Genomic DNA, 55,101 nt, shown 5'->3' with positions numbered 1-55,101 from the left:
GCGGCCATCCTCGGGCCGACGGGCAGGGCATATCCGCTTAAAAAAACTGCAATTGCGTGTGTCGATCGCGTCGCTCAGGACTGTATAAGGTATAGCCTTGTACTCGCTGTCGTTATGACAGCACGAAAACTTCCATCGATCGGGTGAATGTTTGCCCGGGCTTTGTGGTCACAGCCTGGGTCAATCCTGTTCATGCGGTCCGTTCCAGCCGCCTTTTGTCGTCGGGAATCCTCCATGCGTTTGTGCAAATTTCTTTTTATGGGCTGTTTGTCATTGGTCAGCCTGGCGAGTCATGCCGAAACCCTCAATAACCTGTATCAGGTCCGCGAACCGGTCAGCAGCCAGTCCCCTGGCGAGCGCGATCAGGCCACCCAGCGGGCCCTGGAAACCCTGGTGCTGCGCCTGACCGGCGATAGCAAGGCCTTGCAGAGCCCGGGGCTGGCGGCGATCCGCAAGGACCCGCAGCAGATCATCAGCCAGTACGGCTACGACGCCGGTCCTCCCGAGAGCCTGCAGGTCGACTTCGATCCGGCCAGCACCGATCGGGCGTTGCGCCAGGCTGGCCTGTCGCTGTGGGGCAGTAATCGCCCATCGATTCTCGGCTGGTGGCTGACCGACTCCAGTGAAGGTTCCAGCCTGGTCGGCGATGGCCAGGCCAGTGCCACGCCGTTGCGCCGTGCAGCCCTGCATCGCGGCTTGCCGCTGCGTTTGCCGCTGGCTGACCTGAACGAACAGATCGTCGCCACGGCGCCGAATCTCGAAGGTTCCGATTCGGCGCCATTGCGTGCTGCGTCGGAGCGTTACGGCGCGGACGCCCTGCTGGCGGTGCATGCCAGTGAAGAGGGCGGTCAGTGGCAGGCCAAATGGCGCCTGTGGATGGGGGACCAGAAGGAGCAGGGCAGTGTCCAGGGCGCCGATGTGCCGGCCTTGGCCGATGCCGTGCTATTGGCGGTCAACCAGCGCCTGGCGCCGCGGTTCGTGGTCAAGCCGGGCGCATCCAGCGAGCAGTTGCTGGAAGTGCAGGGCATGAATCTGGAGCGGTATGCGGCGTTGGGGCGTTTGCTCGAACCCTTCGGTGGGCGTTTGCAGAGCGTCGATGGCGATCGCTCGGTGTACCGGGTCAGCGGCAGTGCCGAGCAATTGCGCGCGCAGCTGAGCCTGGCTCGGTTGCAGGAGGTCCCGGCGGGCGCTGCGCCTGTCCAGCCGGTTGTCGAAGGCGCGACACCAGCGCCCGCGCCTGCACCGGCCGCGCAACTGCATTTTCGTTGGTAGGTTTTCTTTCTTTATATAGAAGCAATGGAGTGGTTCATGGCTGATACGCGTCGATGGGTCTGGTTGGGTGGGTTGGTCCTGCTCGGTGGTTTTGTGTACCTGTTGCATCCGATCCTGACGCCGTTCCTGGTGGCCTTGCTGTTGGCCTATCTGTTCGATCCGCTGGTGGACCGCCTGGAAAAGCTCGGCTTGTCGCGCACCTGGGGCGTGGTGGCGGTATTTGCCCTGTTCACCCTGATCGTCATGGCGTTGTTGTTGGTGTTGGTGCCTATGCTCGCCAAGCAGCTGCTGCGCCTGTACGAGCTGGCGCCGCAGATGCTCGACTGGTTGCAGCATACGGCGATGCCCTGGGCGCAGTCCAAGTTGGGCTTGTCCGACGGTTTCTGGAAGTTCGATAAGGTCAAGGCGGCGATCAGCGAACACATGGGGCAGACCACCGATATCGTCGGCGTGGTCCTGAGCCAGGCAACGGCCTCCAGCCTGGCGTTGATCGGCTGGCTGGCCAACCTGGTGCTGATTCCGGTGGTCAGCTTTTACCTGCTGCGCGACTGGGACCTGATGATGGCGAAGATCCGCAGCCTGTTGCCTCGTGATCGCGAGGAGCGGGTGGTGGCGCTGGCCGGGGAATGCCATGAGGTGCTGGGGGCGTTCGTCCGTGGTCAGCTGCTGGTGATGGTCGCTCTGGGAATGATCTATGCCGCCGGCTTGATGCTGGTCGGGCTTGAGCTGGGCCTGTTGATCGGCCTGATTGCCGGTCTGGCGGCGATTGTGCCGTACATGGGCTTTGTCATCGGCATCGGCGCAGCGCTGATTGCCGGATTGTTCCAGTTCGGCGGCGACCTGTACCCGATGATCGGCATCGTGGCGGTGTTTATGGTTGGCCAGGCCCTGGAGGGCATGGTGCTGACCCCCTTGCTGGTGGGGGATCGGATCGGCCTGCACCCGGTGGCGGTGATCTTCGCGATTCTCGCGGGGGGCGAGTTGTTCGGTTTCACCGGCATCCTGCTGGCCTTGCCGGTGGCGGCGGTGATCATGGTGCTGGTGCGCCATGTGCACGACTTGTACAAGGATTCGGACATCTATAGCGGTGTAGAGGAGTCCGAGCAGTAACGCCTACTGTTGATGCTTTAGGGGCGCCCGTGTTTCAGGCGGGCGCCTTTGAGAGCCTTTACAGCTGTCACATCCACCGTCAAAGAACCCCCCGTGATTTCATCAGGCTAACGCAAACCTTTGATTTTGCTTGTGGTCTGTTGCATTGTGCGCCCGGCGTCACGGGTATAAACTTTGCAAACTTTACACAGAGGCCACTAACGGTTCGTTTGGAACTGTTCAGTCAGCATGAAACCGATTCAGCTGCCCCTAGGTGTGCGTCTGCGTGATGACGCCACCTTCATCAACTACTACCCAGGCGCCAATGCCGCTGCACTCGGCTATGTCGAGCGGCTTTGCGAAGCCGACGCCGGCTGGACCGAAAGCCTGATCTACCTCTGGGGCAAGGATGGGGTAGGGCGTACGCACTTGCTGCAGGCGGCTTGCCTGCGGTTCGAGCAACTGGGGGAGCCAGCGGTCTATCTGCCCCTGGCGGAATTGCTGGATCGCGGCATCGAAATCCTCGACAACCTGGAACAGTACGAACTGGTCTGCCTGGACGACTTGCAAGCGGTGGCAGGTAAGGCCGACTGGGAAGAGGCGCTGTTTCATCTGTTCAACCGCCTGCGTGACAGCGGCCGGCGTCTGTTGATCGCGGCCTCGACCTCTCCCCGGGAGTTGCCAGTGAAGCTGGCGGACCTCAAATCCCGCCTGACCCTGGCGCTGATCTTCCAGATGCGCCCGCTCTCTGACGAAGACAAATTGCGTGCATTGCAATTGCGCGCCTCGCGTCGCGGGCTGCACCTGACCGACGAAGTCGGGCACTTTATCCTGACCCGCGGCACCCGCAGCATGAGCGCCTTGTTCGAACTGCTGGAGCGCCTCGATCAGGCGTCCTTGCAGGCTCAGCGCAAGCTCACCATTCCCTTCCTCAAGGAAACCCTGGGCTGGTAAAACCGTGGGCGGTAGTGGCTTTTTGGCATATTTCAGGCGCCAGAAAACCCGCATCCGGAAGCGGTTCCAGAGGCGCGTGCGTTTAAATTGGGCTTAAGGCCTTAGATGTTGAGTAGAAACCGATAAGTCACATTTCAATCGATTGAATTTGCAAATTAGAGCGATAGAAGGCATAGTCGCGGCTTCTTTATAACTTTAAGCCACGGTCGTGCCCATGCTGAAGCGCTTCGCACCCCTCGTGCCTCTTGCACTCGTCACCCTGTTGTTTGGTTGCGCCACCCACTCTCCGGTGAGCCAACAAGAGCAGCAACAGGCTCAAAACTCTTCAAAAGCCCAGTCTTCCGCTATTTTCCAGGAAGAGCTGGCAACCGAAAAAGAACTCGCCGAGTTCGCTGACAGCAAGCCTTACCAGCTGCCAGTCTTGGCCGACAGTATCCTCGAGCGTGGCATGTCCCTGATCGGTACCCGTTACCGTTTCGGCGGTACCTCTGAAGCCGGTTTCGATTGCAGCGGTTTCATCGGCTACCTGTTCCGTGAAGAAGCCGGCATGAATCTGCCGCGCTCCACCCGTGAAATGATCAACGTTGACGCTCCGCTGGTTGCGCGTAACAAGCTGCAGCCGGGCGACCTGTTGTTCTTCGCCACCAATGGCCGCCGCGGTCGCGTAAGCCACGCTGGCATCTACCTGGGCGATGACCAGTTCATCCATTCCAGCAGCCGCCGTAGCGGTGGTGTGCGGGTGGACAGCCTGGGCGACAGCTACTGGAGCAAGACCTTCATCGAAGCCAAACGCGCCCTCGCAATGGCCCCGACTGTGGTCACCGCACGCAAGTAAGCGGACTTTTTGTAAGGTGAAGTTAAAGTCTTACTTGAAGTTTGGCGCGTAGGCGCTAGAATCCTGATCTATTGTTGAAAACTAACCGCGTAAGCCCTGCTTACGCGGTTTTGTTTTCGGCCTCACGGCAGAGAAAGCCGCATCCAGATCAGGATTGTTCTGCATATGTCGACGTCGGCCCGCCTCGCATTGATCGTTCTCGCCGCGCTGCTCAGCGCGTGTGCCAGCCGTACCCCGCCACCCGCGCCTGTGGTACGTGCTCCCGTTTTCAATACTCCCCAGACCTTCTCGCCCGCTGCCGAAGACGTGCTGTTTCGTGCGTTGGGCCTGGTGGGCACGCCTTATCGCTGGGGCGGCAACACGCCGGATTCCGGTTTCGATTGCAGTGGCCTGATCGGCTACGTCTATCGCGACGCGGCCGGTATCTCGTTGCCGCGCTCGACCCGCGAAATGATCGGCATGCGTGCGCCGAATGTCGGCAAGAACGCCTTGCAGACCGGTGACCTGATATTTTTTGCCACCAATGGCGGTTCTCAGGTCAGCCACGCGGGCATCTATGTCGGTGAAGGCCGCTTCGTCCATGCACCGGCCACCGGCGGTACGGTGAAGCTGGACAGCCTGTCCAAGGCCTATTGGCAAAAAGCCTACCTGAGCGCCAAGCGCGTGTTGCAGCCAGAGCATCTGGCGCACAACCCTTAGGTCCTATCTCAATGTTGAGGTTGCCATGACCGCTCGTACCCTCAACCTCGACGACGCCCTCTATCACTACCTGCTCGACGTTTCCCTGCGCGAAACGCCGCTGCTGCGCCGTCTGCGTGACGAAACCCAGGCACTGCCCATGGCGCGCTGGCAGGTGGCGCCCGAACAGGGGCAGTTCCTCGCCTTGCTCGTCAAGCTTATCGGTGCCCGGCGTGTGCTGGAGGTGGGGACCTTCACCGGCTACAGCGCCTTGTCCATGGCCGCGGCCTTGCCGGACGATGGCCAGTTGATCTGCTGTGACATCCCGGGTGATTACAACGCCACCGCGCGCCGCTACTGGCGGGAAGCAGGTGTCGCCGGGCGAGTCGAGTTGCGTCTGGCGCCGGCCCTGGAGACCTTGGCCAAGATCGAGCAGGAGGAGGGCGAGGGTGGTTTCGACCTGGTCTTCATCGACGCCGACAAGGCCAATTACCCGGCTTATCTGGAAAGTGCTCTGCGTCTGCTGCGCGTGGGCGGGCTGGCGGTGTTCGATAACACGCTGTGGAGCGGTCGGGTGCTGGAGGAGAATCCCCAGAGCGAAGACACCCGGGCCATCCAGGCACTCAATCGTGCCTTGAAGGATGACCCGCGTGTCGACCTGTCGCTGCTGCCCCTGGGGGATGGCTTGACCCTGTGCCGCAAGCGCTGAACCTATTGCGCCTTGGCTGCTGACACGCGCCAGACCTTGTTGCCGACATCATCGGCCACCAGCAGATCCCCTTGCTTGTCGATCACTACGCCGACCGGCCGGCCCATGGCTTTCTCATCGGCGCTGAGGAAGCCGGTCAGGACGTCCACCGGTTGGCCCACCGGCTTGCCATTGGCGAAGGGCACGAAGATCACTTTGTAGCCGCTGTGGGGCTTGCGGTTCCACGAGCCATGCTGGCCGATGAACACGCCCTGGGTGAACGGCGCCGGCAGCTTGCTGCCTTCGGCGAATGCCAGGCCGAGGGAGGCGGTATGCGGGCCGACGGCATAATCCGGGGCGATGGCCTTGGCCACCAGGTCCGGTTTCTGCGGAGTGACTCGCACGTCCACATGCTGGCCGTAGTAGCTGAATGGCCAGCCGTAGAAGGCGCCGTCCTTGACCGAGGTGATGTAGTCCGGCACCAGATCGCTGCCGATCTCGTCGCGCTCGTTGACCGCGGTCCACAGCTGGCCACTTTGCGGTTCCCAGGCCATACCGTTGGGGTTGCGCAGGCCTGAGGCGAAAATCCGTTGCTTGCCGGTGGCGCGGTCGACTTCCCAGATGGCGGCGCGACCTTCCTCCTGGTCCATGCCGTTTTCGCCGACGTTGCTGTTGGAGCCGACCGTGACGTACAGCTTGCTGCCGTCCTTGCTGGCAATCACGTTTTTGGTCCAGTGGTGGTTCAGCTTGCCACCAGGCAGGTCGACCACCTTGGTCGGCTGGGCGTTGATCTTGGTGTCGCCGTCCTTATAGGGGAAGCGCAGCAGGCGATCGGTGTCGGCGACGTACAGGTCATTGCCCACCAGGGTCATGCCGAACGGCGAGTTGAGGTTTTCCAGGAACACCGTGCGGGTTTCCGCCACGCCATCGTGATCCTTGTCCCGCAGCAGGGTGATGCGGTTCGGGCTGGGCACGCCAGCGCCGGCACGGCTCATGATCTTGCTGGCGATCCAGCCGCGGAAACCTTTGCTGTCATCGGGGGAGGGCGGGGCGTTGGTCTCTGCCACCAGTACGTCGCCATTGGGCAGCACGTACAGCCAGCGCGGATGGTCCAGGCCTTCGGCGAATGCGGCCACCTGGGTGCCGGTGGCGGCCACCGGTTTGGCGCCTTGCGGCCAGCCGATCGCGGGCGCGATGTTCACGGTCGGGAACAGGGTCTTGTTTGGTTCGGGCAATTTCGGCGAGGGGCCGGTGCCGTCGGAGACCTGGAGGGTGGAAGTTTCGCCACAGGCGGCGAGGCCTGCGGCGACGGCGACAAGGATGGTGTATCGAAGCTTGAGCATGCTGATTTCCCTATGAATGCACGAAGTCGGTGTAGTCATAGAGAAGCACAGATGGACGATGGTTCCACCTGCTCAGCGTGCTTCCTTGAACAGCACGGCAACGCCGGGGTGATAGTTGCCGGCTTCGTTGCGCAATTTGCGGTACGCGTAGGGGAAGTACCAGGCGACGGCGCAGCAGTGTTCCTTTTGCAGGTCGTCGACCATGTCCTGCAGTTCTTCCGGGGTGGCGCTGTGCTGGGTTTTCTGCGGCGTGACGAACAGGCAGCCGAGTTTCAGGTCGCTGGGGTAGCTGGCTTTTTTCGCGTCGCTGGCGGCATCCAGCAACGGTTGGGTCAGGTGCAGGCTATTGACCCGGGGCCAGCGCTGGGTGGTCTGGATATAGACACGCTCCTCCTGCGTGGCGATGTACAGGTCGGTGCGGCCGCTGCGGTCGCCGTCCTCGACCTGTTTTTTGCTCGGTGTGTGTTCCAGGGTGACCATCTCCGCCATCCAGGCCGCCGCCGAGAGCAATCCCAGGTTGGCTTTTTCGTCGAACCAGTAAGGGCTTTCGTTATCGCCGCGCACGGCGTTGTAGCGGTCGATGCAATCGAACCAGCGTTCCAGGGCAGGGCGCAGGAATTCCAGTTTCGGATTGCTGATGATCATGCCTTGCATCGGACTTTTCCTATTATTGTTGAGATATTGGAGTTTTTTAACGCGATTATGGCTATTTGATATCACTGCATTGAGTGTGGCACAAGATTGGCGTCACTTTTCCGATATGGCAGCCATTCGTCGATCTGCCGGGCCCCGGCTTTAATTGACGCTCCACCCCCAACCCTCTAACCTTCGCGACTTGTTTCAGGTGCTCTGTGGCCGCAGGTCGACAGAGTGAAACAGGGAAGCCGGTGAGTACGCGTGCCGAAGGCGCACGCACGACGATTCCGGCGCTGCCCCCGCAACGGTAAATGAGTCAAGACTGCGCCTGATGCCACTGTGTCGACTGTCGACATGGGAAGGCGCGCAGTTGGGCATCCCAGCCACTCACAAGCCCGGAGACCGGCCTGATCCATCCAACGGCATCACGGTGGGCGATGCCAGGCTTGCGCCGTCTATTCCTATTCCTGCCCCCCGTTATCCAGCCCCAACGGAGAGCTGCCCCATGACTGAATCCCCTGATCGTGACGAACGCCATCTGGCGCGCATGTTGCGCAAAAAAGCCGTGATCGATGAACGCATCGCCAACTCGCCGAACGAATGCGGCTTGCTGCTGGTGCTGACCGGCAACGGCAAAGGCAAAAGCAGCTCGGCCTTCGGCATGCTCGCGCGGGCCATGGGCCACGGCATGCAGTGCGGCGTGGTGCAGTTCATCAAGGGCCGCAACAGCACCGGCGAGGAATTGTTCTTCCGACGTTTCCCGGAGCAGGTGCGTTTCCATGTCATGGGCGAAGGTTTCACCTGGGAAACCCAGGACCGCCAGCGCGACATCGCCGCTGCCGAAGCCGCCTGGGCGGTTTCCCGCGAGCTGCTGAGCGACCCGAACATCGGCCTGGTGGTGCTCGACGAATTAAACATCGCCCTCAAGCACGGCTATCTGGACCTGGACCAGGTGCTCAGCGACCTGCAGGCCCGGCCGCCAATGCAGCATGTGGTGGTCACCGGGCGTGGCGCCAAGCCGGAGATGATCGAACTGGCCGACACCGTCACTGAAATGGGCATGGTCAAGCATGCCTTCCAGGCCGGGATCAAAGCGCAAAAAGGCGTCGAACTGTGAGTGATGCCCGTCATTGCCCGGCGGTATTGATTGCCGCGCCGGCTTCCGGTCAGGGCAAGACCACCGTGACCGCCGCGCTCGCCCGACTGCATCGCAATCAGGGGCGCAAGGTGCGCGTGTTCAAATGCGGCCCGGATTTTCTCGACCCGATGATTCTCGAGCGCGCCAGCGGTGCGCCGGTGTATCAGCTGGACATGTGGATGGTCGGCGAACAGGAAAGCCGCCGCCTGTTGTGGGAGGCCGCCGGCGAGGCGGACCTGATCCTGATCGAGGGCGTGATGGGGCTGTTCGACGGCACGCCGTCCAGCGCCGACCTGGCGCGGCATTTCGGGGTGCCGGTGCTCGCGGTGATCGATGGTACCGCCATGGCCCAGACCTTCGGTGCCCTGGCGTTGGGGCTGGCACGCTATCAGCCGGACCTGCCGTTCGCCGGTGTGCTGGCCAACCGGGTCGGCACCCTGCGTCATGCGCAGTTGCTCGAAGGCAGCCTGACCGAGGGCCTGCGCTGGTACGGCGCGCTGTCCCGGGAAACCGGCATCGAACTGCCCAGCCGCCATCTGGGGCTGGTGCAGGCCAGTGAACTCAACGACCTGGATCTGCGTCTCGACGCTGCCGCGGCAGCCCTGGCTGACAGCTGCGAAGTGGCCTTGCCGCCCGCCGTGGCGTTTGCCGCTCCTCAGACAGTTGCCGTCGAGCCGCTGTTGGCCGGCGTGCGCATTGCCGTGGCCCGCGACGAAGCCTTTGCCTTTACCTATGGCGCGAGCCTGGATCTGTTGCGGGCCATGGGCGCCGAGCTGGACTTTTTCTCGCCAATCCATGACGCGGCACTGCCCGAGGCGGACAGCCTGTACCTGCCGGGCGGTTACCCGGAGTTGCATCACCGGGCGCTGGCGGCGAACGGCTCGATGCTCAGTGCGATCCGCGCGCATCACGCCGCCGGCAAACCCTTGCTCGCCGAGTGCGGCGGCATGTTGTATCTGCTGGACTCCCTGACCGATGTCGACGGCGAGCGCGCCGAACTGCTGGGCCTGTTGCCTGGCGATGCGGTGATGCAAAAGCGCCTGGCGGCCCTGGCCTTGCAGGCGGTGGAGTTGCCGGAAGGTTCGCTGCGCGGGCATACCTACCATCATTCGTTGACCAGCACCGAGCTTGCGCCGATCGCCCGCGGCCTGAGCCCGAATGGCGGGCGCGGCGCGGAAGCGGTTTACCGCGAAGGGCGGATGACCGCCTCCTATGTGCATTTCTATTTTCCGTCCAACCCCGAAGCGGTGGCGGCCCTGCTGGCGCCGGCAGGAGCGAGCGTGCTCGCGCAGCGCCCATGACCGACAACGCCTTTTCCGCGGCCGAACGCGACGCGGTCTATCGCGCGATCGCCGAACGTCGTGACATGCGCCACTTCGTCGGGGGCGCGGTCGAACCACAGGTCCTGCGTCGCCTGCTGGAGGCGGCGCACCAGGCGCCCAGCGTCGGCCTGATGCAGCCTTGGCGTTTCATCCGTATCAGCGACCGACCGTTGCGTGGGCAGATCCAGCAACTGGTGGAAGAGGAACGGGTGCGCACCGCCGAGGCCCTGGGCGAACGCTCCGATGAGTTCATGAAGCTCAAGGTCGAAGGCATCAATGACTGCGCTGAGGTTCTGGTGGCGGCGCTGATGGACGACCGTGAGCGGCATATCTTTGGCCGGCGCACCTTGCCGGAGATGGACCTGGCCTCGCTTTCCTGCGCGATTCAGAACCTCTGGCTGGCGGCCCGGGCCGAAGGGCTGGGCATGGGCTGGGTGTCGCTGTTCGAGCCCATTGCCCTGGCCGAGCTGCTTGGCCTGCCGGCCGGAGCCAAGCCGCTGGCGGTGTTGTGCCTGGGCCCGGTCGGTGAGTTTTACCCAGCGCCGATGCTGGTGCTCGAAGGCTGGGCGCGGGAGCGTTCGCTGAGTGAATTGCTGTATGAAAATTACTGGGGAGTGAGTCAATGAGTGTGGCGTTGCTGAGTGTCGCCGGGGTAGCGCTGGACGCGTTGCTGGGCGAACCCAAACGCTGGCATCCGCTGGTGGCGTTCGGTCGTTTTGCCGACCGCATCGAGCAACGTTTCAACTCCGGCGGTCGCGGCTGGCGCAGTCATGGCGTCACTGCCTGGGTCATCGCGGTGCTGCCGCTGACCCTGCTGGCGACGTTGTTTTCCTGGCTGCCCTATATCGGCTGGTTGTTCGAGATCCTGGCGCTGTACTGCGCCCTCGGCCTGCGCAGCCTTGGCGAGCATGTCGAGCCGGTGGCCCAGGCCTTGCGCAGCGACGACCTGGATCAGGCGCGGCAGCGGGTCGGTTATCTGGTCAGTCGCCAGACCAGCGAGCTGGATGCCACCGAAGTCGCCCGCGCCGCCACCGAGTCGGTGCTGGAGAACGGCAGCGACGCGGTGTTCGCCGCCCTGTTCTGGTTTGCCGTGGCCGGCGCGCCAGGCGTGGTGCTCTACCGCCTGAGCAACACCCTGGATGCGATGTGGGGCTATCGTAATGAGCGTTTCGAGCGTTTCGGCTGGGCGGCGGCGAAGATCGACGACCTGCTCAACTATATTCCGGCCCGCCTGGTGGCCCTGACTTACGCGTTGCTGGGCAAGACCCGCCTGGCACTGAAATGCTGGCGCCGCCAGGGGCCGACCTGGGACAGTCCGAACGCCGGGCCGGTGATGGCAGCCGGGGCCGGAGCCCTGGGTGTCGAGCTGGGCGGCGCGGCGATCTATCACGGCGAGCTGCACCAGCGGCCGCAGCTGGGCGAGGGGACGGCGGCCGACGCTTCGTCCATCGATCGCGGCTGGCAACTGGTACAGCGCGGGGTCTGGTTATGGCTGCTGATTCTCTGCGTGGGAGCTGAGTTCTATGCTTGAGCACGGTGGTCGCCTGCGCAAGGCGGCCGAGCAATACGGCATCGCCGAGGCCGACTGGCTGGACCTGTCCAGCGGCCTGGCGCCCTGGCCGTGGACGATTCCCGAGATCGGCATACGGGCCTGGGCGCGCCTGCCGGAAACCGACGATGGCCTGGAGCAGGCTGCCCGCGACTACTACGGCGCCGCCCATGTGTTGCCGGTACCTGGCTCCCAGGCGGCGATTCAGCTGCTTCCGCGTTTGCGCCGCGCCGGCAAGGTCGGCGTGCTGTCGCCCTGTTATGCCGAACACGCCGAAGCCTGGCGCCGCAGCGGCTACATCGTGCGTGAAGTGCTGGAACAGGAAGTGGACTTTTTCCTCGACAGCCTGGACGTGCTGGTGGTGGTCAACCCGAACAATCCCACGGGCTTGAGCCTGACCCCGGAGCGCCTCCTGGACTGGCATGCGCGCCTGGCGCAGCGCGGTGGCTGGCTGGTGGTCGACGAAGCCTTCATGGACAACACTCCCCAGTTGAGCCTGGCGGCCCAGGCCGATCAGGTGGGGTTGATCGTCCTGCGCTCCTTCGGCAAGTTCTTCGGCCTGGCCGGTGTGCGCCTGGGCTTCGTCCTGGCCGAGCGCAAGTTGCTCAAGCTGCTGGCCGAACAGGTCGGCCCCTGGGCCGTCAGCGGACCGACCCGGGTACTGGGCCAGGTGTGCTTGCGTGACAGCCAAGGCCATGCACGGCAACGGCTGCGCAGCGAAGTGGCGAGCCTGCGTTTGGCGCACCTGCTCGAGCGCCACGGCCTGAAACCCCAGGGTGGCTGTGCGCTGTTCCAGTGGCTGATCACCGATCGCGCCGAGCTGTTGCACGAGTTCATGGCGCGCCGGGGCATCCTGCTGCGGTTGTTCTCCCATAACAGCAGCCTGCGCTTTGGCCTGCCGGCCGATGAAGCCGATTGGTCGCGTCTCGAACAGGCCTTCGTCGCCTACGCCAAGGAACATCCATGACCACCCTGATGGTGCAGGGCACCACCTCCGATGCCGGTAAAAGCACCCTGGTGACGGCGCTCTGCCGCTGGCTGACGCGCCAGGGTGTCAGCGTCGTGCCCTTCAAGCCGCAGAACATGGCCCTCAACAGCGCGGTGACCGCCGACGGCGGCGAGATCGGCCGGGCCCAGGCGGTGCAGGCCCAGGCCGCGCACCTGGCGCCACACACCGACATGAACCCAGTGCTGCTCAAACCCAACAGCGACACCGGGGCCCAGGTGATCATTCACGGTCGCGCGGTGACCACCATGAACGCGGTGGCCTATCACGACTACAAGGCCATCGCCATGCGGGCGGTGCTGGCCTCTCACCAACGCCTGAGCGCGGCCTATCCGGTGGTGATGGTGGAGGGCGCGGGCTCGCCGGCGGAGATCAATCTGCGGGCCGGCGATATCGCCAATATGGGCTTTGCCGAAGCGGTGGACTGCCCGGTGCTGCTGATCGCCGATATCAACCGTGGCGGGGTTTTCGCTCATCTGGTGGGCACCCTGGAGCTGTTGTCGCCGAGCGAGCAGGCGCGGGTCAAAGGCTTCATCATCAACCGTTTTCGCGGCGATATCGCCCTGTTGCAACCGGGCCTGGACTGGCTCGAAGCGCGTACCGGCAAACCGGTGATCGGCGTGCTGCCCTACGTGCTGGACCTGCATCTGGAAGCCGAGGACGGCATCGACCAGCGTCAGGCCGACAAGGCCGAGCAGGTGCTGAAAGTGCTGGTGCCGGTGTTGCCGCGCATCAGCAATCACACCGACTTCGACCCGCTGCGCCTGCACCCCCAGGTGGACCTGCAATTTATCGGTCCGGGCCAGGCGATTCCGCCGGCCGACCTGATCATCCTGCCCGGCTCGAAAAGCGTGCGCAGCGACCTGGCGTATCTGCGTGCCCAGGGCTGGGACAGGGCCATCGCCCGGCACCTGCGCTATGGCGGCAAGGTGCTGGGCATCTGCGGTGGTTTGCAGATGCTCGGCGAGCAGTTGCACGATCCCCTGGGGCTGGAAGGCGCGCCAGGTTCCAGCGCCGGGCTGGGGCTGCTGGCGTTCGAGACGGTGCTGGAAGAAGAGAAGCAACTGCGCAACGTGCGTGGACGCCTGGCGCTAGAGGAGGCCGAGGTCAGCGGTTACGAGATCCATGCCGGGGTCACCACGGGGCCTGCGCTGGAACTGCCGGCCGTGACTCTGGATGACGGTCGTTGCGACGGCGCGCGCAGCGACGATGGGCAGATTCTCGGTACCTACCTGCACGGCCTGTTCGAAGCGCCGGCGGCCTGCAGTGCGTTGCTGCGCTGGGCAGGGTTGCGCGAGGTGCAGGCGGTCGACTACCACGCCCTGCGCGAGCGCGACATCGAGCGCCTGGCCGATCTGGTGGAGCAGCATCTGGACACCGAGCACCTGCGCCAGCTTTGCGGGCTTTAGAGCGTCGGCGCCGGTATTGCGGCGCCGCTGTGGCTGTACCTCAATTCAAGGGTTTCCAAGCATGTTGCAACTGATCCTCGGCGGCGCCCGCTCCGGCAAGAGTCGCCTGGCTGAAAAGCTCGCCGGCGAGAGCGGCCTGGCCGTGACCTATATCGCTACCAGCCAGGCGCTGGACGGCGAAATGAACCAGCGCATTGAGCATCACCGCGAACGGCGTCCGGTCGAATGGGCATTGATCGAGGAACCCCTGGAGCTGGCGCGGGTGCTGCGTGAAGCGGCGAGCGCCGAACGCTGCCTGCTGGTGGATTGCCTGACCTTGTGGCTGACCAACCTGTTGCTGCTGGAGGATGCCGAGCGGCTCGCCAGTGAGCGCGAAGCGCTGTTGCAGTGCCTGGCGTCGCTGCCGGGCGAAATCATTTTTGTCAGCAACGAGACCGGAATGGGTGTCGTGCCGCTGGGCGAATTGACTCGCCGTTATGTCGATGAAGCCGGTTGGCTGCATCAAGCCCTGGCCGAGCGTTGTCAGCGGGTAGTGCTGACGGTGGCCGGCCTGCCCCTGACTCTGAAAGGAACTGCGTTATGAATGACTTCTGGTGGCTGCGGCCGTGCAAGGCGCTCGACACTCAAGCCCTGGAGGCGGCGCAGTCGCGTCAGCAGCAATTGACCAAGCCCACGGGTTCGCTGGGGCAGCTGGAGCGGGTAGCGGTACAGCTGGCCGGCTTGCAGGGGCGGGTAAAGCCTGGCCTGGAGCAGCTGTGGATCGCGATTTTCGCCGGCGACCACGGGGTGGTGGCCGAGGGCGTTTCGGCTTATCCGCAGGAAGTCACCGGGCAGATGCTGCACAACTTCGTCACCGGCGGCGCGGCCATCAGCGTGTTGGCGCGACAGCTGCGGGCACACCTGGAAGTGGTCGACCTCGGCACGGTGACGCCCGGGCTGAACCTGCCTGGCGTGCGTCATTTGAATCTCGGGGCGGGTACCCGCAACTTCGTCGAGGGGCCGGCCATGACCCAGACCCAGGGCGAGCAGGCCCTACAGGCCGGACGTGACAGTGTGCTGCGGGCTGTCGAGCAGGGCAGCGAGCTGTTTATCGGTGGCGAGATGGGCATTGGCAACACCACCGCGGCCAGTGCCGTGGCCTGTGCCTTGCTGGACATTCCGGTAGCGCTCCTGGCGGGTCCGGGCACCGGCCTGGATGCAGCGGGTGTCAGCCACAAGGCGCGAGTGATCGAGCGTGCCTTGAGCCTGCATGCGGCCCAGCGTGGCGATGCCGTGCAGACCTTGTTCAACCTTGGCGGTTTCGAAATTGCTGCGCTGGTGGGGGCGTACCTGGCCTGTGCCCAGGAAGGCGTGGCGGTGCTGGTCGACGGCTTCATTTGCAGCGTGGCGGCGCTGGTGGCGGTGCGGCTCAACCCCGGGTGCCGGCAGTGGTTGCTGTTCGGCCACCGTGGGGCCGAGCCGGGGCATCGGCATATCCTGCAAACCCTCGAGGCCGAGCCTTTGCTGGACCTCGGCCTGCGCCTGGGCGAGGGTAGCGGCGCGGCGCTGGCGGTGCCATTGCTGCGCCTGGCCTGCGACCTGCACGGGCAGATGGCGACTTTCGCCGAAGCGGCCGTGGCGGATCGCCCTGCATGACCTTGCGCCTGGACCTGCTGCGCCATGGTGAAACCGAGCTCGGTGGCGGCCTGCGCGGCAGCCTCGACGATGCCCTGACCGACGCCGGATGGCAGCAGATGCGTGCCGCCGTTGCCGGCCAGGGACCCTGGGATCGGCTGGTGAGTTCGCCCTTGCAACGCTGCGCGCGTTTCGCCGAGGAACTGGGTGCGCGCCTGGCGCTGCCGGTGAGCCTGGACCCGGATCTGCAGGAACTGCATTTCGGCGCCTGGGAAGGGCAGAGCGCGGCGGCGCTGATGGCGACCGATGCTGAGGCGCTGGGGCAGTTCTGGGCCGATCCCTATGCCTTTACTCCGCCGCAGGGCGAGCCGGTGCTGGCGTTTTCCGAGCGGGTGCTGGGGGCGGTCGAACGTCTGCACCAGCGTCATGCCGGCGAGCGGGTGCTGCTGGTCAGCCATGGCGGAGTGATGCGCTTGTTGCTGGCCCGGGCCCGGGGTTTGCCGCGCGAGCAGCTGCTGAATGTCGAGGTCGCTCACGGTGCCTTGTTCGCCCTGACTGTCGAGGCTGGCCTGGCGTTGAGCGAAGGAGTCTGAGCATGCTGCCATTCTGGATCGCCCTGCAGTTTCTCAGCAGTTTTCCGGTGCGTTTGCCGGGCATGCCGTCGCCCGAGGAAATGGGCCGGTCATTGCTGTTCTATCCGCTGATCGGCCTGCTGTTCGGGCTGCTGCTCTGGGGCATGAACCAGTTGTTGATGGGCGCACCGTTGTTACTGCATGGGGCGCTGTTGCTGACGGTCTGGGTGCTGCTCAGTGGAGCCTTGCATCTGGATGGACTGGCCGACAGCGCGGACGCTTGGCTGGGCGGCTTCGGCGATCGCGAGCGTACGTTGACGATCATGAAGGACCCGCGCAGCGGGCCGATCGCCGTGGTCACCCTGGGGCTGGTGTTGCTGCTCAAGTTCGCCGCGTTGGTAGCGCTGATCGAGCAGCAGGCCGGCGTTGCCTTGCTGCTGGCGCCGCTGATCGGTCGTGGTGCCTTGCTGGGGCTGTTCCTCTGCACGCCTTATGTACGCCCTGGTGGCCTTGGGCAGGCGCTGGCGAATCATCTGCCGCGTCCGGCCGGCAAGTGGGTGCTGGCGCTTACTGTGCTGGCGTGTGTAGTGCTCGGTGGTTATGACGCGGTGTGGGCGTTGCTGCTGGCGGGCGTGGTGTTTGTCGGCTTGCGCCAGCTGATGCTGCGTCGTCTGGGCGGCACCACCGGGGATACGGCGGGGGCTCTGCTGGAACTGCTGGAGGTGGCGGTCCTGGTGGGGTTGGCGTTGTTCTAGATAGGCGGGGCGTGGGTTTTATCCGCGCTCTGGGGCTTTGCAAATTTCTTGCATTCCATTAATCGCGGGTATATACACGCACCATGCTTCCTTCTCAATGTTTGTGCACCAACCTGCGTCGCGCCGCCCGTGGCGTCAGCAGGTTCTACGACGGCGCTCTCGACGGCTTCGGGATCAACGTTGCCCAGTATTCCTTGCTGAGCAACCTGCGGCGCCTGGACCAACCGAGCATTTCCAGCCTGGCCGAAGCGATGGGGCTGGATCGCAGCACCCTGGGCCGTAACCTGCGGGTGCTGGAAGGCGAGGGGCTGGTCCGGTTGTCCGAAGGCGAGGATCAACGCAATCGCATCGTCCAGCTGACCGAGGAAGGCCAGCAGCGATTGCTGGCGGCCTTGCCGGCCTGGGAGGCGGCGCAACAGCGTTTGATCGACCGTCTGGGTGCAGAGAAACGCGAAACCTTGCTGGCCTTGCTGAACGAACTGGCGTGAACGCCTTTTGTTCGATGATAAGCGGGTATATACCCGTAAATGGAGAATAACGATGACTTCGATGTGGCGTACCAGCGGTTGGGTTCTTCTCGGGAGTGCGCTGATCCTGGCCTTGTCCCTGGGGGTAAGACACGGTTTCGGTCTATTTCTGCCGCCCATGAGCGCCGAGTTCGGCTGGGGGCGCGAGGTGTTTGCCTTTGCCATTGCCTTGCAGAACCTGATCTGGGGCCTGGCCCAGCCCTTCACCGGCGCCCTGGCCGACCGCTTCGGCGCGGCCAAGGTGGTGATGATCGGCGGCGTACTGTACGCCGTGGGCCTGTTGTTCATGGGGTTGGCCGACTCGCCACTGTCGCTGTCGGTGAGCGCCGGATTGCTGATCGGTATCGGCCTTTCGGGGACCTCGTTCTCGGTGATTCTCGGCGTGGTGGGGCGTGCACTGCCGGCGGAAAAACGCAGCATGGGCATGGGCATCGCCAGTGCGGCCGGTTCGTTCGGTCAGTTCGCCATGCTGCCGGGCACCCTGGGTTTGATCGGCTGGCTCGGCTGGTCGTCAGCGCTGCTGGTGCTGGGGTTGCTGGTGGCGTTGATCGTGCCGCTGGTGAGCATGCTCAAGGACAAGCCGCTGCCAAGCCTGGGCCATGAACAGAGCCTTTCCGAGGCCTTGCGTGAAGCCTGCTCACATTCCGGGTTCTGGCTGCTGGCGTTCGGCTTTTTCGTCTGTGGTTTCCAGGTGGTATTCATCGGCGTGCATTTGCCGGCTTACCTGGTGGACCAGCATTTGCCGGCCACAGTGGGCACCACGGTGCTGGCGCTGATCGGCCTGTTCAATATCTTCGGGACCTACACCGCTGGCTGGCTGGGCGGACGCATGTCCAAGCCACGCTTGCTGACCGGCCTGTACCTGTTGCGCGCGGTGGTCATCGGCCTGTTCCTCTGGCTGCCGGTGACGCAACTCAGCGCATATCTGTTCGGCATGGCCATGGGCTTCCTGTGGCTGTCGACGGTGCCCCTGACCAATGGCACGGTGGCCACCTTGTTCGGGGTGCGCAACCTGTCCATGCTGGGCGGCATCGTGTTTCTGTTTCACCAGTTGGGCTCGTTCCTCGGCGGCTGGCTCGGCGGGGTGGTCTACGATCGAACCGGGAGTTATGACTTGATCTGGCAGGTGGCGATTCTCCTCAGTCTGCTGGCCGCGGCCTTGAACTGGCCGGTGCGCGAGCGTCCGGTCGCGCGTTTGCAGGCAAGCGTGGCATGAGCCGGGCAGGTCTGCGCTGGGTCGGCCTGGCGGTTGCTGCCTCGCTGTTGGCGTTGGCCTGGTGGGGCTGGCACCAGGGTGGGCTGGCGCTGATGCAGTTGGGCATGGGCGTCTGCTAGGAAGCGCTTGCTAGGGCGTCCGCCGGGCGAGTAGCTTCACCCTCTGACGGTACTTTCAAGGAGTTGAATATGTTGGCGCGCTGGCTTGCTGTTCCAGCTGTACTCATGGTGTTCGCAGGTTCGACCTGGGCGGACGAATGTCCGTCGCTGTTGCAGGGCTCGCTGCCCAAGCTACGCGCCAAGGAATCCATCGACCTGTGCCAGCGCTTTGCCGGCAAGCCGCTGGTGGTGGTCAATACCGCGAGCTTTTGCGGCTTTGCCCCGCAGTTCAAGGGGCTCGAAGCGCTGTACCAGCGTTACAAGGATCAGGGGCTGGAGCTGGTAGGCGTGCCGTCCAATGACTTCAAGCAGGAGTCCAAGGATGGCGCGGAAACGGCCAAGGTCTGTTATGTGAACTACGGCGTCACCTTCACCATGACCGAACCGCAGCAGGTCCGAGGCCCGGACGCGGTGCATCTGTTCAAGGTCCTGGCCGAGCAGAGCAGTGCGCCGAAGTGGAATTTCTACAAGTATGTGGTCGATCGCCAGGGCAAGGTGATCGCCAATTTCTCCAGCCTGACCAAGCCGGACAGTCCGGAACTGATCGAGGCGGTGGAACAGGCGCTGGCGTCCAAGCCTTGAGTGTTATCCGCGGCCAATAAAAAAGCCCCGGCATCCTTGGATGCAGGGGCTTTTTCGTTCAGGCCGTCAGGCTTCAGAAGCGGTAGGTTGCACCCACGCCAAAGCCGTTCGCACTGTTCTCGTACTCGGAGCTGTAAGACTGGCCGAGCTGCGGGTTCCTGTTGTTGACCTTGACTTTCTCTTCCTTGAGGTAGGAGTAAGCCACGTCGATGGTCAGGTCTTCGGTTGGGCTCCAGCCGGCGCCGAGGCTGAAGATGGTCCGGTCGCCGGTAGGAATGCGTGGCGAACGGTTGGTGTTGTTGGCTGGCGACTGGTCGAAGCTCAGGCCGGTACGCAGTACCCACTGCTTGTTCAACTGGTAGGAAGTACCGATGGCGTAGGCCCAGGTGTCGTGCCAGTTCTGCTCTTCCTTGATGCTGCTGAGCGCACCCGGGGCCAGAAGACCGCCGGCGCTGGCAGTTACACCTTCGTTTTGCACGGTGATGTCTTTCAGGCGGCTCCAGCGGGTCCAGGTCGCACCGGCATAGAGTTTCCAGGCATCGTTGAGGTCCTGGGTCACCGACAGGTCGGCCGATTCAGGGGTGGTGATGTCCAGCGAGGCATCGTAGCGAGCGCCACGCAGCAGAGCGCCTGGAGTACCGGCGCCTGGGCTGACTTCGGTGTGGCCTTCCAGCTTGTACTTGACCTTCGAGTGGTAGGTCAGGCCCACGCGGGTGGTGTCGGTTGCCTGGACCAGCAGCCCAATGTTGTAGCCGTAGCCAATGTCGTCACCCTTGATTTGCACACGGCCGTCGTTAGGCGAAAGAGGGGTGGTCAGTGCCGATTCCAGGGTGCCGGAGATACGGTTGATGGTCGGACCGAAACCGATCGACACCTTGTCGTTGAAGGCGTAGCTGACGGTTGGCTGAAAGGTGATGACTTTAACTTCGCTCTTGCTGCCGAAGTTACGGCCCTGGAAGCCGTTTTCGTAGTCGGTGATCAGGCCGAATGGGGCATAGACACCCAGACCGAAGGCCCACTGATCGTCGATAGGCTTGACGTAGTAGCCCATCGGCACGGCAGTGAAAGGCACCATGTCGCCTTTGTTGGTGCCGCTACGGCTGCCGCTGGCATCGTTGATGTCGGTGGATGCATCAATGGCCGCGACGCCGCCAGTGATTTGCTGGCGTTTCAGGCGCGACATACCGGCAGGGTTGCCAAAAACTGTGCTTGCATCGTCCGCAGCAGAGGATCGACCGGCGAAACCAGTACCCATGCCGCTGATGCTTTGTTCGTTCAGGGCAAAACCACTTGCGAAAAGTTGGGTGGATGCCATGGCAACGGCAAGGCTAAGACTGGTTTTGAGTATTACTTTTTTCATTATTAGAACTCCTGGTGATCACCGGAGCGAAAATTACCAACATTTCCTCCTCAGCGCTATAGCCTGTATGGCTTGAGATAGAGCGGTTTTGTAGGACAATCAGACCAAAATTGCCGTTGTTTGCACGAACTTGTAAAAAGTCCGATCAGCAGGCGACCTGATTCAGTGGTGCAACACAGGTTTGCCAGGCATCGGCAAAGTCCCGCAAGCGTCCTTGTGGCTGGAAGATCTGCTTCCAGATGCGAGCCATGCCGAGCAGGTCGCCGGCTTCGGGGAGCGGGGTGTTCTGCTCTTCTACCAGCAGCCAGGCGATGGCGGTGGCGTAACGCAGGTTGACGGTCAATTCCAAGTGCGGGCCGCTGAGGAATGCGTGCTGGCTGGCCAGGCCGCGAACCAGGCTGGCGCGTTCCGGATCCAGCGCCAGATAGTGGTCCCAGAGTGCCTGGTGGCGGGGTTCTGCGATGCGGTAGAGGCCGTGGCCCCTGCGGTCGTGCAGGGCGGAGCCGAGGGCGGATTGGCTGGCGGCGATGCCTAGCAGCAGTGATTCTGCGGTGCGACTGTGGTTGCCCAGATAGATCAGGGTCGGGCGGATCACGTAGCGGCACAGTTCGCTGGCGGCAATACCCATAAAGCCCTCGAAGCGTGAAAGTGGCCGGCGAGGCCTGATGGGGGAGCTTGGCAGCGGTGGATCGGTCAGACTCGCCGGAAGCGGATCATGCCGCTTGAGTTGAAGTGTAGTGTCATATCGTTGCTGTAAAGGACTGTTTTTAAAATATTTCCAGCTTCGAGTTATAACCGTTATATCGGATGGTGCTTTAGCCGACGGCGGAAAAACCGAAATAACAGGCAATAAAAAAGCCCCGCTGTTCAGTCGGGGCTTCGGGTTTTCAGCGCTCTGGCGTCTCAGGCAGTCAGGGCCTGACGGGTGCGCTCGATCACCGCTTGCAGCGGCTCGGCGCTGGAATACTGGTCGGGGTACAGGCGTTCGCTGTGACGAGCAATACCGTGTTCGTTGACCAGGGTGAAGCTGAAGCAGCCTTTGCGAGCGGCCATGATCAGGCAGTTCATTGGAGCAAAAGCGTTGGTGAGGGTGCGAATGGCATCCTGAGTCTGGATTTGAGTAGACATAGTTATTGGGTGTTCCTACAAATGACACGGTTAAGAACCGTGCAACGTTAAAACGTTCCAGTAACGCCGACCACCATTGGTCGAACGAAGAACCCGACTGGAACAAAGCAGCCAGTTGGAAGCGCTTTATCAAGTGCGCGCTAGGGCTGGCAGGTAGGTACTTAGGAGGGCAGGCAATCACAGCGGGGGTTAAGGTTCTGGGCCCCAGGTGAAGATCCTGATCAATTTGCAGGTTGGTTCGGTCAGAGTAAAAGGGCTTCGCGACATCCTTTGCAATGTGTTCAACGGCGGTGTCGGCGAAAGCTTTACCTGGAAACCAGCGAGGTGGTCGATCCCGTGTAGTCGGTAGAAACTTCTCTTCAGGGAAGCTGAACCGGGGGACTTGTTCGACCAGAATTGACTTTCAGCTTGGTACTAACGCTGTGGATGATAACGGATTGATGTAGCTGGTGCAAGTGTGTTAGGCAAAATGGTTATGAGTATCGCAGGGCAGGCCGCGAATGAGCCGGGCCGGACTTTCACCGCAGTGGGGCAGAAAAGTTGTTACTGGAATCTTTGGTCTTCGATGTTGTTCTCCCGGGAACGGACGAAAAAGGTGCAGCGATATAACTGGATCGAGGGTACTTGTGCACAATAGTTGCGCGGGCTGTCACCGGCCTGTCACCTCACCTGCCGGGCCCTCCAATGCCTGCGATGAAAATTTAAGTCAATGAAAAACATCGGTTTTTTTTACTGGTGAAAAAATCGTCAGTTTGACTGCGGGCCCCGTCCCATGCGGCTTTCGGCGACTTGTAGGGCGGTTGTCCACTGAGTTATCCACAGCTTCTGTGGATTGTCCCAAGCGCTTGCTCTAGCACGGGCGTGCCGAGTTCTTTTCGACTTTACGCGTGCGAAAAAAGGAGTAGAGTGGCGCGCCTTCCGATCTGCCCTACAGTGCTTTATGAAGTTTCGCTCAGTGTCACCTTCTGTTACCTCTGCCTCTTCCAGTGTTACCGAGCCCAAGCGTTTTTCGTTACGCGTGGCCATGTGGCTGCTCGACAGCCCACGCCTGGGTGATAACCGGAACATCAAGCACTTTGCCGGGCGTTTGCTCAAGCAGCCTGCCCGGGAAGGGGTGGTGGCAGCACAGAGTCGTCTTGGCCAACTGATGTGCCGCGAATGCGGCAACGCCCGCGATCGGCGGATCGGCCACGATCTGCTGCGTCAGGCGGCACGGGCTGGCGATCGTCGCGCCCAGCAGGAGCTTGGCCAGATCGAAGACTGAGCTGTCCAAGCCTCGGTCCCTTGGTTAACCTTCAAGCTTTATTTCCCTGTCTGGAGTGGCTATGGCTATGGACTTGACCAGCGTACTGCTCGGTCTGGCAGGCGCGGCATTGCCCTTGGTGGCGCTCGCCTGGCAACTGCAACGCCGTCTGAGCTCCCGCCAAACCGAACTGTCCCTGCTGGAGGAGCGCCTGGCCACCGCACTGCTGGCGCAGGATGGCTTGAACGCCCAGCTGGATGCCTGCCGCGACGAGATCAGCGACCTGGGCCAGGCGAATGCCGTGAAGCAGGCCGATCTGGCGGCGGTGCGCCGGGAAGTCGAGTTGTTGCAGATCGAACGCGACAACGCCCGTGACGCGGCCCACGCCTGGAATCTTGAGCGGGCCAACAAGGAAGCCGAGTTGCGGCGCCTGGACGCCCAGGCCGCGTCATTGAATGCCGAGCTGCGCGAGCAGCAGGAAAGCCACCAGCAACGCCTGAGCGACCTGCAAGGCTCGCGGGACGAGCTGCGGGCACAGTTCGCCGAGCTGGCAGGCAAGATCTTCGATGAGCGCGAGCAGCGTTTTGCCGAGAACAGCCAGCAGCGTCTCGGACAATTGCTCGACCCGCTCAAGGAGCGCATCCAGTCCTTCGAGAAGCGGGTCGAAGAGAGTTATCAGGCCGAAGCGCGCGAGCGTTTTTCCCTCGGCAAGGAACTCGAACGCCTGCAACAGTTGAACCTTCGCTTGAGCGACGAGGCGACCAACCTGACGCGCGCGCTCAAGGGCCAGAAAACCCAGGGCAACTGGGGCGAGCTGATTCTGGAGCGGGTGCTGGAACATGCCGGCCTGGAGAAAGGCCGCGAGTACCAGACCCAGGTCAGCCTCAAAGGGCCCGACGGCGAGCGTTTCCAGCCCGACGTGCTGATCATGCTGCCCGGCGACAAGCAGGTAGTAGTGGACTCCAAGGTCAGCCTGACTGCCTACCAACAGTTTGTCGCGGCGGACGATGAGGTGATCGGCCAGGCGGCGCTGAAACAGCACGTGCTGTCCTTGCGCAATCACGTCAAAGGCCTGGCCGGCAAGGACTACAAGCGCCTGGAAGGCTTGCACAGCCTGGATTTCGTCTTGCTCTTCGTGCCTATCGAGGCGGCCTTTTCCGCCGCCTTGCAGGCCGAGCCCAACCTGTTCCAGGAAGCCTTCGACCGCAACATCGTGATCGTCAGCCCGACCACGCTGCTGGCCACGCTGCGAGTGATCGACAGCCTGTGGAAGCAGGAGCGGCAGAGCCAGAACGCCCGGGAAATCGCCGAACGCGCCGGTTGGCTGTACGACAAGTTCGTGTTGTTCATTCAGGATCTGGATGAGGTCGGCAATCGTCTGCAGCAGCTGGACAAGGCCTACAGCGCCGCGCGCAACAAGCTGACCGAGGGGCGCGGCAACCTGGTCAGCCGTAGCGAGCAACTGCGCTTGCTCGGCGCGCGCGCGAGCAAGAGCCTGCCGGCGGACCTGCTGGAACGGGCGATGACCGATGCCGACGGTGCCCTGCTCGAACTGCCGGATTGAGCTGTAGCCGCTGCCGTAGGCTGCGATCGGCCCCGGAGGGGAAGCGGCGTTTTCAATATCGCTGAAGGTCTTATCGCAGCCTGCGGCAGCGACTACAGGACTCTCAGAGCGGCAGATGCCGGCTCAACAGCGCCCGCAACGCCGCCGGCTTCACCGGCTTGGCCAGGTAGTCCAGCCCCGCGGCGTGTACCTCGGCGACCATCTCGGGGCGTCCGTCGGCGCTGATCACCACGCCAGGTACCGGATCACCCAACTGGGTGCGCAGCCAGGCCATGACCTCGGTGCCGGTTTCACCATCGTCCAGGTGATAGTCCACCAGCGCCAGTTGCGGGCGCACGCCATCACTGAGCAGCGCGGCGCATTCTTCCCGGTTGCGCGCGGTCCAGACCTGGCAGCCCCAGCGGCTGAGCAGGCTGTTCATGCCGATCAGGATGCTGTCTTCATTGTCGACGCACAGCACCTGGGCGCCGGACAGCAGATGACCGTTGAGTTCGGCCACCTGTCTCGGTGCGCTGACAGCTGCCTTGGCCAGCGGCACGCTGACGCTGAAGACGCTGCCCTTGCCCGGCCAGGAGCGGACTTGCAAGCCGTGGCCGAGGACGCGGCACAAGCCATCGGCGATCGCCAGTCCGAGGCCCAGGCCTTTTTCGGCGCGGGTCTGGTGGCTGTCGAGGCGCTTGAACTCTTCGAAGATCACCTGCTGCTTGTCCAGCGGAATCCCCGGCCCGCGGTCCCAGACCTCCAGGCACAGTTGGTTGCCGCGGCGGCGCACGCCCAAGAGCACAGGCCCCTTGGCGTAACGGAAGGCATTGGTCAGGAAGTTCTGCAGGACCCGGCGCAGAAGCTTGATGTCGCTGTCGACCCTGAGACGGCTGCCGCGCAGGCGGAACTTCAAGCCTTGCTCCTGGGCCAGGACCTTGAATTCGGCCCCCAGGGTATCGAACAGCTCGTTGAGCACGAATGGCTTGCGCTCCGGATTGATCTTGCCGTTTTCCAGGCGGGAGATATCCAGCAGGTCGCTGATCAGGTCTTCGGCGGAGCGCAGGGAGCTGTCCAGGTGCTGGACCAATTGCTGGGCTTCGGCGGACAAACCGTCGTTCTGGTGGGAGAGGGCGGCGGAGAACAGCCGGGCGGCGTTCAGCGGTTGCATCAGGTCGTGACTGACCGCCGCCAGGAAACGCGTCTTGGACTGGTTGGCGGCCTCGGCGGTGCCCTTGGCTTCGGTCAGCGCAGCGTTCAACTGCGAAAGCTCCTGGGTCCGTTCGGCAACCCGTTGTTCCAGGCCTTCGTTGGCTTCGGTGAGGGCCTGTTCGGCTTCGCGGAACGGGGTGATGTCGGTGAAGCTCATGACAAAGCCGCCGCCGGGCATCGGGTTGCCGATCAACTCGATCACCCGGCCATTGGGGAACAGCCGCTCGGAAGTGTGGGCGCGGCCCTGGCGCATCCAGTGCAGGCGGCGGGCGACATGCACTTCCGCCTCGCCCGGTCCGCACAGGCCGCGCTCGGCGTTGTGGCGGATGATGTCGGCGATCGGCCGGCCGACGCTGATCAGCCCGTCCGGGTAGTTGAACAGCTCCAGGTAACGACGGTTCCAGGCCACCAGCCTGAGGGACTGGTCGACCACGCTGATGCCCTGGCTGATGTTCTCGATCGCGCCTTGCAGCAGGGCGCGGTTGAATTGCAGCACTTCCGAGGCTTCGTCGGCGATGCGCACCACGTCTTCGAGCTGCATCTCCCGCCCTTCGATGGCGGCCTTGACCACTGCGCGGGTGGACGAGGCGCCGAGGACACCGGCCAGCAGGCGTTCGGTGTGGGCGATCCATTCGCCGTCGGCGTTCTGGTTGGGGTTGAAACCTTTGCCCTGGCGGTAGGCAAAGCGGATGAAACTCTGGCGGGCCCGTTCTTCCCCGACAAAACGTGCGGCGAGCTTGAGCAGGTCGTCGATCTGCACCGACAGCATCGAGCGGGAGCTGGGGCGGCCGCTGATTTCCTGGCCGATGAAGCGCCCGGCCTGCCAGTGTTCCGAAACCCGGGTGCGTGACAGTACCGAGACCCAGGCGAACAGGGTGAAGTTACCGGCCAGCGACAGCACCACACCCTGGGTCAAGGGCGTGATCGGCAGGTTCAGCGGGTTGCCGTGCAGCCAGGCCAGGCCCGGGAAGCTGCTCAGCGACCAGCCCAGGCTGTGGGCGGCGATCGGCAGGATCAGGGTGTAGAACCACAGGAAGGTGCCGGCCGCTAATCCGGCGAACACGCCGCGGCGGTTGGCCTGCTTCCAGTACAGCGCGCCGAGCATGGCCGGGGCCAGTTGGGTCACGGCGGCGAAGGCGATCTGGCCGATGGTCGCCAGGCTCGCGGTGGAGCCCAGCAGACGGTAGCTGACATAGGCCAGCAGCAGGATGACCACGATGCTGACCCGGCGCACCGAGAGCATCCAGTGGCGGAACACTTCGAAGGGTCGCTCGGCGCTCTGCCGGCGCAGCAACCAGGGCAGCAGCATATCGTTGGAGACCATGGTCGACAGCGCCACGCTGGCGACGATCACCATGCCGGTGGCGGCCGACGCGCCGCCAATGAAGGCCAGCACCGCCAGGGCCGGATGGGCCTGGGCCAGGGGCAGGCTGATGACGAAGGAATCCGGCAGGACCGAGCTGGGCAGCAGCATCTGCCCGGCCAGGGCGATCGGCACCACGAACAGCGCGGCCAGGGCCAGGTAGGCGGGAAACACCCACTTGGCCAGGCGCAGGTCCTGGGGCTCGATGTTCTCCACCACGGTGACGTGGAACTGCCGCGGCAGGCAGATGATCGCCATCATGGCGACGCCGGTCTGCACCACCATCGACGGCCAGTTGATGGTTTCCTGCCAGTACTGTTCCAGGCGCGGGGCGAGCATGGCCTGGCTGAACAGATCGTCGAAACCGTCGTACAGGCCATAGGTGACAAAGGCGCCGACCGCGAGAAAGGCCAGCAGCTTGACCAGGGATTCGAAGGCAATCGCCAGCACCATGCCGCGGTGGTGCTCGGTGGCGTCGAGGTTGCGGGTACCGAAGACAATGGTGAACAGCGCCAGGATCAACGACACGATCAGCGCCGTGTCCTGGGCGCGGGTGCCCATGGTGTCGGCGCCGGCGCCGATCAGCAGGTCCACGCCAAGCACGATGCCCTTGAGCTGCAGGGCGATGTAGGGCAGCACGCCAACCAGGCAGATCAGCGCCACCACCACCGCCAGCGACTGGGATTTGCCGTAGCGCGCGGCAATGAAGTCGGCGATGGAGGTGATGTTTTCCTGCTTGCTGATCATCACCATCTTTTGCAGGACCCAGGGCGCGAGCACCAGCAGCAGGATCGGCCCCAGGTAGATCGGCAAGAACGACCAGAGTTGCTCGGCGGCCTGGCCGACGGCGCCGAAGAAGGTCCAGCTGGTGCAATACACCGCCAGCGACAGGCTGTACACCCAGGCACGCACCCGCGGCGGCAAGGGCGCGCTGCGACGGTCACCGTAAAAGGCGATGGCGAACATGATGGCCATATAGGCCAGGGCGACAATGGCGATCAGCCCGCTGGACAACGACATGGAAACTCCGAACATAAAGGCGCGCCGGGCGCTTCAGCCCGGTCAGACAGTCTCGCACGATGTTCGGGGTTCGTCAGTGTCGACCAAGGTATTGGCGCGGCCAGGTGTCGCAGGGGGGAAGTGCGAGCAATCTCGCTTCTGCAAAGGGTGACGAACCCGGCAGGAGCGAGCTTGCCCGCGCTGGCGGTCTCAAGGCCGCAGCGCGATGTCGATCAGTTCATGCAACTCCTGCACGTCAAGCGGTTCCGCGGCGAACAGGATGCGGAACACCGTCGGCGCCACCGTCATGTTCAGTAGTCGATCGAGGCTGGGCAGAGCTGCTTCGCTGTGCCGGTGGCGATCGAGGATGATCTGCAATTGCCCGCTGAGAATGCTCACGCAATAGCCGGGCGTGGCGCTGCATTGCACATCGCGCATCATGTTGCGCCCGGGCTCGGAACTCATTTCGTCGAGGTACTGTTCGGCCCAGGCCAACAGGTCGCCGCGCAGGCTGCCGGTGGCGGCCGGTTCGCTGTCCGGGCGCATGCGCGCCAGGGCGACATCCGCCAGCAGCGTCGACAGGTCGCCCCAGCGGCGGTAGATGGTCGAGGGCGTCACGCCGGCGCGGGCGGCGATTTGCGGCACGGTCAGGGTCGAGCGCTCCTGTTCTTCGAGGAGTTCCCTGACTGCCGAGTGGATGGATTCCTGTACCCGGGCACTGCGCCCGCCCGGGCGTAAACCTTCTTTAATAGCCATGGATCGAACCTTAACACAAAGAATTTGCTTTAAGAGCGAGGCGGTAGCACACTCCGCAAAAGCAAAAAATTAGCTTTAATGGAGCGTGCCCATGTCCAGTCCTGTCGACTCTTCACTGTCAAATCGTTCCAGACTGCTGTTTCTGGCGATCACCTTACTCAGTTTTCTCGCCGCTTCCAGCGTGCCGACACCGATGTACCACCTGTATCAGGAGGTGCTGCAATTCTCCTCGGCGACCCTGACCCTGATCTTCGGCGTCTACGCCTTGAGCCTGTTGGCGGCGCTGCTGACCGTGGGTTCGCTTTCGGATTATCTGGGACGCAAGCCGGTGATCTTCGTGGCGCTGCTGCTGGACATACTGGCGATGCTGCTATTTATCCAGGCCGACAGCGTAGCCTGGCTGATTGCTGCCCGGGTGATGCAGGGATTCGCCACCGGCATGGCCACCAGCGTGCTGGGGGCGGCGCTGCTGGATACCGACCGGCAGCAAGGGCCGCTGGTCAACAGCGTGGCGCCCTTGCTGGGCATGGCCTGCGGGGCGATGGGCAGCGGTTTGCTGGTGGAATACGCACCGTTGCCGCTGCAACTGGCCTACTGGTTGCTGCTGGTGCTGTTTGTCGCCCAGGCGCTGTACGTCTGGCGCCTGCCGGAGACAGTCAGTGCCCAGCCCGGTGTCTGGGCCTCCCTGCGGCCGACCCTGCATGTACCGCCTCAGGCGCGGCGGGCGCTGTGGCTGGCGTTACCGGTGGACGTGGCGGTGTGGGCCGTGGGCGGGTTCTTTCTGTCGTTGGCGCCATCGCTGGTGCGCACCGCGACGGGCTCGACCTCGAACCTGATCGGTGGCGGCCTGGTGGCGGTGCTGACCCTGAGCGGTGCCCTGATGATTGTTTCCCTGCGTCATCGTCCGGCGGACAAGGTACTGCGGCTGGGCGCGAGCCTGCTGGCCGTCGGCATCGGCCTGATCCTGATTGCCGTGCACACCGCCAGCCTGCCGCTGTTCTTTCTCGGCACCCTGGTCACGGGCGGTGGTTTTGGTTCCGGGTTCCTCGGCGCCCTGCGCAGTGTGATGCCCCTGGCCTTGCCCCATGAGCGGGCGGGGTTGATGTCGGCGTTTTATGTGTTGAGTTATCTGGCGTTCTGCCTGCCGTCCCTGCTGGCGGGAAACCTGACGCGCAGTTTTGGCCTGATCGCGACCACCGATGGTTATGGTGCGGTATTGATCCTGCTGTCCCTGGCCGCTTTGCTGGGGCTGCTGCGCCAGCGCACCGCCAAGACCTGCGTCGTGCCAGAAAGTTGAGCGCGTTGGTGGCTGATCCGGGCGCCGGCTTGGGTTAGCCTGCGCATCTGGCGCGCGAGGTGCACGCATCAGCCTTGGGGGCGACGGGCATTCATGAAGATCATTCGCAGTAAAACCTTCACTGGGGAGCGGGCCTGGGCGGCGTTGGATATCGCCAACATGAACGGCATCACCACGCGCCTGCATTGGACCGACCAGCCTTATAAGTGGCACACCAACGACGGGCAGGAAGTGTTTGTCGTGCTCGATGGCCAGGTGCGCATGCACTATCGGGAAAACGGCCTGGAGCACTCGGTGCTGCTGGAGGTGGGCGATATCTTCTACGCCGATGTCGGTACCGAGCATGTGGCTCATCCACAAGGTGCAGCGCGGGTATTGGTGGTGGAAACCGCGGGCAGTGTCTGACTCGTATATTTGTAAAATAGATAACAGATAGAGAAATTACCCGTTATATAGATATTCGATCCGGTTCTATCATGAGCTCCACCTCATCGGAGGACAGGAGATCGCACCATGACATGCCCCAACACCCTCAGAACCGGACGGCCCTTGAGCCAGCTGCAGCATCCTCGCGAAGCCATCCGCCAATTCACCCCCAACTGGTTCGCCGCGACCATGGGCACCGGCGTACTGGCCCTGGCGCTGGCCCAGTTGCCGCTGCGGATCCCGGGCCTGCACCTGCTGGCCGAGGGGCTGTGGCTGTTCACCATCGTACTGTTCGTGCTGTTCAGCGCGGCCTATGCGGCACGCTGGATAATGTTCTTCGACGAAGCCCGGCGGATTTTCGGGCACTCCACGGTCTCGATGTTCTTCGGCACCATTCCCATGGGCCTGGCCACCATCATCAACGGTTTCCTGCTGTTCGGCGTGCCACGCTGGGGCGACGGTGTGGTGCAATTGGCCGAGCTGCTGTGGTGGCTGGACGTAGCGCTGTCGCTGGCTTGCGGGGTGCTGATTCCCTACATGATGTTCACCCGCCAGGAGCACCGTATCGACCAGATGACCGCGGTCTGGCTGTTGCCGGTGGTCGCGGCCGAAGTCGCCGCCGCCAGCGGCGGGCTGCTGGCGCCGCACCTGGTGGACGCGCATTCGCAACTGGTGATGCTGGTGACCAGCTACGTGCTCTGGGCCTTCTCGCTGCCGGTGGCTTTCAGCATCCTGACCATTCTCCTGCTGCGCATGGCCCTGCATAAGCTGCCGCACGAAAGCATGGCCGCCTCGAGCTGGCTGGCCCTGGGGCCGATCGGCACGGGGGCCCTGGGCATGTTGCTGCTGGGCGCGGACGCTCCGGCGATCTTTGCTGCCAACGGCATGGCCGGAATGGGCGAAATCGCCGAGGGCCTGGGGCTGGTGGCCGGTATCACCCTGTGGGGTTTCGGCCTGTGGTGGATGCTGACGGCGCTGCTGATCACCTTGCGTTACCTGCGCGACGGCATTCCGTTCAACCTCGGCTGGTGGGGGTTCACCTTCCCGCTGGGGGTCTATGCCCTGACCACCCTGAAACTGGCCGCTACCCTGAACCTGACGTTTTTTGCGGTGTTCGGCAGCCTGTTGGTCCTGGCGCTGGCACTGATGTGGCTGCTGGTGGGCAAGCGCACGCTGCAGGGCGCTTATCGGGGTGAGCTGTTCGTTTCGCCTTGCATCGCAGGATTAGCGAAATAATCCGCGAACTTTAGGTAAGGTTGTGGCCTGGATCGAAGATCGATAATCCAATAACAGCATCCAAGCCACTCAGGGACATGGAAGATGAGTCACCCCTCACAGTTCACCTTGCTTCGTACGCGGCGTTTCCTGCCGTTCTTCATTACCCAATCCCTCGGTGCGTTCAACGACAACATCTTCAAGCAGTCGCTGATCCTCGCCATTCTCTACAAGCTGGCCATCGAGGGCGACCGCTCGATCTGGGTCAACCTCTGCGCCTTGCTGTTTATCCTGCCGTTCTTCCTGTTCTCGGCGCTGGCCGGGCAATTCGGCGAGAAGTTCGCCAAGGACGCGTTGATCCGCCTGATCAAGCTCGGAGAGATCGTGATCATGGCAGTGGGGGCGGTGGGTTTTGTCTTCGATCACCTGTCGCTGATGCTGCTGGCATTGTTCGCCATGGGCACCCACTCGGCGCTGTTCGGTCCGGTGAAATATTCGATCCTGCCCCAGGCGCTGCGGGAGGAAGAATTGGTCGGCGGCAACGGCCTGGTGGAAATGGGCACCTTCCTGGCGATTCTCGCCGGGACCATTGGCGCGGGGATCATGATGTCCTCCGCCCATTACGCCCCCATCGTCTCGACGGCGATCATTGCAGTCGCCGTACTCGGTTATCTCGCCAGCCGGGGCATTCCCCGGGCCGCGGCGGCCACTCCGGACCTGCGCCTGGACTGGAACATCTTCAGCCAGTCCTGGGCCACCCTGCGCCTGGGCCTGGGGCAGACTGCGGCGGTGTCGCGCTCGATCGTCGGCAACTCGTGGTTCTGGTTTGTCGGGGCGATCTACCTGACGCAGATTCCGGCCTACGCCAAGGAGTGGATGCACGGGGACGAAACGGTGGTCACGCTGATCCTCACCGTGTTCTCGGTGGGGATCGCTGTCGGTTCCATGCTGTGCGAGAAGCTCTCGGGTCGTAAGGTCGAGATCGGCCTGGTGCCCTTTGGCTCGTTCGGCCTGACGGTGTTCGGCCTGCTGCTGTGGTGGCATTCCGGCGGGATTCCGGTCAGCGAGGCGGGTTACGGCTGGATCGAAGTGCTCGGTTATAGCCACGCCTGGTGGGTGCTGATCGATATTCTCGGCCTGGGCATCTTCGGCGGTTTCTACATCGTGCCGCTGTACGCCCTGATTCAGTCGCGGACCCCGGAGCACGAGCGGGCGCGGGTGATTGCCGCGAACAACATTCTCAACGCGCTGTTCATGGTGGTGTCGGCGATCGTCTCGATCGTCTTGCTGAGCCTGGCCAAGCTGTCGATCCCGCAGTTGTTCCTGGTGGTGTCGCTGCTGAACATCGCGGTCAACGCCTATATCTTCAAGATCGTCCCCGAGTTCAGCATGCGTTTCATGATCTGGCTGCTCAGCCATTCCATGTACCGGGTCGAGCATCGCAACCTGGAGGCGATCCCGGACGAAGGCGCGGCGTTGCTGGTGTGCAATCACGTGTCCTTCGTCGATGCCTTGCTGATCGGCGGCGCGGTGCGGCGGCCGATTCGTTTCGTGATGTATTACAAGATCTACAACCTGCCGGTGCTCAACTTCATCTTCCGTACCGCCGGGACCATTCCGATTGCCGGGCGCAACGAGGACATCCAGATCTACGAAAGGGCGTTCACCCAAATTGCCCGTTACCTCAAGGATGGCGAGCTGGTGTGCATCTTCCCGGAAGGCAAGCTGACCGCCGATGGCGAGATCAATGAGTTCAAGGGTGGGCTGACGCGGATTCTCGAAGAGACACCGGTGCCGGTGATTCCGCTGGCGTTGCGGGGGCTGTGGGGCAGCTTTTTCAGCCGTGATCCTAGCAAGGGGCTGTTCCGCCGCCTGTGGTCGCGAGTGACCCTGGTGGCGGGTTCGGCCGTGACAGCCGACAGTGCCGAACCGGCCCGTTTGCAAACCCTGGTGGGCGAGCTGCGCGGTAACGTGCGCTAGGTTTCCAGCGCCTATAAAAACGCCCACAGAGTGGTGGGCGTTTTTGTTGGGGCGCTTGCTGGTATCAGGCCGTGCTGACCTTCAAGCCGATCAGCCCGGTAATGATCAGCGCCACGCTGGCCAGGCGGAACAGCGCCATGGACTCACCGAACAGAATGATCCCGGCGATCACCGTGCCGACTGCGCCGACCCCGGTCCAGATGGCATAGGCGGTGCCCAGCGGCAGCTCCTTCATGGCCAGCCCCAGCAGGCCGAGGCTGACCGCCATGGCGGCGATGGTCAGGGCAGTGGGGAGAGGGCGACTGAAACCGTCGGTGTACTTGAGGCCGACGGCCCAGCCCACTTCGAACAGGCCGGCGAAAAACAGAATGATCCAGGACATGATGACCTCCATCGATTGACGGGGTCGTCCCCAGATTAATGACTCGATCGAGCCGCGGGGTCGTCCCCGCGTTGCGCAGTATAGTGCCCATCATTAATCCGGGGATCAAGTTTCTCCTCAGTCGCTCGCCTGCTGGGCGGCCAGTGTGCGGTCGTCCTTTTCGCTCATGCGGCGGAACCAGGTGGAAAGCAGCGCTCCGGAAATGTTGTGCCAGACGCTGAACAGGGCGCTCGGCACCGCCGCCAGCGGCGAAAAATGCGCGCTGGCCAGGGCGGCGCCAAGGCCGGAGTTCTGCATGCCGACTTCCAGGGCCAGGGATTTGCGTTGCGCCAACGGCAGCTTGAACAGGCGGCCGGTGAAGTAGCCCAGCAGGTAACCGAAGCTGTTATGCAGCATCACTACGGCCATGATCAGCAGGCCGGACTCGGCGATTTTCGCCTGGCTGGCGGCCACCACCGCGGTGACGATGATCACGATGCTGACCACCGACACCAGCGGCAATACTTCCACCGCATGCCGCACCCGGTCGCCGAGCACGCGCTGGGCAATCACCCCGAGCACGATCGGCAGCAGCACCACCTGCAGGATCGACCAGAACAGCTCCATGAACGAAACCGGCAGCCAGGCCGAGGCCAGCAGCCAGATCAGGGCCGGCGTCAGCAGCGGCGCCAGCAGGGTGGTGACAGCGGCGATCGCCACTGACAGCGCCAGGTCGCCGCGGGCCAGCCAAGTCATGACGTTGGACGAAGTACCGCTCGGGCAGCAGCCGACCAGGATCACGCCGACGGCGATCTCCGGCGGCAGGTGGAAGACCTGGCACAGCAACCAGGCCATGCCCGGCATGATCACGAAATGCGCGACCACGCCCAGGGCCACGCGCCATGGATGGCGGGCGACTTCGGCGAAGTCTTCGAGCTTCAGGGTCAGGCCCATGCCGAACATCACCAGGCCCAGCAGCGGCACGATGGCGCCCTTGAGGCCGATGAACCAGCCCGGCTGCAAGAACGCCACCACCGCGAAAATCAGTACCCAGTAGGCAAAGGTATTGCCGACAAAACGACTTAATGCTGCCAGTGCACGCATGGCCTGTTCCTTCTTATATGAAAACGCCACCGAAAGCGGTGGCGTCTGTGAGGCTCCTGCAGGAGTCAGCGGCGGATCGGGCAATGCCGGTCGCCAGCCCGCTGGCTGCTGAAAGGGGTTGTCAGATGCCTTGTGGAATCTCTTCGCCACCCAGGGCTTCGAACAGCGCCGGGAGGAAATCGCCGAAGGTCAGCATCATCAGGGTGAAGCTGGCGTCCAGTTGGCCGAGGGCTTCGTCGCCGCCGTCCTGTTCCGCCTGGTCCTGCAGCAGGTCTTCGAACTTCAGGCGCTTGACCGTCATCTTGTCGTCGAGCATGAAGGACAGCTTGTCCTGCCAGGCCAGGGACAATTGGGTGACCACCTTGCCAGTGCTCAGGTGCAGCTGGATTTCTTCGCTGGTCAGGTCCTGGCGCTTGCAACGGACGATGCCGCCGTCTTCGTGGGTGTCGCGCAGTTCGCACTCATCGAGGACGAAGAAGTCGTCGGCGGCTTGTTGGGTTTTCACCCAGTCGGTCATGATCGCAGTCGGCGCGGTCTTCACGGTCAGCGGGCGCACTGGCAGGGTGCCGAGCACTTCGCGCAGGGTGGAGAGCAGGTCTTCGGCGCGTTTCGGGCTGGCCGAGTTGACCAGGATCAGGCCCTGCTTCGGCGCGATGGCGGCGAAAGTCGAGGAGCGACGGATAAAGGCGCGTGGCAGGAAGGCCTGGATGATTTCATCCTTGATCTGGTCGCGTTCCTTTTTATAGACCTTGCGCATTTGCTCGGCCTCGATCTCTTCGACCTTTTCCTTGACCGCGTCGCGCACCACGCTGCCAGGCAGAATACGTTCTTCCTTGCGCGCGGCGACCAGCAGGAAGTCCTGGCTGACGTGCACCAGCGGCGCATCTTCGCCTTTGCCGAATGGCGCGACGAAACCGTAAGTGGTCAACTCCTGGCTTGCACATGGACGCGCCAGTTTGGTGGCCAGTGCGGTTTCCAGCGCCTCAGCATCAAAGGGCAGATCTTGGGTCAGGCGATAGATAAGCAGGTTCTTGAACCACATGGGGTGAATCTCTCCTTTATACAAAGGGGGGCATTATTCTCCGCGCAGCTCCATAGGCCAACCCTCCGCTAAGCCTTTGGAAGGCCTGAAAAAATTATTTTAAAAAGTGCTTGCCAGAGTAGGGGACGCTCCGTAGAATGCGCGCCACACCGAACGTGAAGGGTGATTAGCTCAGCCGGGAGAGCATCTGCCTTACAAGCAGAGGGTCGGCGGTTCGATCCCGTCATCACCCACCATTCGCTTTCAGTGTTACGCGCAGCGGTAGTTCAGTCGGTTAGAATACCGGCCTGTCACGCCGGGGGTCGCGGGTTCGAGTCCCGTCCGCTGCGCCATATTCGATGATCTGGAACACTGAACGCCAGGTCATCACAGAAAGCCCGCTAACGCGGGCTTTTTTGTGCCTGTGTTTCATGCGCGGCGCCCGATACATCGAAATTCAGCTTTTTTTGATAATTTTGTTATTTAAATCAGCACGTTATGAATTTCTGTGTAATAATGCGCCCCGCAACGAAGGTAAAGGGTGATTAGCTCAGCTGGGAGAGCATCTGCCTTACAAGCAGAGGGTCGGCGGTTCGATCCCGTCATCACCCACCACTTGCTTTCAACGCTACGCGCAGCGGTAGTTCAGTCGGTTAGAATACCGGCCTGTCACGCCGGGGGTCGCGGGTTCGAGTCCCGTCCGCTGCGCCATATTCGATGAGTTGGAACACTGAACGCCAGCTCATTACAGAAAGCCCGCTAACGCGGGCTTTTTGCTGTCTGGGGTATGCAAATACTCCCCAAAAAAGCGGCCTGCGGGCCGCTTTTTTCGTTTGTGGCTCACTGCTCGGCGTTGCGGCTGTGCCGGTAGTCGCTGACCGCTTCGTACACCGCCTTGCGCAGGCGGTTGATGCCGCCGATAGGGCGGTGCGCCTCCAGGCCGAACCAGGGGTTGAAGGACAGGTTGTCGCATTGCAGGTTCTGCTGCGGGGTATCGAAGTCCTGGGCGGGAATCCTGATCCGTGCCACGGTTTCGAAGGGCGCATCGCTTTCTCGCCATTCGATGCTGGTGTCTTCGATGGGCATGTAGTGGCTCGGGTCCTGGCGTTGCACCTGCAATACGAAGCAGGCCGGCACCCGGTCGGTCGACAGCTGCTGGTTCAGGGCGTTGCGCAGAAAGTTGGGCAGGGCCTGGTTCTGTGGGGGCAGGTTGTACGCCGGGCAGCTGTCCGGATCCGGTGCGGCGCGGAACTTGGCGTTGGCACTGCCGAACTTGTAGGGCGAAACCGAAAAATAGCGGGTTTGCGTCGGGCTGGCCGGGGGCGGCGACAGGGTGGCCAAGGCGATGAACAGATGACGAACCTGCCAGGTGCGTGGGTCCCAGCCGGGGAAAAAGGCCCCGACCTTTTTTCCGTCCGCCTGCGCGGCGACATTCTGCCGATACTCGGCGACATCGCTGACGAAGAAGTTCGGATGGTTGAACATCACGAAATCCTGCTCGCCACGGCCCTGTTGCTCCTTCAATAGCTGGGTGCCGGGCACATTCAACAATTTGATCGCCATCCCGCGCGCATCACGAATGCTGTCGAACTGTGGATAAGCATTGCCGTTGGACAGCCGTACCATGGCTTGCCAGGTCTTGCCGGGTTCGGCGAACACGCCCTGGCGCAACGGCGGCGTCAGTTGCTCGAGCACCTGGACCTCGGCCTTTACGCAGCCGTGGGCCTTGGCGTGGGCGTCGCGCAGGTAACGGGTGTTATCCCGGTGCTGATCGACGATGCGCACGGCGGTCTGGATGATGTCCTGGGTCATGGCGGCTTCGCCGGGCGGGACCTGTTCTTCGGTCGAGACCGGCCCCTGGTAGCGCCAGATCGACCAGGCGCTGCTCAGCGCCCAGCCGAGCAGCGCGATCAGCCCCAGCAGCACAAGTGTCTTGAGCAGCAGCGCACCGATGCGCAGCCATAAGGTGATCAGCATGAAAGCGTCCTTTCGATGAGGGCCAGGGTCATGGCAGCTGCGCCTCCAGCGGCCCGCCCAGCACTTTCAGGTATTCCAGCAGCGCCCAGCGTTCCTCGGGTTGCAGCAGGCGGCCGATCACCCCGTCGCCACGCTTGCCCGAGCGGAACTCATGTCCACCGTTGTGGTTGCCACTGATCCGCGTATCGAACAGGAAGCCGTTCTTGAACGGTTCGGTACGGTAGCCCAGGTGCTTTGGATCGTATTCGAAGGTGCCCTTATAGAAGGTGCTGGCACGTTCGGCCTGAGGCGAGAGCAACTGGTACAGGCTGGGCACCGAACCGTTGTGCAGGAAGGGCGGGGTGGCCCATACCCCAGCCAGCGGCCGGGCCTTGTAGGCACGCAGTTCGCGGACACCGATCGGCAGGCCGTAGCCGTCGAGTCGCGGGCGTTCGGCCGGGGTCACCTGGGCGTCCCGATAGGCGCGTTCCTCGACGAAGGCCGTGACATAGGCCAGGCCCTTGGCCACGGACAGCTGACGCATGTCCAGCGGTTCGCCGGGCGTTGGGTGCAGCTCGACATTCGACTGGGCCAGCTCGGCGGCATCCCATTGCAGCGCGCTCAGGTCATAGCGCTGGTCGGCAATATTGTTGGCGGTATTGGGGTCGGTACCGATCACCGCAACCGGCAACATCTTCAGCTGCTGCACCGGGCGCCCGTTGACCTCGGTGACCGGCGGGACATGGCAGCCCGCGCAGTTTTCCGCGAACAGTGCTCGCCCCTTGGCCGCCAGCGGCTTGTCGATGCTGCCGAACAGGCCTTCCGGCCAGGTCGGCGGTTTCAGCCGTTGCAGGGTTTCTTCGATGCGATTGAGGTCGCGCACCCGAACGCTCGACGGGTAGCGGGCATCGCCCTTGAGTGGCTGACCCTGGGCATCGAAGAAATTCAGGGTGGCGCCGACGCCCAGCGCCTCGCCGATATTGCGGGCCATGGGTTGCTGGGCCGAGCCGTTCCACTGCACCCAGTCGAAGCTCCAGATGTCCCACAACTGGGGGTAATCCACCGGCGCGTTGGCCACCCGATAGTTGTCGGGGGAGATGGCGTCGCCGAAGCTGGCGTTGGCGATCCGGCCAAAGGCATCGGTACGCCCGGGGCCTTCTTCGGTGGGGTAGAGACCACGGTGGGTGTCGTTCCAGGCGACGCGCAGGAAGGTGTCCAGCGATGCCTTGAAGTCCTTGCGCAGCTGTTCATGCTCGGCGTCGTAATTCTGGCCCAGCACGTTGCGGGCGAACCGCTCGAATTTCCACGGGTTGTAATAGGTCGACGCCAGGCTGGCGACCAGCGCCTGGCCGAAGCTGCCGCCGCGCAAGGTCGGCACGCTGGAGGGCAGTACATGCTGCGCCGAGCCGCCGTCGATCCGCAGGGCCTGCTGGTTGTAGCGCAGCTCGCCGGTGTGGCAGGCGGCGCAGGTGATGTCCAGGTACTGTTGCGGGCTGCCAGGGTTCTGATGACGGGTGAAGCCGACCGGCAGGTTCGCCGGGTTATCGGCGCTGGCCTGCTGCGCCGGATCCACCAGGAAGCCGAAGCGGGCCAGGTACTGCGGGGCGGCGAGGCGTTGCGTGGAGAAGGGCAGTTCCAGGGCGGCGAACCACTCATAGCGCAGGCCTTTCACCTGAGTGCCCTGGGGCGTGAAGTAATAGGTCTGGCGGTCGGCGGCGCTCCATTGATCCTGATAATGCACCTGCCGGGCGGGCACATAGTCGGGCAATTTCGGATTGGCCACGTAATACAGGACCACGGCCAGGGCGACGCCGATCAGGGCGAGGATCAGCAGCAAAACACGGGATAAGAGGCGCAAGATAAACATCCTTGTCGAGTTGTGGCTCTCTTATGCCTCAGGGCAAACTGCCGGGCAAGTGGCCATTACGTCCGGTGTCATGACTTTGTGTTCGAGGCGTTCTTTCCCGCACTCGTAGTATTGGCTGGCGAAATGCTTTTAAACACGTGAACTTATCGGACTAATCCGGCTCTCATGCCGGTAGCCATTGGTCGTGGCCGCCTGATAAGCTCGCGGCTTTACTCGAATGCCCTTTAGGCGCATGAACAAGGAAATAGCATGAAACAGCATCGGTTAGCGGCGGCGGTAGCCCTGGTTAGCCTGGTACTCGCGGGTTGTGACTCGCAGACCAGCGTGGAGCTGAAAACCCCGGCGCAGAAAGCTTCCTATGGTATCGGCCTGAACATGGGTAAAAGCCTTGCCCAGGAAGGTATGGATGACCTGGATTCCAAAGCGGTAGCCCAGGGCATCGAAGATGCCATCGGCAAGAAAGAACAGAAGCTGAAAGACGACGAACTGGTCGAAGCCTTCGCCGCGCTGCAAAAGCGTGCTGAAGAGCGCATGGCCAAGATCAGCGAAGAGTCGGCAGCAGCCGGCAAGAAATTCCTCGAAGAAAACGGCAAGAAGGCTGGCGTGACCACTACCGCCTCGGGCCTGCAGTACGAAGTGCTGAAGAAGGCCGATGGCGCCCAGCCTAAGCCGACCGACGTGGTGACCGTTCACTACACCGGCACCCTGACCAACGGCACTGTGTTCGACAGCTCGGTCGAGCGCGGCAGCCCGATCGATCTGCCGGTCAGCGGCGTGATTCCGGGCTGGGTCGAAGGCCTGCAACTGATGCACGTCGGCGAGAAGTACAAACTGTACATCCCGAGCGATCTGGCCTACGGCGCACAGAGCCCGAGCCCGGCCATTCCGGCCAACTCGGTGCTGGTGTTCGAGCTGGAACTGCTGGGTATCAAGGATCCAGCGAAACAAGACGACGCCAAGTAATCTTCGTCTGGTTCAATGACAACGCCCCGTCCTTACGGGGCGTTGTCGTATCTGGTCGTTGGTCCGGGAAAAAATGCGAACCCACGGCATAAGGCATAGTCTTAACAAGACGCGCTGCGGCTAGCCGCATGAAGCTGCCAAGTCAATGAAATTATGGGTTTTTTTATGTGAGTAAAAAACGCCCGATCTGAGCCGAGCCCTTGTAAAACGGGGCTTTCAGCTGTGAAAAGCGGCTCTGTTCACAAGGTTATCCACAATTTGTGTGGATAACATTTCAGTGGGAGTGACGATGAAAGCACCCTGGAATTTCGCCCGCTTCCTGCCCCTGGCCGGCCGCTTGCTCAGCCGTGGCCGGCTGCCGACCCTGTTGTTCGCCGTGGCCAGCAAAGGCGCCTTGCAAGGCGGCCGTCTCGGCAAGCTCAAGGACGATCTGCGCCTGCTGCAGGCCCTGTGCCTGGCTTACTGGCGTGGCGAGTACCGCGCCATCAGCCCCAAGGCGCTGCTGTCGGTGGTCGCGGGCCTGATGTACTTCCTCAGTCCGCTGGATGCCATCCCGGACTTCCTGCCCATGTTCGGCATGCTCGATGATATCGCTGTGCTGGCCTGGATCATGAAAACCCTGGACGGCGAACTCAGCGCCTTCCGCGCCTGGCGCAATCGCCAGCAACCGGAGAAGCTGGCGGTGGTCGAGCGTTTGCCCGACACCCCGGAACAACTGCAATTGGAAGGTCCGAAGAAAAACTGAGGTGAATTCGGATCCATACAACGATGCCCCCGCGACCTTAGTGACTGTTAGGATTACACTTCATAAGGAAAAGTCCGACTCGTTATGTGTCGTCCTACGGGGTAGTAATGGATATTCAGATAATTGCACGCGATGGCGAGCCCGAGTATGCGGTGCTGCCATGGGCTCAGTATCAGGCTTTGCTAAAGGCCGCAGGTATCACCGATCAATCTCCGCGAGAGGCCAGGGGACCTGTCGCGACCGCAGCCGACCAGCCACTTCCGGGTCTGGATCAACTCCGCAGTTTGCGTGAAACCAAGGGCATCGCCATCGAGGCGCTTGCCCGTACGGTAGGTATCAGTCCGTCATATCTGGCCATGATTGAAAGCGGTGAGCGTCAACCGGACGCCGCTATACGCCGTAGCCTGGCCTGGGAATTGACGGTTCCGGGTTGGAGGGATGAATCGTGAGCGTAAGGATCAGTCGTCAACATTGGGATGGCCTGTTGGGGGAACTCGACCAGGCCCGTCGGCAACGCCATCTTTTGACCTATCGCGCTCTGCTTGAGCGCTTGCAGCTACCCAGTCCCGCCATGCAGACCCTGACAGCGGCCCTCGAGCATCTGGCCGCGCTGGATGCGCGTGCGGAGCAGCCGTTGCGCAGTTCGCTGGTGATCAGCCAGGGGGCGAGCCGTTTGCCGCGCACCGGTTTTTTCGAGTGTGTGGAGCGCCTCGGGCGTTTTTCCGGGCCTTCCGACGGGGTGGCGGCCGCCTCATGGCATGCCTCGGAAGTGGTTCGTGTATTCGAGTACGAATACCCTGAGTCGGCGGAGGCCTGAGTGTACTGGCGCCTCAAGGCGCGGGCCGGCTACTGGCTGGCCCGCCGGTTGTTTCATTGGCCCTGGTTTGTGCGTCAACCCCGGGGCTGGCACTGGCTGGAGGGGCAACTGGCGCGCATGGCGAACCTGGGGGACGTCGGTGCGCAGAGCTTTTATGGCCATATCCTGACCTTTCGTGGCCAGGGCCTGGGGGCCCGTGAAGAAGGCATACGCCTGTTGCGTCTTGCCGGCTTGGCCGGGGACGCCAAGGCGGCCTATCAGATGGGCGTCATCAGCCTGGCCGGTTCACCCAGCAAGGCGGCGGATGCGGCAGAAGCGGCCCGTTGGTGGACCCTGGCGGCGAAGGCCGGGCACCCCTTGGCCGAGGTCAAGCTGGCGCAGCTGAATCCGTCGAGTACGCCGGATCCGCTAGCCGGTCCGCGCCAGCCGTAAAGCCGCCGGCCACCTGGCGGCTGTCGATCACATGAATGCTGTAGCCCGGCACGTTCTTGGCGTGGTGCTTGGCTTGCGAGGCCAGTTCGGCCAGCTGGCTGGCATCGAGTTGTCCACAGGCCTGTGGATACAGATGCACCACGCCAATGGACAGTGACAGCAAGGCGAACTCCTGGCGAATGCCCTGGCGGTTCGGGGCGATGAAGCAGCCGGCTTCCAGGTGTTCGCTGCGATAGAAGCGCCGGCACTGGCTGTGGAAATCGTCCAGCAGCTGGTTCAGGCGCTTTTGCCAGTCCTCGGGGCCCAATACCAGGAGAAAGTCGTCGCCGCCGATATGGCCGACGAAATCGCGGCTGGGGTCCACCCGGTCATTCAGGCACTGCGCCAGACACAGCAGCACTTCATCGCCACGGCCGTAGCCATAGATATCGTTGAAGGGCTTGAAGCTGTCGATATCCACGTAACAGATCAGTGATTCCCGCCCTTGTTGCAGCAGGTGGGTCAGGCACTGCTGGATCGGCACGTTGCCAGGCAGCAGGGTCAACGGGTTGGCATAACGCGCCTGCTGGATCTTCAGTTCGGTTATCAGCTTGAGCACATCGATCACCCGTCCCAGGCCCAGGTAGCCGCCGTTGAGGGTGATGATGAAATCCTCCTCGATCCGTTGCCGCGCGCGGCTGGTGATCAGGCGGCTGACCTGTTGCAGCGACTGGCTGAGCTCCACCGCGAGGAAGTCGTCGTTCATCAGGCGGCTGATGGGCTTGCGGGCAAACAGGTCGGTGGCGAAGGGCTTGAGCAGGGCGTCGGACAACGAATGGCGGTGCACGATGCCGCAGGGCTGGCCCTGTTCATCGAGCACCGCCAGCGAATTGAGGTTGGCCTGGCGGCGGAAGGCTTCCAGCACCGTGGCCGTCGGTATGTCGCGTGCTACCGCTGGTTGTTCGTTGAGCAGGGCACTGAGGTCGCTGCCTTCGTCGTTGAGCGTCGCGGGAGTGCTTTCGCGCTTGGGCAGCAGGTTGCGGCCATCGCGGGGCGGGTGCTCCTGGGGACGGCAGAGCAGGTAACCCTGCAGCAGGTCCACGCCCATTTCCGTGAGCACCGCCAGCTCTTCCGCCACTTCGATGCCCTCGGCGATCACCTGGGCGCGGGAGGCCTTGGCAATTTGCAGGATCGAACCGACGAACTCGCGCTTGAGGGCATCCTGGTGAATGCCGTCGATAAAGTGCCGGTCGATCTTCACGTAGTCCGGGCGCAGCTCGGACCACAGGCGCAGGCTCGAATAACCGGCGCCGAGGTCGTCCAGCGCGATCGAGAACCCCATGTCCCGATAGTGATGCAGCGCATCGTGCAGCAGCTGGAAGTCATCGATCGGCGTCTGTTCGGTGAGTTCGATCACCACCTGGCTCGGCGGGATACCGAAGTCCTGCAGCAATTGCAGGGTGCGCCCTGGCTGGTGGGCGGCTTCCAGCAGCGATTCCGGAGAGACGTTGAGAAACAGCTTGCCGGGCAACCGCTGCTCGCTGAAGCCCTTGCAGGCGCTCTGGCGGCAGGCGATTTCCAACTCGCTGAGGCGTCCGACCTGGCGGGCCACGGCAAACAGGGCGACAGGGGAGTGCAGCGGGCTGTTGGACGGGCCGCGGGTCAAGGCTTCGTAGCCGAGAATGCGCCGCTCGGAGAGACAGATGATCGGCTGGAACAGACTGTGCAAACCGCTTTGAGCCAGGATTGAGCTCAAGGCACTCAGCTGTTCGGTCGTGGTCATGGCGATCTCTGTCGATAAAAAAAGGACCGGGCGTGCCCTTGATTCAAGAGCAGCGCCCGGTCCTTTATTTCACGACAGAATGATGACTGTTTGATGACGCTCCGAGGAGCGTCAGCATTAAATTGCCATCATCTCAGTGCTTGGCTACCGCGGTGTTGAGCTTCAGGTAATCGAGGAGGATTCGCCCGGTTTCGCTCAGGTAAGCATCGTCTTCCGGCTTGGTCTTGTCCGGATCGGCGGCCGCGATGGCGTCTTCGTCTTCTTTCTTCAACTCCTTGAGCGGCTCTTCACCCTTGGCCTTGCGGCGGATGTTTTCCAGCGTCAGCTGCTTGGCCTCGATGTCGGCATGCTGCGCCCGACGCTCGGCTTCGTTGAGGCTGACGGTTTTTTCCGCCATCAGCTTCTTGGCCAGGGCCAGCTTGTCGCGGATGAAGACGAACTCGGCGTCCTTGGCCGAGCGCACGTCATGCTCGGATTTCAGCTGCGCGAGGAATGGCTTGAACGGATCCACCGCCGGCTTGATGGCCGGGCGAATGGTGTCCCACGGCATGGCTTCGGGCAGGGCGCTTTCGCCGATTTCCTTGGTGTCGATGATCGACGGGTAATCGATGTCCGGCAGCACGCCCTGATGCTGGGTGCTCTGCCCGGAAACCCGGTAGAACTTGGCCAGGGTCAGTTTCAGCTCGCCATGGTTGAGCGGCTGGATGGTCTGCACGGTGCCTTTGCCGAAGGTCTGGCCACCGATGATCAGCGCACGGTGATAGTCCTGCATCGCACCGGCGAAAATCTCCGAGGCCGAAGCCGAGAGACGGTTGACCAGCAGCGCCATCGGCCCTTTGTAGAAGGCACCAGGGTTTTCGTCTTCGAGCACGTCGACCCGGCCGTCGGCGTTACGCACCAGCACGGTAGGGCCCTTGTCGATGAACAGGCTGGTCAGCTCGGTGGCTTCCTGCAGGGAGCCGCCGCCGTTGTTGCGCAGGTCGATGACCACGCCGTCGACCTTGTCTTTCTGCAACTCGGTCAGCAGCTTCTTCACGTCACGGGTGGTGCTCTTGTAGTCCGGATCGCCGGCACGGAAGGCCTTGAAGTCCAGGTAGAAGGCCGGGATCTCGATGACCCCGAGCTTGTAGTCCTTGCCATCCTGCTTGAGGTTGAGGATCGACTTCTTCGCCGCCTGCTCCTCCAGCTTCACCGCTTCGCGGGTGATGGAGACGATCTTGCTGGTCTGGTCGTTCGGCGCGTTGCTCGCCGGGATGATTTCCAGGCGCACCACCGAGCCTTTCGGACCGCGGATCAGCTTGACCACTTCGTCCAGGCGCCAGCCGACCACGTCGACCATTTCCTTGTCGCCCTGGGCCACGCCGATGATCTTGTCCGCCGGAGCCACCTGCTTGGTCTTGTCCGCCGGGCCGGCCGGCACCAGGCGCACGACCTTGACCTGGTCGTTGTCGCTCTGCAACACGGCGCCGATGCCTTCCAGCGACAGGCTCATGTTGATGTCGAAGTTCTCCGCGTTATCCGGCGACAGATAGTTGGTGTGCGGGTCGTAGGACATGGCGAAGGTGTTGATGTACGCCTGGAAGATATCTTCGGCGCGGGTCTGGTCCAGGCGGGCGAGCTGATTCTTGTAGCGCTTGGTCAGCGTTTCCTGAATCTGCTTGGGTTCCTTGCCAGCGATCTTCATGCGCAGGACTTCGTCCTTGACGCGCTTGCGCCACAGGTCGTCGAGTTCCGCGGTGGTCTTGAGCCAAGGCGCGTCCTTGCGATCGATCAGCAAGGATTCCTTGGTAGTGAAGTCGAATTTGTCGACGCCTTTGCCCAGCTCGGCCAGGGCGAAGTCCAGACGCGCCTTGACGCGGTCCAGGTAGCGCTTGTAGATGATGAAGCCGGCGTTCAGGTCACCGCTTTTCAGGAAGTCGTCGAACTGGGTTTTCCACTTGTCGAATTCCGCGATGTCACTGGCCATGAAGTAGCTGCGCGACGGGTCCAGCAGCTTCAGGTAGCTGTCATAGATGATCGCCGAGCGCGCGTCGTCCAGCGGTGGCTTGCTGTAGTGATGACGCTTGAGCAGCTCGACGACATTGAGGCTGGCAATTACCTCGTCGCGATCCGGCTGAAGTTTGTCCCAGCTATTGGCTGCGAACGTATTGGTCGACATCGGCAGCAGACCGAGACCAATGAAAAGAGCGAGGGCGGTGCTGGGGAACAAATGCTTCATGCTGATTCGACGCGGGGGCAATTGATAACGCATATTAGGCCGTCTTTGAAGTCGCCGGTTCCACAAGGGCCGGTCGCATAATGCAAAAAGCCCGGTGCTACAGCTCCGGGCTCAGTCCAGACTCACTATGGAGGCACTGTGAAAGCATTGCAAGGCGTTGAAGGTCATGTGGAGTGGGTTGAAGAGCCAAGTCCGACGTGCGACGTAGGACAAGTGCGAATCCGCGTGGCGGCCGCAGGGTTGAACCGGGCCGACCTGTTGCAACGGGCCGGGCTCTATCCGCCGCCACCGGGCGCCAGCAAGGTGCTGGGCCTGGAGTGCTCGGGCGTGATCAGCGAGGTCGGGCCGGGTTCGGCGTGGCAGGTCGGCGATCGGGTCTGCGCGCTGCTGGCCGGGGGCGGCATGGCCGAGGAAGTGGTGGTCGACGCCCGTCATGTCCTGCCGGTGCCGGAAGGACTGTCCCTGGCGGAGGCGGCGGCGCTGCCGGAGGTGTACAGCACCGCCTGGCTGAACCTGTTCCAGCTGGCGGCCCTCAAACCGGGGGAAAAGGTGTTGCTGCACGCTGGCGCCAGCGGCGTCGGTTCGGCCGCGATCCAGTTGTGCAAGGCATTCGGCAACCCGTGCTGGGTCAGCGTCGGTTCCGCCGATCGCCTGGCCTACTGTGAGGCACTGGGCGCCCAGGGCGGCGTGGTGCGCACCGATGGCCTGGAAGGGCTGCGGGATTTCGGGCCGTTCGATGTGATCCTGGATCCGGTCGGCGCCAACTATGCGGCGCACAACGTCAAGCTGCTGGCCCTGGACGGGCGCTGGGTGCTGATCGGGCTGATGGGCGGGCGCGAGGCCCAACTGGACCTGGCGCAGATCCTCGGCAAGCGCATCCAGTTGCTGGGCTCGACCCTGCGCAGCCGCAACGAACAGTTCAAGGCCGATCTGTTCAGCGACCTCAGCCAGCATGTGTGGCCGCTGTTCGCCGAAGGACGTTTGAGCCCGCAACTGGCCATGACCTTCCCGATCAAGGACGCCGAGGCGGCCTTTGCCGAGCTGGCGACCAACCAGGTGTCGGGCAAGCTGGTGCTGCTGATCGACGAAACGTTGGTCTGATCCTGTAGCCGCTGCCGCAGGCTGCGATCGCCCACAACGTGGGCGCAAGATCTGAAGATCGCTGAAGCCCTTCGGGCTTATCGCAGCCTGCGGCAGCGGCTTACAGTGGCGCTTATTTCCACTGGTGAATCGGCCAGCCGGCCTTTTCCGCGTGTTCGCGCAGCACCGGGTCCGGGTTGACCACGTGCGGGTAATCGACCTTCAGCAGCAACGGCAAATCGTTGCGCGAATCGGAATAGAAGCTCGCGCCCTCGAGGTTTTCTTCTTCGGCATCCAGCCATTCCAGCAGGCGGGTGACCTTGCCTTCGCGGTAGGTCAGGGTGCCCAGGGTATTACCGCTGTAGACCCCGTGCAGCACCTCCAGCTCGATCCCCAGGACTTCATCGATGCCCAGGCGTTCGGCGATGGGCTGGACCAGATGAGTGCCCGAGGCCGAGATCACCAGGATCCGGTCGCCGGCCTTGCGGTGTGCGGCGATGGCCTTGCAGGCGTCGCTGAAAATGATCGGCTCGATCACGTCCTCGACCCAGGGGCCGACCAGGTGCCCGACCTCTTCCGGGGTGCGGCCGGCCATCGGCTCCAGGCTGAAGGCCATGAACTCCTCCATGGCCAGCTTGCCATGGCTGTAGGCGTCCATCAGTTCATTGTTGCGGCGCATGAAAGACTCGCTGTCGACCCAGCCCAGGCGCCCCATCTGTTCGCTCCAGAGGGTGGCGCAGTCGCCGTGGATCAGGGTCTCGTCCAGATCAAAAATTGCCAGGGCCATTAGTGCAGTTCTCTCCGAGAACAGCTTCAAGCTATAAGCTTCAAGCTGCAAGAATTGGTTTTAGGTGCTTAGCGGTCTATCTATAACTTGAAGCTCGCTGCTTGAAGCTTATCGCTGCCGTCAAGCTACCTCACAGAGGGCCGCGGGATCGATGGAAAGGGCCAGGCGTTGGCCGTCGGGGTGCAGATCGTCCGGCGAGCGGTTCAATACATCCACCACCAGCTCTACGCCACGGGCCTCGACCCGGTAGCGGATCACGTTGCCCAGCAGGCTGTGGCTGCGGATCTGCGCGTCGGGTTCGCCGTCCTTGCGCAGTTCGATGGCTTCGGGGCGTATCGCGATACGCCCATTGATCGGCCGCTGCAACAGCTTGCTGGCGCTTTCTGCATCCAGCAGGTTGTAGTTGCCGATGAAGCCCGCAGCGAACACATCCACCGGGGCGGTGTAGAGCGTCTCGGCGTCACCGCTCTGGACGATCTTGCCCTGGTTCATCAGGAAGATGCGGTCGGACATGGTCAGGGCTTCTTCCTGGTCGTGGGTGACGAAAATCGTGGTCAGCCCCAGTTCGCGCTGGATCTGCCGGATCTGCTCGCGCAGGTGCTTGCGGATCCGTGCGTCCAGCGCCGACAGCGGCTCGTCCAGCAGCAACAGGCGCGGACGGGTCACCAGCGAGCGGGCCAGCGCCACGCGCTGGCACTGGCCCCCGGACAGTTGATGGGGATAACGGCTGGCGAAGTCGTGCAGTTCCACCAGGCGCAGGACTTCGAGCACGCGCTTGTGGCTCTCGTCGGCGTTGACCTTCTGCATGCGCAGGCCGAAAGCCACGTTCTGTTCCACGGTCATGTTGGGGAACAGCGCATAGCTCTGGAACACCATGCCGATCCCGCGTTTCTGTGGGCTCAGGGGCACGATGTCGTGGCCGTCGAGGAGGATCTTGCCGGCGTCCACCGGAGTCAGGCCGGCGATGCAGCGCAACAGGGTGGACTTGCCGCAGCCGGAGGGGCCGAGCAGGGTGACGAATTCGCCCTTGTGGATTTCGCAGTTGATGTCGCTGAACACCGGGGTGCCACTGTAGTTTTTCTGCAGGTGTTGGACGCTGACGAAGCTCATTGGCTTTTGTCCTTGTTCAAGATGTTGGCGGCCCAGGTCAGAACCAGCACAAAGAAGAAGTAGGAAATCACCAGCGCGCTGGTGAAGTGGCCGCTGCTGTTGCGCATGTTGTTCAGGTAGACCTGCAGGGTTTCGTAGCGGGTGCCCACCAGGATGTTGGCGAACACGAATTCGCCGAACAGGAACGAGAACGACAGCAACAGGGCCACCATCAGGCCCTTGCGCAGGTTCGGCAGCACCACCAGGAAAGCCGCCTGCCAGGTGCTGGCGCCCAGCAGCTGGGCGGCGTCCATCAGGTCGCGCAGGTTGATCGCCTGCAGGTTGTTGGTGATCGCCCGGTACATGAAGGGCAGGGCCACGGTGAAGTAGCAACCGACGAGGATCCACGGTGTGCCGACCATGGCGAACGGCCCTGAACCGTAGAGTTGCAGCAGGCCCACCGAGGACACCACCGGCGGCACCGCGAACGGCAGCAGGATCAGGATGTTCATCAGCGCATCGAGCCGTGGGAAGTGGTAGTGCACCACGAACAGCAGCGGCAGGATCAGCACCACCGACAGGATCAGCGCACCGACGCAGACCAGCAGCGACTGGCCGAAGGCGTGCAGGAAGCGCGGGTCGCTCCACAGCTGGATATACCACTTGAAGGTAAAGCCGCTGGGCAGGATGGTCGCCGACCAGCTGCTGGCGATGGAGTAGACCAGGGTCCCGGCCAGCGGCAGCAGGAGGATTGCGAACAGCAGGTACACCACGAGCCGGTGATAGAGGGCGGCGGAGCCGGGTTCAGCGCGAGACATGGTAGCTCCTCTTCAACAGCAACTGATGGACGATGGTCACCAGGGTCATCAGCGCCACCAGGACCACGGCCAGGGCGCTGGCCATGTTCGGGTCCAGGGAGATGTCGCCGGAAACCATGGCGGCGATGCGGATCGGCAGCACGTTGAAGTTGCCGGTGGTCAGCGCATAGACCGTGGCATAGGCGCCCAGGGCGTTGGCCAGCAGGATGACGAAGGTCCCCAGCAGCGCCGGGGTCAGCACCGGCAGGCCAATGTGGCGCCAGAACTGCCAGCCGCTGGCGCCAAGCAAGGCCGCGGACTCGCGCCAGTCTTCGCGCAGGGCGTCGAAGGCCGGGTAGAGCAGCAGCACGCCGAGGGGGATCTGGAAGTAGGTGTAGAGGATGATCAGGCCGGTCTTGGAGTACAGGTTGAAGTCCTGAATGATCCCCGCCTGTTTGAGCATGATGGTGATGCTGCCGTTGAAACCCAGCAGGATGATGAAGGCGAACGCCAGGGGCACGCCGGCGAAGTTGCTGGTCATGTTGGCGAAGGCGTTGACGAAGTTGCGCAGCTTCGAGTCGACCCGGCGCAGCGAATAGCTGCCGAGGATCGCGATGACGATACCGAACAGGCTCGACCAGAAGCTGATTTCCAGGCTGTATTGGATGGCTTGCAGATAGAACCTGGAACTGAAGATCTTGTTGAAGTTGGCCAGGCCCCAGCCGAACTCTTCCGATTGCAGGCTGTTGACCAGCACCCAGAGCAGCGGGGCGATCTGGAACACGATGAAGAACAGGGCAAAGGGCAAGAGGCACAGGATCGCCAGCCATTTGCCGCGGGTGAATGCATTCACTTCAGCAACTCCCGGCATACAGGTTTGTCGTGGGGCGCGCCGAGCAATTCGCAGATGGTGCCGCACAGCTCGGTCTGATCCGGGGTGGCGACGGGGCTGAAGCTGAACGCATCGCCGAGGACGAACAGCGGCACTTCCCGCTCCTCGGGTAACAGGCCGTTGTGGGAACGGTCGTTGTTCATGCCGTGGTCGGCCGTCACCAGCACCTGGTAGCCGGCGTCGAGCCAGCCTTGCAGGTAGTCGGCGAGGATGATGTCGGCCGAGCGTGCGCTGTTGCGGTATTGCGGGCTGTCGAGGCCATGCTTGTGCCCGGCATCGTCGATGTTCATCGGGTGCACCAGCAGAAAGTTCGGCGCATGGCGCAGCCGCAGGTGCTCGGCATCGGCGAACAGATGGGAATCGGGATAGTGGTCGTTCCAGTAGAAATGCCCGTGCTGGATCGGCAGCTTCTTGTTGTCGGTATGCCGGTCCCGGGCTGGCTCGAACGGTGAGCGGTTGTACAGCTCGCTGACCCAGTGATAGGCCGCGGCGGCGGTGCTGAGCCCGGCGGCGCTGGCATAGTGGAAAATGCTGCGCTGGTTGGACAGGCGCGAGACGTTGTTGTGCACGATGCCGCTGTCCAGCGGTGGCACCCCGGTCAGGATGCATTCGTAGAGCGGTCGGGACAGGGCCGGCAGTTCACATTCCAGCTTGTACAGCGCGGCGCGTCCTGCGCCGACGTAGGCCTGAAGGTGTCCCATGGCATGGCGGGCGACCTCGTGGTTGAGGCCGTCGAGCACGACAAGGATGACGTTGTGTGGCATGGGGGAGGACTCCGCAAGACAACCAGGTGCCTGTAGGAGCGAGCTTGCTCGCGATGGCGTCTCTGCGGTTCCAGGGCAGACCGCAGTGCCTGGATCGCGAGCAAGCTCGCTCCTACAGATGCAGCATTACTGCATGTTGATGATCACTTCTTCCTGCCATTTCTGTGGCAGGGCCTTGGAGGTCTTCTCCCAGGCATCGGCGTCCTTGATCGGCGTGACTTTCTTGTACTGCTCGTTGGGCAGCAGGTTGGCCTGGACTTCGGCGGGCAGGGTCAGGTGCTCGGCGCGGATTGGACGCGCATTGCCGCGTGCCAGGTTGATCTGCCCGGCATCGCTGAAGATGTATTCACGGGTCAGCTTGGCTGCGTTCGGGTGCTTGGCGTATTTGTTGATGATAGTGGTGTAGCCGGAGATCACCGAGCCGTCCGACGGGATCAGCACGATGTAGTCGTCCTTGTTGACCATCTTGTTGCGGTAGCTCAGGCCGTTGAAGTCCCAGACCACGCCGACTTCCACTTCACCCTTTTCCATGGTGGCGATGGTCGGGTTGGCCAGCGACAGGCGCCCTTGCTTGGCGATCTCGGCGAACATCAGCAGGGCGGGCTGGATGTTCTTTTCATCGCCGCCCTTGGCGATGGCCGCGGCCAGCACGCCGTTGGCGGCCTGGGCGGCGGTGCTCACGTCGCCGATGGAGACCTTGTATTTGCCTTTCTCCAGGTCGGCCCAGCTTTTCGGCGCTTCGGAACCGTGCAGCAGCTTCTTGTTGATGATGAAGGCGATGGTTCCGGTGTAGGCCAGCGCCCAGTTGCCGTCCTTGTCCTTGGCCCAGTCCGGGACCTGGTCCCAGGTGCTTGGCTTGTAAGGCTGGACCACGCCCTGCTTGACCGCGATCGGGCCGAAGGCCGCGCCCACGTCGCCGATATCGGCGCTGGCGTTGTCTTTCTCGGCGGCGAACTTGGCGATCTCCTGGGCCGAACTCATGTCGGTGTCGATGTGCTTGAGGCCGTAGTTCCTGGCCAGGTCTTCCCAGGTCCCTTTCCAGTTGGCCCAGTCGTCGGGCATGCCGACGCTGTTGACGGCGCCTTCGGCTTTCGCCGCGGCTTCCAGGGTCTTCAAGTCGGTATCAGCGGCCATGGCGGCGGTGCACAGGGCGATGGTCGAGCCTAACAGTGATGCCAGGAAAAGCTGTTTCATCCGAAGCTCCTTTGGGCGTGTTCAACGCTGTGTTTGTCTAACGTTGTTGGTCTAGGTCAGCAATACCTGAGCCAATTTAAGCCGGCTGGATGACACTTTAATGTCGGCATCAGTCCTGCAAGGCATTCGCGGGCGGCAGGTGCGGGGCTGCGAGATAAGCGTAGACCAAGGCTAAACGGCTGATATGAAAGGACTTGGCCAGCCAATTGCAGGCGTCTGGCACAGCCGTTGGGCGGCTTTGTCATCTGTCAGTCATATGCATTGCCTAGGCTCTCGGTGAAGGCTGAGTGCCTTTTTTCCAGGCACGTTTTGCCCTGAAACAGTGCTGGTCTAGTCCAGATAGGTAACGTTGATGCGCGAAGAGGCAGTCAAGGCGGTGACAGCCATTGGGCAGGTCCTGCAGGAACAGATCGATCACGGGTTGTTGGCGCCCGGTAGCAAGCTGCCGGCCGAGCGCAAGCTCAGCGAGTTGTTCGGTACGACCCGGATTACCGTGCGCGAAGCCTTGTTGCAGCTGGAGGCCCAGGGCCAGATCTATCGCGAGGAGCGACGCGGCTGGTTCGTCTCGCCACCGCGGCTGGCCTACAACTTGATGCAGCGCAGCCACTTTCACGCGATGGTCAGTGCCCAGGGACGGGTGCCGTCGACCGAGATGATCTCGGCGCGCCTGCAACCGGCTTCAGCGGCGGTCTGTGCCTGGCTGCAGCTGCCGGCGCTGTCCAGCGTGATCCAGATCCGTCGGGTACGGCGCATCGACGAGCGCCTGGTGCTGTATGTGGAGCACTACCTCAATCCACAGTACTTTCCGGGCATCCTCGAATTCGACCTGAACCAGTCGATCACCGAGCTGTACGCGCGGCACTACGACCTGCATTACGGTCGGGTGCGTTTCGAGATCGTGCCGACTTCCTTGCCGGTGGAAGCCGCGGCGGCGCTGAAGGTGTCGGCGGGCAGTCCGGGGCTGCGGATCGCCCGGGTCAATTACGACCAGCACCAACGGCTGATCGACTGCGACCTGGAGTTCTGGCGCCACGATGCGATCCATGTCGGCGTCGATGTGGTCTGAGCCCGCTCCCGTTGCAGGAGCGGGCTTGCTCGCGATGACGCCAGGAGCGTTTCAATCCTTAGGGTTTGGCCCCGGCGAACAGATAATCGGTGGTCAATGACGCCAGGGTACGCACGCCCACCAGCAGCGCCGATTCATCGACAAAGAACCCCGGGTTGTGGTTCGGCGCGGCCTTGGCCATGTCCTGGTCCCGTGGCGTCACGCCGAGGAACACGAACAGCCCCGGCGCCTCCTTGGCATAGAAGGAAAAGTCTTCCGCGCCTCCCACCAACGGGCCCTGCACCACATCGTCCTTGGCCGCCCAGCGCAGGCTCGGCAGCA

Annotated in this window: 54 protein-coding genes, 4 tRNA genes and 1 riboswitch (1 of these 59 cut by a window edge); of the genes, 37 read left to right on the top strand and 21 right to left on the bottom strand. The window is 62.8% G+C overall.

Annotated features, from left to right (window positions below):
* Positions 1–234 precede the first annotated feature (234 nt).
* From PVZ78_RS27190 to PVZ78_RS27165, 6 genes are all read left to right on the top strand, one after another.
* The gene (locus tag PVZ78_RS27190; protein ID WP_273829579.1) at positions 235–1,272 is read left to right on the top strand and encodes a DUF2066 domain-containing protein; all 1,038 of its coding nucleotides are present in this window, start codon (positions 235–237) and stop codon (positions 1,270–1,272) included.
* Positions 1,273–1,308: 36 nt separating this feature from the next.
* The gene (locus PVZ78_RS27185) at positions 1,309–2,382 is read left to right on the top strand and encodes an AI-2E family transporter (protein ID WP_009050268.1); all 1,074 of its coding nucleotides are present in this window, start codon (positions 1,309–1,311) and stop codon (positions 2,380–2,382) included.
* 228 nt (positions 2,383–2,610) lie between these two features.
* A complete protein-coding gene (hda, locus tag PVZ78_RS27180) occupies positions 2,611–3,315 on the top strand; it encodes a DnaA regulatory inactivator Hda (protein ID WP_007898944.1) in 705 nt (234 codons plus the stop codon).
* A gap of 214 nt (positions 3,316–3,529) precedes the next feature.
* The gene (locus tag PVZ78_RS27175) at positions 3,530–4,150 is read left to right on the top strand and encodes a C40 family peptidase (RefSeq protein ID WP_009050267.1); all 621 of its coding nucleotides are present in this window, start codon (positions 3,530–3,532) and stop codon (positions 4,148–4,150) included.
* 165 nt (positions 4,151–4,315) lie between these two features.
* Positions 4,316–4,849, top strand: a complete 534-nt coding sequence (locus PVZ78_RS27170; protein WP_007927778.1) for a C40 family peptidase — start codon at positions 4,316–4,318, stop codon at positions 4,847–4,849.
* Positions 4,850–4,874: 25 nt separating this feature from the next.
* Complete coding sequence (locus PVZ78_RS27165) at positions 4,875–5,537, top strand: O-methyltransferase (RefSeq protein WP_101283181.1); 663 nt, start codon at positions 4,875–4,877, stop codon at positions 5,535–5,537.
* A gap of 2 nt (positions 5,538–5,539) precedes the next feature.
* On the opposite strand, the gene PVZ78_RS27160 is transcribed toward PVZ78_RS27165, so the two are convergent.
* Both PVZ78_RS27160 and PVZ78_RS27155 read right to left on the bottom strand, forming a co-directional pair.
* Positions 5,540–6,859 carry a PQQ-dependent sugar dehydrogenase gene (locus tag PVZ78_RS27160; RefSeq protein ID WP_273829578.1) on the bottom strand — a complete coding sequence of 440 codons (1,320 nt, stop codon included), beginning with the start codon at positions 6,857–6,859 and terminating at the stop codon, positions 5,540–5,542.
* A gap of 72 nt (positions 6,860–6,931) precedes the next feature.
* Positions 6,932–7,513 (bottom strand): hypothetical protein, encoded by a 582-nt coding sequence (locus PVZ78_RS27155; protein WP_009050264.1) that lies wholly within the window; start codon positions 7,511–7,513, stop codon positions 6,932–6,934.
* 171 nt (positions 7,514–7,684) lie between these two features.
* Positions 7,685–7,920: riboswitch (cobalamin riboswitch) on the top strand.
* A gap of 80 nt (positions 7,921–8,000) precedes the next feature.
* Between PVZ78_RS27155 and cobO the strand changes: the two genes are divergently transcribed.
* The 14 genes from cobO (at position 8,001) to PVZ78_RS27085 (ending at position 19,343) form a co-directional block, all read left to right on the top strand.
* Positions 8,001–8,612, top strand: a complete 612-nt coding sequence (cobO, locus tag PVZ78_RS27150) for a cob(I)yrinic acid a,c-diamide adenosyltransferase (RefSeq protein WP_025805652.1) — start codon at positions 8,001–8,003, stop codon at positions 8,610–8,612.
* Positions 8,609–9,934, top strand: a complete 1,326-nt coding sequence (locus tag PVZ78_RS27145) for a cobyrinate a,c-diamide synthase (RefSeq protein WP_038576862.1) — start codon at positions 8,609–8,611, stop codon at positions 9,932–9,934. The genes cobO and PVZ78_RS27145 overlap by 4 nt, the downstream gene beginning before the upstream one ends.
* Complete coding sequence (gene bluB, locus PVZ78_RS27140; RefSeq protein WP_273829577.1) at positions 9,931–10,581, top strand: 5,6-dimethylbenzimidazole synthase; 651 nt, start codon at positions 9,931–9,933, stop codon at positions 10,579–10,581. The genes PVZ78_RS27145 and bluB overlap by 4 nt, the downstream gene beginning before the upstream one ends.
* On the top strand, positions 10,578–11,486 hold the full coding sequence (gene cbiB / locus PVZ78_RS27135; RefSeq protein ID WP_009050260.1) for an adenosylcobinamide-phosphate synthase CbiB: 909 nt from the start codon (positions 10,578–10,580) through the stop codon (positions 11,484–11,486). The genes bluB and cbiB overlap by 4 nt, the downstream gene beginning before the upstream one ends.
* A complete protein-coding gene (gene cobD, locus PVZ78_RS27130) occupies positions 11,479–12,471 on the top strand; it encodes a threonine-phosphate decarboxylase CobD (protein WP_273829576.1) in 993 nt (330 codons plus the stop codon). The genes cbiB and cobD overlap by 8 nt, the downstream gene beginning before the upstream one ends.
* Positions 12,468–13,919, top strand: a complete 1,452-nt coding sequence (locus PVZ78_RS27125) for a cobyric acid synthase (protein ID WP_041989033.1) — start codon at positions 12,468–12,470, stop codon at positions 13,917–13,919. Before cobD ends, PVZ78_RS27125 begins: the two co-directional genes overlap by 4 nt.
* A 61-nt stretch (positions 13,920–13,980) precedes the next feature.
* On the top strand, positions 13,981–14,502 hold the full coding sequence (gene cobU / locus PVZ78_RS27120) for a bifunctional adenosylcobinamide kinase/adenosylcobinamide-phosphate guanylyltransferase (RefSeq protein ID WP_038634265.1): 522 nt from the start codon (positions 13,981–13,983) through the stop codon (positions 14,500–14,502).
* Positions 14,499–15,554 carry a nicotinate-nucleotide--dimethylbenzimidazole phosphoribosyltransferase gene (cobT, locus tag PVZ78_RS27115; protein WP_041989030.1) on the top strand — a complete coding sequence of 352 codons (1,056 nt, stop codon included), beginning with the start codon at positions 14,499–14,501 and terminating at the stop codon, positions 15,552–15,554. The genes cobU and cobT overlap by 4 nt, the downstream gene beginning before the upstream one ends.
* The gene (cobC, locus tag PVZ78_RS27110; protein ID WP_273829575.1) at positions 15,551–16,126 is read left to right on the top strand and encodes an alpha-ribazole phosphatase family protein; all 576 of its coding nucleotides are present in this window, start codon (positions 15,551–15,553) and stop codon (positions 16,124–16,126) included. Before cobT ends, cobC begins: the two co-directional genes overlap by 4 nt.
* Positions 16,127–16,128: 2 nt before the next feature.
* A complete protein-coding gene (locus PVZ78_RS27105; protein WP_009050254.1) occupies positions 16,129–16,860 on the top strand; it encodes an adenosylcobinamide-GDP ribazoletransferase in 732 nt (243 codons plus the stop codon).
* 83 nt (positions 16,861–16,943) lie between these two features.
* Entirely contained in the window at positions 16,944–17,348 is a 405-nt protein-coding gene (locus PVZ78_RS27100) for a MarR family winged helix-turn-helix transcriptional regulator (protein WP_009050253.1), read from the top strand.
* A gap of 52 nt (positions 17,349–17,400) precedes the next feature.
* Entirely contained in the window at positions 17,401–18,603 is a 1,203-nt protein-coding gene (locus PVZ78_RS27095; protein ID WP_124301967.1) for an MFS transporter, read from the top strand.
* Positions 18,600–18,722 (top strand): hypothetical protein, encoded by a 123-nt coding sequence (locus tag PVZ78_RS27090; protein WP_009050251.1) that lies wholly within the window; start codon positions 18,600–18,602, stop codon positions 18,720–18,722. Before PVZ78_RS27095 ends, PVZ78_RS27090 begins: the two co-directional genes overlap by 4 nt.
* 69 nt (positions 18,723–18,791) lie before the next feature.
* Positions 18,792–19,343 (top strand): glutathione peroxidase, encoded by a 552-nt coding sequence (locus PVZ78_RS27085; RefSeq protein WP_009050250.1) that lies wholly within the window; start codon positions 18,792–18,794, stop codon positions 19,341–19,343.
* 73 nt (positions 19,344–19,416) lie between these two features.
* Here PVZ78_RS27085 and PVZ78_RS27080 read toward each other — a convergent pair whose 3' ends face one another.
* From PVZ78_RS27080 to PVZ78_RS27070, 3 genes are all read right to left on the bottom strand, one after another.
* Entirely contained in the window at positions 19,417–20,703 is a 1,287-nt protein-coding gene (locus PVZ78_RS27080) for an OmpP1/FadL family transporter (protein ID WP_028681972.1), read from the bottom strand.
* Between the two features lie 145 nt (positions 20,704–20,848).
* On the bottom strand, positions 20,849–21,331 hold the full coding sequence (locus PVZ78_RS27075) for a hypothetical protein (protein WP_009050248.1): 483 nt from the start codon (positions 21,329–21,331) through the stop codon (positions 20,849–20,851).
* 275 nt (positions 21,332–21,606) lie between these two features.
* Positions 21,607–21,831, bottom strand: coding sequence for a hypothetical protein (locus PVZ78_RS27070; RefSeq protein ID WP_007927809.1), 225 nt, complete (start codon positions 21,829–21,831; stop codon positions 21,607–21,609).
* A 940-nt stretch (positions 21,832–22,771) separates the two neighbouring features.
* Between PVZ78_RS27070 and PVZ78_RS27065 the strand changes: the two genes are divergently transcribed.
* Entirely contained in the window at positions 22,772–23,095 is a 324-nt protein-coding gene (locus PVZ78_RS27065; protein ID WP_028681973.1) for a hypothetical protein, read from the top strand.
* A 175-nt stretch (positions 23,096–23,270) separates the two neighbouring features.
* Entirely contained in the window at positions 23,271–24,638 is a 1,368-nt protein-coding gene (gene rmuC / locus PVZ78_RS27060; RefSeq protein WP_162096439.1) for a DNA recombination protein RmuC, read from the top strand.
* Between the two features lie 103 nt (positions 24,639–24,741).
* Here the strand turns inward: rmuC and PVZ78_RS27055 are convergent, their stop codons facing one another.
* Both PVZ78_RS27055 and PVZ78_RS27050 read right to left on the bottom strand, forming a co-directional pair.
* Positions 24,742–28,212, bottom strand: coding sequence for a hybrid sensor histidine kinase/response regulator (locus PVZ78_RS27055; protein ID WP_009050245.1), 3,471 nt, complete (start codon positions 28,210–28,212; stop codon positions 24,742–24,744).
* A 189-nt stretch (positions 28,213–28,401) separates the two neighbouring features.
* Positions 28,402–28,947, bottom strand: a complete 546-nt coding sequence (locus tag PVZ78_RS27050) for a TetR/AcrR family transcriptional regulator (protein ID WP_016704413.1) — start codon at positions 28,945–28,947, stop codon at positions 28,402–28,404.
* A 91-nt stretch (positions 28,948–29,038) separates the two neighbouring features.
* Here PVZ78_RS27050 and PVZ78_RS27045 point away from each other — a divergent pair, with 91 nt between their 5' ends.
* The 4 genes from PVZ78_RS27045 (at position 29,039) to PVZ78_RS27030 (ending at position 33,865) form a co-directional block, all read left to right on the top strand.
* Positions 29,039–30,244 (top strand): MFS transporter, encoded by a 1,206-nt coding sequence (locus PVZ78_RS27045; protein WP_016704412.1) that lies wholly within the window; start codon positions 29,039–29,041, stop codon positions 30,242–30,244.
* A 93-nt stretch (positions 30,245–30,337) separates the two neighbouring features.
* The gene (locus PVZ78_RS27040; protein ID WP_028681976.1) at positions 30,338–30,649 is read left to right on the top strand and encodes a cupin domain-containing protein; all 312 of its coding nucleotides are present in this window, start codon (positions 30,338–30,340) and stop codon (positions 30,647–30,649) included.
* 108 nt (positions 30,650–30,757) lie between these two features.
* The gene (locus tag PVZ78_RS27035) at positions 30,758–31,906 is read left to right on the top strand and encodes a TDT family transporter (RefSeq protein ID WP_009050241.1); all 1,149 of its coding nucleotides are present in this window, start codon (positions 30,758–30,760) and stop codon (positions 31,904–31,906) included.
* Between the two features lie 84 nt (positions 31,907–31,990).
* Positions 31,991–33,865, top strand: a complete 1,875-nt coding sequence (locus tag PVZ78_RS27030) for an MFS transporter (protein ID WP_009050240.1) — start codon at positions 31,991–31,993, stop codon at positions 33,863–33,865.
* 64 nt (positions 33,866–33,929) lie between these two features.
* On the opposite strand, the gene sugE is transcribed toward PVZ78_RS27030, so the two are convergent.
* From sugE to rdgC, 3 genes are all read right to left on the bottom strand, one after another.
* The gene (sugE, locus tag PVZ78_RS27025; RefSeq protein ID WP_009050239.1) at positions 33,930–34,247 is read right to left on the bottom strand and encodes a quaternary ammonium compound efflux SMR transporter SugE; all 318 of its coding nucleotides are present in this window, start codon (positions 34,245–34,247) and stop codon (positions 33,930–33,932) included.
* A gap of 117 nt (positions 34,248–34,364) precedes the next feature.
* Complete coding sequence (locus PVZ78_RS27020; protein WP_009050238.1) at positions 34,365–35,330, bottom strand: bile acid:sodium symporter family protein; 966 nt, start codon at positions 35,328–35,330, stop codon at positions 34,365–34,367.
* 121 nt (positions 35,331–35,451) lie between these two features.
* Positions 35,452–36,372, bottom strand: a complete 921-nt coding sequence (rdgC, locus tag PVZ78_RS27015) for a recombination-associated protein RdgC (RefSeq protein ID WP_009045083.1) — start codon at positions 36,370–36,372, stop codon at positions 35,452–35,454.
* 160 nt (positions 36,373–36,532) lie between these two features.
* Between rdgC and PVZ78_RS27010 the strand changes: the two genes are divergently transcribed.
* From PVZ78_RS27010 to PVZ78_RS26995, 4 genes are all read left to right on the top strand, one after another.
* Positions 36,533–36,608 (top strand) — tRNA-Val (locus PVZ78_RS27010).
* Positions 36,609–36,627: 19 nt separating this feature from the next.
* Positions 36,628–36,704, top strand: a tRNA-Asp gene (locus tag PVZ78_RS27005).
* Positions 36,705–36,890: 186 nt separating this feature from the next.
* Positions 36,891–36,966: transfer RNA gene (locus PVZ78_RS27000), tRNA-Val, on the top strand.
* Positions 36,967–36,985: 19 nt separating this feature from the next.
* Positions 36,986–37,062: transfer RNA gene (locus tag PVZ78_RS26995), tRNA-Asp, on the top strand.
* Positions 37,063–37,191: 129 nt separating this feature from the next.
* Here PVZ78_RS26995 and PVZ78_RS26990 read toward each other — a convergent pair.
* Both PVZ78_RS26990 and PVZ78_RS26985 read right to left on the bottom strand, forming a co-directional pair.
* The gene (locus tag PVZ78_RS26990; protein WP_273829574.1) at positions 37,192–38,328 is read right to left on the bottom strand and encodes a catalase family protein; all 1,137 of its coding nucleotides are present in this window, start codon (positions 38,326–38,328) and stop codon (positions 37,192–37,194) included.
* A gap of 28 nt (positions 38,329–38,356) precedes the next feature.
* Entirely contained in the window at positions 38,357–40,165 is a 1,809-nt protein-coding gene (locus PVZ78_RS26985) for a di-heme-cytochrome C peroxidase (RefSeq protein ID WP_273829573.1), read from the bottom strand.
* A gap of 258 nt (positions 40,166–40,423) precedes the next feature.
* On the opposite strand from PVZ78_RS26985, the gene PVZ78_RS26980 reads away from it, so the two are divergent.
* From PVZ78_RS26980 to PVZ78_RS26960, 5 genes are all read left to right on the top strand, one after another.
* The gene (locus PVZ78_RS26980) at positions 40,424–41,137 is read left to right on the top strand and encodes an FKBP-type peptidyl-prolyl cis-trans isomerase (protein ID WP_007927823.1); all 714 of its coding nucleotides are present in this window, start codon (positions 40,424–40,426) and stop codon (positions 41,135–41,137) included.
* A gap of 289 nt (positions 41,138–41,426) precedes the next feature.
* Positions 41,427–41,882: a YkvA family protein gene (locus PVZ78_RS26975; protein WP_007927824.1), complete on the top strand. Its 456-nt coding sequence runs from the start codon at positions 41,427–41,429 to the stop codon at positions 41,880–41,882.
* Between the two features lie 107 nt (positions 41,883–41,989).
* A complete protein-coding gene (locus tag PVZ78_RS26970) occupies positions 41,990–42,331 on the top strand; it encodes a helix-turn-helix domain-containing protein (RefSeq protein WP_028683112.1) in 342 nt (113 codons plus the stop codon).
* On the top strand, positions 42,328–42,699 hold the full coding sequence (locus PVZ78_RS26965) for a hypothetical protein (protein WP_003179080.1): 372 nt from the start codon (positions 42,328–42,330) through the stop codon (positions 42,697–42,699). The genes PVZ78_RS26970 and PVZ78_RS26965 overlap by 4 nt, the downstream gene beginning before the upstream one ends.
* The gene (locus PVZ78_RS26960; protein ID WP_038634234.1) at positions 42,700–43,131 is read left to right on the top strand and encodes a hypothetical protein; all 432 of its coding nucleotides are present in this window, start codon (positions 42,700–42,702) and stop codon (positions 43,129–43,131) included.
* Here PVZ78_RS26960 and PVZ78_RS26955 read toward each other — a convergent pair.
* Positions 43,067–44,893: a bifunctional diguanylate cyclase/phosphodiesterase gene (locus PVZ78_RS26955; RefSeq protein WP_009050234.1), complete on the bottom strand. Its 1,827-nt coding sequence runs from the start codon at positions 44,891–44,893 to the stop codon at positions 43,067–43,069. The two genes, PVZ78_RS26960 and PVZ78_RS26955, sit on opposite strands and share 65 nt — an antisense overlap.
* A 133-nt stretch (positions 44,894–45,026) precedes the next feature.
* Positions 45,027–47,111, bottom strand: a complete 2,085-nt coding sequence (locus tag PVZ78_RS26950; protein ID WP_164485204.1) for a carboxy terminal-processing peptidase — start codon at positions 47,109–47,111, stop codon at positions 45,027–45,029.
* Positions 47,112–47,249: 138 nt separating this feature from the next.
* On the opposite strand from PVZ78_RS26950, the gene PVZ78_RS26945 reads away from it, so the two are divergent.
* Positions 47,250–48,212, top strand: coding sequence for a zinc-binding dehydrogenase (locus PVZ78_RS26945; RefSeq protein WP_009050232.1), 963 nt, complete (start codon positions 47,250–47,252; stop codon positions 48,210–48,212).
* A gap of 112 nt (positions 48,213–48,324) precedes the next feature.
* On the opposite strand, the gene PVZ78_RS26940 is transcribed toward PVZ78_RS26945, so the two are convergent.
* From PVZ78_RS26940 to PVZ78_RS26915, 6 genes are all read right to left on the bottom strand, one after another.
* The gene (locus PVZ78_RS26940; RefSeq protein WP_009045076.1) at positions 48,325–48,978 is read right to left on the bottom strand and encodes an HAD family hydrolase; all 654 of its coding nucleotides are present in this window, start codon (positions 48,976–48,978) and stop codon (positions 48,325–48,327) included.
* 120 nt (positions 48,979–49,098) lie between these two features.
* Positions 49,099–50,088: an ABC transporter ATP-binding protein gene (locus PVZ78_RS26935; RefSeq protein ID WP_016704401.1), complete on the bottom strand. Its 990-nt coding sequence runs from the start codon at positions 50,086–50,088 to the stop codon at positions 49,099–49,101.
* Entirely contained in the window at positions 50,085–50,885 is an 801-nt protein-coding gene (locus PVZ78_RS26930; RefSeq protein WP_009050230.1) for an ABC transporter permease, read from the bottom strand. The genes PVZ78_RS26935 and PVZ78_RS26930 overlap by 4 nt, the downstream gene beginning before the upstream one ends.
* A complete protein-coding gene (locus tag PVZ78_RS26925) occupies positions 50,872–51,735 on the bottom strand; it encodes an ABC transporter permease (RefSeq protein ID WP_164485203.1) in 864 nt (287 codons plus the stop codon). The genes PVZ78_RS26930 and PVZ78_RS26925 overlap by 14 nt, the downstream gene beginning before the upstream one ends.
* Complete coding sequence (locus PVZ78_RS26920; RefSeq protein ID WP_009050228.1) at positions 51,714–52,520, bottom strand: alkaline phosphatase family protein; 807 nt, start codon at positions 52,518–52,520, stop codon at positions 51,714–51,716. The genes PVZ78_RS26925 and PVZ78_RS26920 overlap by 22 nt, the downstream gene beginning before the upstream one ends.
* 126 nt (positions 52,521–52,646) lie before the next feature.
* Entirely contained in the window at positions 52,647–53,714 is a 1,068-nt protein-coding gene (locus PVZ78_RS26915) for an ABC transporter substrate-binding protein (protein WP_009050227.1), read from the bottom strand.
* A gap of 352 nt (positions 53,715–54,066) precedes the next feature.
* Between PVZ78_RS26915 and phnR the strand changes: the two genes are divergently transcribed.
* Positions 54,067–54,780: a phosphonate utilization transcriptional regulator PhnR gene (phnR, locus tag PVZ78_RS26910; RefSeq protein ID WP_009050226.1), complete on the top strand. Its 714-nt coding sequence runs from the start codon at positions 54,067–54,069 to the stop codon at positions 54,778–54,780.
* A gap of 58 nt (positions 54,781–54,838) precedes the next feature.
* Here the strand turns inward: phnR and PVZ78_RS26905 are convergent, their stop codons facing one another.
* Positions 54,839–55,101 carry the end of an amidohydrolase gene (locus PVZ78_RS26905; RefSeq protein ID WP_124314212.1) on the bottom strand. 1,084 nt of this gene lie beyond the right edge of the window, so the window shows 263 of its 1,347 coding nt (coding positions 1,085–1,347); the start codon falls outside the window, past its right edge — the gene reads right to left on this strand; its stop codon occupies positions 54,839–54,841.

The sequence above is a fragment of the Pseudomonas sp. SBT1-2 genome, assembly GCF_028640875.1.
Lineage (GTDB): Bacteria > Pseudomonadota > Gammaproteobacteria > Pseudomonadales > Pseudomonadaceae > Aquipseudomonas > Aquipseudomonas chlororaphis_I.
Note: the sequence above shows the minus strand (reverse complement) of the source record. Positions and strands in the feature narration are given on the sequence as shown.

Excerpts from the sequence above, each read along its gene's own strand:
- PVZ78_RS27020 (WP_009050238.1), bottom strand. The coding sequence starts at position 35,330 with ATGCGTGCACTGGCAGCATTAAGTCGTTTTGTCGGCAATACCTTTGCC.
- cobT (WP_041989030.1), top strand. The coding sequence starts at position 14,499 with ATGAATGACTTCTGGTGGCTGCGGCCGTGCAAGGCGCTCGACACTCAA.
- PVZ78_RS26915 (WP_009050227.1), bottom strand. The coding sequence starts at position 53,714 with ATGAAACAGCTTTTCCTGGCATCACTGTTAGGCTCGACCATCGCCCTG.
- sugE (WP_009050239.1), bottom strand. The coding sequence starts at position 34,247 with ATGTCCTGGATCATTCTGTTTTTCGCCGGCCTGTTCGAAGTGGGCTGG.
- phnR (WP_009050226.1), top strand. The coding sequence starts at position 54,067 with ATGCGCGAAGAGGCAGTCAAGGCGGTGACAGCCATTGGGCAGGTCCTG.
- bluB (WP_273829577.1), top strand. The coding sequence starts at position 9,931 with ATGACCGACAACGCCTTTTCCGCGGCCGAACGCGACGCGGTCTATCGC.
- PVZ78_RS27160 (WP_273829578.1), bottom strand. The coding sequence starts at position 6,859 with ATGCTCAAGCTTCGATACACCATCCTTGTCGCCGTCGCCGCAGGCCTC.
- PVZ78_RS27185 (WP_009050268.1), top strand. The coding sequence starts at position 1,309 with ATGGCTGATACGCGTCGATGGGTCTGGTTGGGTGGGTTGGTCCTGCTC.
- PVZ78_RS27155 (WP_009050264.1), bottom strand. The coding sequence starts at position 7,513 with ATGCAAGGCATGATCATCAGCAATCCGAAACTGGAATTCCTGCGCCCT.
- cobO (WP_025805652.1), top strand. The coding sequence starts at position 8,001 with ATGACTGAATCCCCTGATCGTGACGAACGCCATCTGGCGCGCATGTTG.
- PVZ78_RS27125 (WP_041989033.1), top strand. The coding sequence starts at position 12,468 with ATGACCACCCTGATGGTGCAGGGCACCACCTCCGATGCCGGTAAAAGC.
- PVZ78_RS26935 (WP_016704401.1), bottom strand. The coding sequence starts at position 50,088 with ATGAGCTTCGTCAGCGTCCAACACCTGCAGAAAAACTACAGTGGCACC.
- PVZ78_RS27085 (WP_009050250.1), top strand. The coding sequence starts at position 18,792 with ATGTTGGCGCGCTGGCTTGCTGTTCCAGCTGTACTCATGGTGTTCGCA.
- PVZ78_RS26955 (WP_009050234.1), bottom strand. The coding sequence starts at position 44,893 with ATGACCACGACCGAACAGCTGAGTGCCTTGAGCTCAATCCTGGCTCAA.
- PVZ78_RS26990 (WP_273829574.1), bottom strand. The coding sequence starts at position 38,328 with ATGCTGATCACCTTATGGCTGCGCATCGGTGCGCTGCTGCTCAAGACA.
- PVZ78_RS27095 (WP_124301967.1), top strand. The coding sequence starts at position 17,401 with ATGACTTCGATGTGGCGTACCAGCGGTTGGGTTCTTCTCGGGAGTGCG.
- PVZ78_RS26970 (WP_028683112.1), top strand. The coding sequence starts at position 41,990 with ATGGATATTCAGATAATTGCACGCGATGGCGAGCCCGAGTATGCGGTG.
- PVZ78_RS27050 (WP_016704413.1), bottom strand. The coding sequence starts at position 28,947 with ATGGCTATTAAAGAAGGTTTACGCCCGGGCGGGCGCAGTGCCCGGGTA.
- PVZ78_RS26930 (WP_009050230.1), bottom strand. The coding sequence starts at position 50,885 with ATGTCTCGCGCTGAACCCGGCTCCGCCGCCCTCTATCACCGGCTCGTG.
- PVZ78_RS26950 (WP_164485204.1), bottom strand. The coding sequence starts at position 47,111 with ATGAAGCATTTGTTCCCCAGCACCGCCCTCGCTCTTTTCATTGGTCTC.
- PVZ78_RS27030 (WP_009050240.1), top strand. The coding sequence starts at position 31,991 with ATGAGTCACCCCTCACAGTTCACCTTGCTTCGTACGCGGCGTTTCCTG.
- PVZ78_RS27070 (WP_007927809.1), bottom strand. The coding sequence starts at position 21,831 with ATGTCTACTCAAATCCAGACTCAGGATGCCATTCGCACCCTCACCAAC.
- PVZ78_RS27175 (WP_009050267.1), top strand. The coding sequence starts at position 3,530 with ATGCTGAAGCGCTTCGCACCCCTCGTGCCTCTTGCACTCGTCACCCTG.
- PVZ78_RS27105 (WP_009050254.1), top strand. The coding sequence starts at position 16,129 with ATGCTGCCATTCTGGATCGCCCTGCAGTTTCTCAGCAGTTTTCCGGTG.
- rdgC (WP_009045083.1), bottom strand. The coding sequence starts at position 36,372 with ATGTGGTTCAAGAACCTGCTTATCTATCGCCTGACCCAAGATCTGCCC.
- PVZ78_RS26925 (WP_164485203.1), bottom strand. The coding sequence starts at position 51,735 with ATGCCGGGAGTTGCTGAAGTGAATGCATTCACCCGCGGCAAATGGCTG.
- PVZ78_RS27100 (WP_009050253.1), top strand. The coding sequence starts at position 16,944 with ATGCTTCCTTCTCAATGTTTGTGCACCAACCTGCGTCGCGCCGCCCGT.
- PVZ78_RS27165 (WP_101283181.1), top strand. The coding sequence starts at position 4,875 with ATGACCGCTCGTACCCTCAACCTCGACGACGCCCTCTATCACTACCTG.
- hda (WP_007898944.1), top strand. The coding sequence starts at position 2,611 with ATGAAACCGATTCAGCTGCCCCTAGGTGTGCGTCTGCGTGATGACGCC.
- PVZ78_RS27170 (WP_007927778.1), top strand. The coding sequence starts at position 4,316 with ATGTCGACGTCGGCCCGCCTCGCATTGATCGTTCTCGCCGCGCTGCTC.
- PVZ78_RS26980 (WP_007927823.1), top strand. The coding sequence starts at position 40,424 with ATGAAACAGCATCGGTTAGCGGCGGCGGTAGCCCTGGTTAGCCTGGTA.
- PVZ78_RS27090 (WP_009050251.1), top strand. The coding sequence starts at position 18,600 with ATGAGCCGGGCAGGTCTGCGCTGGGTCGGCCTGGCGGTTGCTGCCTCG.
- cobD (WP_273829576.1), top strand. The coding sequence starts at position 11,479 with ATGCTTGAGCACGGTGGTCGCCTGCGCAAGGCGGCCGAGCAATACGGC.
- PVZ78_RS26975 (WP_007927824.1), top strand. The coding sequence starts at position 41,427 with ATGAAAGCACCCTGGAATTTCGCCCGCTTCCTGCCCCTGGCCGGCCGC.
- cobC (WP_273829575.1), top strand. The coding sequence starts at position 15,551 with ATGACCTTGCGCCTGGACCTGCTGCGCCATGGTGAAACCGAGCTCGGT.
- PVZ78_RS27080 (WP_028681972.1), bottom strand. The coding sequence starts at position 20,703 with ATGAAAAAAGTAATACTCAAAACCAGTCTTAGCCTTGCCGTTGCCATG.
- cbiB (WP_009050260.1), top strand. The coding sequence starts at position 10,578 with ATGAGTGTGGCGTTGCTGAGTGTCGCCGGGGTAGCGCTGGACGCGTTG.
- PVZ78_RS27040 (WP_028681976.1), top strand. The coding sequence starts at position 30,338 with ATGAAGATCATTCGCAGTAAAACCTTCACTGGGGAGCGGGCCTGGGCG.
- PVZ78_RS27055 (WP_009050245.1), bottom strand. The coding sequence starts at position 28,212 with ATGTCGTTGTCCAGCGGGCTGATCGCCATTGTCGCCCTGGCCTATATG.
- PVZ78_RS26940 (WP_009045076.1), bottom strand. The coding sequence starts at position 48,978 with ATGGCCCTGGCAATTTTTGATCTGGACGAGACCCTGATCCACGGCGAC.
- PVZ78_RS27075 (WP_009050248.1), bottom strand. The coding sequence starts at position 21,331 with ATGGGTATTGCCGCCAGCGAACTGTGCCGCTACGTGATCCGCCCGACC.
- PVZ78_RS27190 (WP_273829579.1), top strand. The coding sequence starts at position 235 with ATGCGTTTGTGCAAATTTCTTTTTATGGGCTGTTTGTCATTGGTCAGC.
- PVZ78_RS27065 (WP_028681973.1), top strand. The coding sequence starts at position 22,772 with ATGAAGTTTCGCTCAGTGTCACCTTCTGTTACCTCTGCCTCTTCCAGT.
- PVZ78_RS26920 (WP_009050228.1), bottom strand. The coding sequence starts at position 52,520 with ATGCCACACAACGTCATCCTTGTCGTGCTCGACGGCCTCAACCACGAG.
- cobU (WP_038634265.1), top strand. The coding sequence starts at position 13,981 with ATGTTGCAACTGATCCTCGGCGGCGCCCGCTCCGGCAAGAGTCGCCTG.
- PVZ78_RS27035 (WP_009050241.1), top strand. The coding sequence starts at position 30,758 with ATGACATGCCCCAACACCCTCAGAACCGGACGGCCCTTGAGCCAGCTG.
- PVZ78_RS27045 (WP_016704412.1), top strand. The coding sequence starts at position 29,039 with ATGTCCAGTCCTGTCGACTCTTCACTGTCAAATCGTTCCAGACTGCTG.